Source organism: Kitasatospora sp. NRRL B-11411 (genome assembly GCF_000721345.1).
Classification (GTDB): domain Bacteria; phylum Actinomycetota; class Actinomycetes; order Streptomycetales; family Streptomycetaceae; genus Kitasatospora; species Kitasatospora cineracea.
In genome coordinates, this window is sequence record NZ_JOGH01000081.1 from 1 (window position 1) to 45,304 (window position 45,304).

Annotated in this window: 40 protein-coding genes; 22 read left to right on the forward strand and 18 right to left on the reverse strand. The window is 75.2% G+C overall.

Annotation, left to right across the window (positions count from 1 at the left end; translation table 11 throughout):
* The 3 genes from IH44_RS0127780 to IH44_RS0127790 form a co-directional block, all read right to left on the reverse strand.
* On the reverse strand, window positions 1–2,230 hold a 2,230-nt coding region (locus IH44_RS0127780), incomplete at its 3' end, for a lantibiotic dehydratase family protein (protein ID WP_030462490.1).
* Window positions 2,231–2,388: 158 nt separating this feature from the next.
* A complete protein-coding gene (gene lanA, locus IH44_RS43745; RefSeq protein ID WP_063759696.1) occupies window positions 2,389–2,544 on the reverse strand; it encodes an SCO0268 family class II lanthipeptide in 156 nt (51 codons plus the stop codon).
* 434 nt (window positions 2,545–2,978) lie between these two features.
* A complete protein-coding gene (locus IH44_RS0127790) occupies window positions 2,979–3,395 on the reverse strand; it encodes an SPW repeat protein (RefSeq protein ID WP_232795118.1) in 417 nt (138 codons plus the stop codon).
* A gap of 237 nt (window positions 3,396–3,632) precedes the next feature.
* Here IH44_RS0127790 and IH44_RS0127795 point away from each other — a divergent pair, with 237 nt between their 5' ends.
* The 10 genes from IH44_RS0127795 to IH44_RS0127840 all read left to right on the forward strand — a co-directional run bounded on the left by IH44_RS0127795 (window position 3,633) and on the right by IH44_RS0127840 (window position 14,083).
* Window positions 3,633–4,709 (forward strand): serine hydrolase, encoded by a 1,077-nt coding sequence (locus IH44_RS0127795; RefSeq protein WP_030462492.1) that lies wholly within the window; start codon window positions 3,633–3,635, stop codon window positions 4,707–4,709.
* Window positions 4,706–5,482 carry a MerR family transcriptional regulator gene (locus IH44_RS0127800; RefSeq protein WP_030462493.1) on the forward strand — a complete coding sequence of 259 codons (777 nt, stop codon included), beginning with the start codon at window positions 4,706–4,708 and terminating at the stop codon, window positions 5,480–5,482. The genes IH44_RS0127795 and IH44_RS0127800 overlap by 4 nt, the downstream gene beginning before the upstream one ends.
* Before the next feature lie 222 nt (window positions 5,483–5,704).
* Window positions 5,705–7,009 (forward strand): phosphoribosyltransferase family protein, encoded by a 1,305-nt coding sequence (locus IH44_RS0127805; protein WP_030462494.1) that lies wholly within the window; start codon window positions 5,705–5,707, stop codon window positions 7,007–7,009.
* Window positions 7,010–7,142: 133 nt separating this feature from the next.
* Window positions 7,143–8,354 (forward strand): 4-hydroxyphenylpyruvate dioxygenase, encoded by a 1,212-nt coding sequence (gene hppD / locus IH44_RS0127810; protein ID WP_030462495.1) that lies wholly within the window; start codon window positions 7,143–7,145, stop codon window positions 8,352–8,354.
* Window positions 8,355–8,388: 34 nt separating this feature from the next.
* Window positions 8,389–9,576: a homogentisate 1,2-dioxygenase gene (locus IH44_RS0127815; protein WP_030462496.1), complete on the forward strand. Its 1,188-nt coding sequence runs from the start codon at window positions 8,389–8,391 to the stop codon at window positions 9,574–9,576.
* Window positions 9,555–10,367, forward strand: a complete 813-nt coding sequence (locus IH44_RS0127820) for a hypothetical protein (RefSeq protein ID WP_232795119.1) — start codon at window positions 9,555–9,557, stop codon at window positions 10,365–10,367. Before IH44_RS0127815 ends, IH44_RS0127820 begins: the two co-directional genes overlap by 22 nt.
* Window positions 10,364–11,584 (forward strand): fumarylacetoacetase, encoded by a 1,221-nt coding sequence (gene fahA / locus IH44_RS0127825; protein WP_030462498.1) that lies wholly within the window; start codon window positions 10,364–10,366, stop codon window positions 11,582–11,584. The genes IH44_RS0127820 and fahA overlap by 4 nt, the downstream gene beginning before the upstream one ends.
* A 247-nt stretch (window positions 11,585–11,831) precedes the next feature.
* Window positions 11,832–12,014 (forward strand): hypothetical protein, encoded by a 183-nt coding sequence (locus IH44_RS0127830; protein ID WP_030462499.1) that lies wholly within the window; start codon window positions 11,832–11,834, stop codon window positions 12,012–12,014.
* A gap of 128 nt (window positions 12,015–12,142) precedes the next feature.
* Window positions 12,143–13,198 (forward strand): enoyl-CoA hydratase/isomerase family protein, encoded by a 1,056-nt coding sequence (locus tag IH44_RS0127835; RefSeq protein ID WP_030462500.1) that lies wholly within the window; start codon window positions 12,143–12,145, stop codon window positions 13,196–13,198.
* Between the two features lie 108 nt (window positions 13,199–13,306).
* The gene (locus IH44_RS0127840) at window positions 13,307–14,083 is read left to right on the forward strand and encodes an enoyl-CoA hydratase (protein ID WP_030462501.1); all 777 of its coding nucleotides are present in this window, start codon (window positions 13,307–13,309) and stop codon (window positions 14,081–14,083) included.
* Window positions 14,084–15,375: 1,292 nt separating this feature from the next.
* Here the strand turns inward: IH44_RS0127840 and IH44_RS43120 are convergent.
* Both IH44_RS43120 and IH44_RS0127850 read right to left on the reverse strand, forming a co-directional pair.
* Window positions 15,376–16,419: a hypothetical protein gene (locus tag IH44_RS43120; RefSeq protein ID WP_030462502.1), complete on the reverse strand. Its 1,044-nt coding sequence runs from the start codon at window positions 16,417–16,419 to the stop codon at window positions 15,376–15,378.
* Window positions 16,420–16,674: 255 nt separating this feature from the next.
* Window positions 16,675–18,489, reverse strand: coding sequence for an NAD(P)-binding protein (locus IH44_RS0127850; RefSeq protein WP_081967164.1), 1,815 nt, complete (start codon window positions 18,487–18,489; stop codon window positions 16,675–16,677).
* Between the two features lie 179 nt (window positions 18,490–18,668).
* Here IH44_RS0127850 and IH44_RS0127855 point away from each other — a divergent pair, with 179 nt between their 5' ends.
* A complete protein-coding gene (locus IH44_RS0127855; RefSeq protein WP_030462504.1) occupies window positions 18,669–19,268 on the forward strand; it encodes an HdeD family acid-resistance protein in 600 nt (199 codons plus the stop codon).
* Between the two features lie 150 nt (window positions 19,269–19,418).
* Window positions 19,419–19,757, forward strand: coding sequence for a hypothetical protein (locus IH44_RS0127860; RefSeq protein ID WP_030462505.1), 339 nt, complete (start codon window positions 19,419–19,421; stop codon window positions 19,755–19,757).
* Between the two features lie 51 nt (window positions 19,758–19,808).
* Here the strand turns inward: IH44_RS0127860 and IH44_RS0127865 are convergent, their stop codons facing one another.
* Complete coding sequence (locus IH44_RS0127865) at window positions 19,809–21,140, reverse strand: lipase family protein (protein ID WP_030462506.1); 1,332 nt, start codon at window positions 21,138–21,140, stop codon at window positions 19,809–19,811.
* 156 nt (window positions 21,141–21,296) lie between these two features.
* Here IH44_RS0127865 and IH44_RS0127870 point away from each other — a divergent pair, with 156 nt between their 5' ends.
* Window positions 21,297–22,562 (forward strand): CdaR family transcriptional regulator, encoded by a 1,266-nt coding sequence (locus tag IH44_RS0127870; protein WP_035956600.1) that lies wholly within the window; start codon window positions 21,297–21,299, stop codon window positions 22,560–22,562.
* 7 nt (window positions 22,563–22,569) lie between these two features.
* Here IH44_RS0127870 and IH44_RS0127875 read toward each other — a convergent pair whose 3' ends face one another.
* Both IH44_RS0127875 and IH44_RS0127880 read right to left on the reverse strand, forming a co-directional pair.
* The gene (locus IH44_RS0127875; RefSeq protein WP_030462508.1) at window positions 22,570–23,457 is read right to left on the reverse strand and encodes a hypothetical protein; all 888 of its coding nucleotides are present in this window, start codon (window positions 23,455–23,457) and stop codon (window positions 22,570–22,572) included.
* Between the two features lie 75 nt (window positions 23,458–23,532).
* Window positions 23,533–24,162 carry a LysE family translocator gene (locus tag IH44_RS0127880; protein WP_030462509.1) on the reverse strand — a complete coding sequence of 210 codons (630 nt, stop codon included), beginning with the start codon at window positions 24,160–24,162 and terminating at the stop codon, window positions 23,533–23,535.
* A 125-nt stretch (window positions 24,163–24,287) separates the two neighbouring features.
* Between IH44_RS0127880 and IH44_RS0127885 the strand changes: the two genes are divergently transcribed.
* Window positions 24,288–24,743 carry an Lrp/AsnC family transcriptional regulator gene (locus IH44_RS0127885; protein ID WP_030462510.1) on the forward strand — a complete coding sequence of 152 codons (456 nt, stop codon included), beginning with the start codon at window positions 24,288–24,290 and terminating at the stop codon, window positions 24,741–24,743.
* Window positions 24,744–24,808: 65 nt separating this feature from the next.
* On the opposite strand, the gene IH44_RS0127890 is transcribed toward IH44_RS0127885, so the two are convergent.
* The gene (locus tag IH44_RS0127890; RefSeq protein ID WP_051817396.1) at window positions 24,809–25,147 is read right to left on the reverse strand and encodes an antibiotic biosynthesis monooxygenase; all 339 of its coding nucleotides are present in this window, start codon (window positions 25,145–25,147) and stop codon (window positions 24,809–24,811) included.
* A gap of 168 nt (window positions 25,148–25,315) precedes the next feature.
* Here IH44_RS0127890 and IH44_RS0127895 point away from each other — a divergent pair, with 168 nt between their 5' ends.
* Window positions 25,316–25,573: a hypothetical protein gene (locus IH44_RS0127895; protein WP_030462512.1), complete on the forward strand. Its 258-nt coding sequence runs from the start codon at window positions 25,316–25,318 to the stop codon at window positions 25,571–25,573.
* A gap of 55 nt (window positions 25,574–25,628) precedes the next feature.
* Here IH44_RS0127895 and IH44_RS0127900 read toward each other — a convergent pair whose 3' ends face one another.
* The 4 genes from IH44_RS0127900 to IH44_RS0127915 form a co-directional block, all read right to left on the reverse strand.
* On the reverse strand, window positions 25,629–28,004 hold the full coding sequence (locus IH44_RS0127900) for a tetratricopeptide repeat protein (protein ID WP_157852485.1): 2,376 nt from the start codon (window positions 28,002–28,004) through the stop codon (window positions 25,629–25,631).
* Between the two features lie 90 nt (window positions 28,005–28,094).
* On the reverse strand, window positions 28,095–29,240 hold the full coding sequence (locus tag IH44_RS0127905; protein WP_030462514.1) for a cytochrome P450: 1,146 nt from the start codon (window positions 29,238–29,240) through the stop codon (window positions 28,095–28,097).
* A gap of 75 nt (window positions 29,241–29,315) precedes the next feature.
* Complete coding sequence (locus IH44_RS0127910; RefSeq protein ID WP_030462515.1) at window positions 29,316–30,281, reverse strand: EI24 domain-containing protein; 966 nt, start codon at window positions 30,279–30,281, stop codon at window positions 29,316–29,318.
* Window positions 30,282–30,385: 104 nt separating this feature from the next.
* Complete coding sequence (locus IH44_RS0127915; RefSeq protein ID WP_232795120.1) at window positions 30,386–31,684, reverse strand: MFS transporter; 1,299 nt, start codon at window positions 31,682–31,684, stop codon at window positions 30,386–30,388.
* 90 nt (window positions 31,685–31,774) lie between these two features.
* On the opposite strand from IH44_RS0127915, the gene IH44_RS0127920 reads away from it, so the two are divergent.
* The gene (locus IH44_RS0127920) at window positions 31,775–32,536 is read left to right on the forward strand and encodes a DeoR/GlpR family DNA-binding transcription regulator (RefSeq protein WP_030462517.1); all 762 of its coding nucleotides are present in this window, start codon (window positions 31,775–31,777) and stop codon (window positions 32,534–32,536) included.
* A 94-nt stretch (window positions 32,537–32,630) separates the two neighbouring features.
* Window positions 32,631–33,092 (forward strand): nucleoside deaminase, encoded by a 462-nt coding sequence (locus IH44_RS0127925; protein ID WP_035956603.1) that lies wholly within the window; start codon window positions 32,631–32,633, stop codon window positions 33,090–33,092.
* A gap of 81 nt (window positions 33,093–33,173) precedes the next feature.
* On the opposite strand, the gene IH44_RS43125 is transcribed toward IH44_RS0127925, so the two are convergent.
* Together IH44_RS43125 and IH44_RS0127935 are read right to left on the reverse strand one after the other, a co-directional pair.
* The gene (locus IH44_RS43125) at window positions 33,174–34,985 is read right to left on the reverse strand and encodes a hypothetical protein (protein WP_157852486.1); all 1,812 of its coding nucleotides are present in this window, start codon (window positions 34,983–34,985) and stop codon (window positions 33,174–33,176) included.
* 253 nt (window positions 34,986–35,238) lie between these two features.
* Window positions 35,239–36,750 carry a lipase maturation factor family protein gene (locus tag IH44_RS0127935; RefSeq protein WP_081967166.1) on the reverse strand — a complete coding sequence of 504 codons (1,512 nt, stop codon included), beginning with the start codon at window positions 36,748–36,750 and terminating at the stop codon, window positions 35,239–35,241.
* Between the two features lie 246 nt (window positions 36,751–36,996).
* On the opposite strand from IH44_RS0127935, the gene IH44_RS0127940 reads away from it, so the two are divergent.
* Window positions 36,997–37,986, forward strand: a complete 990-nt coding sequence (locus tag IH44_RS0127940; RefSeq protein ID WP_030462521.1) for an EamA family transporter — start codon at window positions 36,997–36,999, stop codon at window positions 37,984–37,986.
* A gap of 161 nt (window positions 37,987–38,147) precedes the next feature.
* Window positions 38,148–39,242, forward strand: coding sequence for a sugar ABC transporter substrate-binding protein (locus IH44_RS0127945; protein WP_030462522.1), 1,095 nt, complete (start codon window positions 38,148–38,150; stop codon window positions 39,240–39,242).
* Here the strand turns inward: IH44_RS0127945 and IH44_RS0127950 are convergent.
* On the reverse strand, window positions 39,236–40,723 hold the full coding sequence (locus IH44_RS0127950; protein WP_081967167.1) for an MFS transporter: 1,488 nt from the start codon (window positions 40,721–40,723) through the stop codon (window positions 39,236–39,238). The genes IH44_RS0127945 and IH44_RS0127950 overlap by 7 nt on opposite strands.
* A 143-nt stretch (window positions 40,724–40,866) precedes the next feature.
* Here IH44_RS0127950 and IH44_RS43130 point away from each other — a divergent pair, with 143 nt between their 5' ends.
* Window positions 40,867–41,430 (forward strand): hypothetical protein, encoded by a 564-nt coding sequence (locus tag IH44_RS43130; RefSeq protein WP_051817399.1) that lies wholly within the window; start codon window positions 40,867–40,869, stop codon window positions 41,428–41,430.
* Between the two features lie 56 nt (window positions 41,431–41,486).
* Window positions 41,487–41,957, forward strand: coding sequence for a hypothetical protein (locus IH44_RS43135; RefSeq protein WP_051817400.1), 471 nt, complete (start codon window positions 41,487–41,489; stop codon window positions 41,955–41,957).
* Here the strand turns inward: IH44_RS43135 and IH44_RS0127965 are convergent.
* Window positions 41,918–42,886: a DMT family transporter gene (locus tag IH44_RS0127965; RefSeq protein ID WP_051817401.1), complete on the reverse strand. Its 969-nt coding sequence runs from the start codon at window positions 42,884–42,886 to the stop codon at window positions 41,918–41,920. The two genes, IH44_RS43135 and IH44_RS0127965, sit on opposite strands and share 40 nt — an antisense overlap.
* A gap of 57 nt (window positions 42,887–42,943) precedes the next feature.
* Here IH44_RS0127965 and IH44_RS0127970 point away from each other — a divergent pair, with 57 nt between their 5' ends.
* Window positions 42,944–44,371 (forward strand): PLP-dependent aminotransferase family protein, encoded by a 1,428-nt coding sequence (locus IH44_RS0127970; protein ID WP_030462527.1) that lies wholly within the window; start codon window positions 42,944–42,946, stop codon window positions 44,369–44,371.
* A gap of 7 nt (window positions 44,372–44,378) precedes the next feature.
* Here IH44_RS0127970 and IH44_RS0127975 read toward each other — a convergent pair whose 3' ends face one another.
* A complete protein-coding gene (locus IH44_RS0127975; protein ID WP_030462528.1) occupies window positions 44,379–45,227 on the reverse strand; it encodes a DMT family transporter in 849 nt (282 codons plus the stop codon).
* Window positions 45,228–45,304 lie beyond the last annotated feature (77 nt).

The following is a 45,304-nucleotide window of genomic DNA, read 5'->3' on the forward strand; positions in this document are numbered from 1 at the left end:
GCGGGGGGCGGGTGCCGGCGGGGGCGGGGCGGGGGGCGCGGAGCAGCGGGACGACGATCTCGGTGCTGCGGCCGTGGTTCCAGCCGAGTCCGGCGCCGTCCGCGGTGAGGTCCTGGAAGAGCTGGAACCGCGGTTCGGGGGCGGTGAGTTCGGCGCGCAGCAGGTCGGTGTCCCAGTCCTCGCGCAGGTCGATCGGGAACATCCGGTCGTTGCTGGCGATCTGCAGCCGGTCGGGCACCCGGTAGCGCTCGCGCCAGGCCCGCAGGCCCTCGGTCCAGGCGGCGGGTCCGGCGGTGCGGGCGGCGTCGCGCAGGCGGCGGCCGGGGAGCCAGCGGCGCGGGGCGGCGAGGACCCGGCCGTGGCGGACGGCGGGCAGGTAGGGCAGGGTGTCCAGGCCCGCCCAGTCCCAGCCGGACCAGACCCGGGGGCGGGCGGCGGCCAGGTCGGCCAGGAAGCGGGCGACGGGCGGGGCCTGGGCGTCCAGGGCGAGCATGTGCGGGAAGACCGGGACGACGGGGCGGCCGGTGTCGGGGTGGAGCAGGCGCAGGCCGTCCTCGCCGGCGGCGACCAGCAGGGTGCGCCAGTCCAGGCAGTGCGGGTCGCCGCGGTCGGCGGCGACGCCGATCGGCAGGCGGTGCGGGAGCAGGGGCGGCACCTGGACGATGTTGAGCGAGCGCGGGTCGCGCGGGGCGAGTTCGACCTGGACGGGCAGGGCGCCGTCGTCGGCGGGTCCGGCGGCGAGGGCGGCCAGGTCGGCGGTGAGGCCGGTGAGGTCGGCGAACCGGCCGGCGGTGGCGCCGGCCGTCCAGGAGCCGGTGTGCGGGCTGCCGAGCAGCAGGAACTCGCCGCGGTCGAGGGCGGCGGCGGAGTCGGCGAGGAGTTGGAAGCAGAGTTCCAGGGTGCGCGGCGGGCGGCTGCTGCCCGGGGTGTGGCCGGCGGCGTCGGCGAGCCGGGCGAGGTCGGCGTCGTCGAGGACCAGGTCGGTGCCGGCCAGCACGGCCTGCTGGACGAGTTCGGCGACGGCGTTGCGGCGCGGCCGGTCGGCGTCGTCGCCGGGGCCGGAGCGGGAGTGGGCGGGCGCGGCGCCGCCGTACTCGGGCGGCAGGCCGAGGCCGCGGTGCGGGTCGGCGAGGTCGGCGAGCGGGACGGCGCAGGCGGTGCCGTAGTGCTCGACGAAGCGGTCCCGGTAGTCGCGCAGGTGGTCGAGGGTGGTCCACTCGGGGGTGATCGCCCAGATCGCGGCGGCGTAGCGGCGCACCTCCTCGCCGACCGCGGCGGGCAGCACCAGGTCGGCGCCGGTGCGCAGGTCGACCTGGACGGGCGGGCGTTCGCCGGCCCGGTCGTCGGGGTCGAGGGCGCGGACCTGTTCCAGCAGGTGCCGCCAGGAGGCGAGCCCTTCGCCGGGGCGGTCGCGCTCGTGGGCGGTGGCGGCGGCGCGGACGGCGCGCAGTCCTTCGGCGGCGGCGGGGACGGCGCCGTCGAGGGCGGTGTCGATCCGGTCCAGCAGGGCGTCGTCGACGCGGTGCGGGGTGAGCGAGGTGAGCAGGAAGCCGTGCTGGACGAGTCCGGCGAGCAGGCCGTCGATCCGTTCGGGGGCGACGGCGGGGAAGCGCGCGGTGAGGTCGGCGAGCAGGTCGGCGTACCCGACGGGGCGGGCGGCGGCCTCGCGGACCCGGGTGACCAGCGGGTTGTCGCGCACCGAGACCTCGCGTTCGCCGGTGTGCCGCAGCAGGCGGCCGTCGCGCAGCACGGTCAGGTCGTCGAGGACGACGTCGACCCGGCGGCGGACCTCGGGGACGGCGAGCCAGTCCAGCACCCGGCGGTGCAGCCAGCCGCCGTCGAGGCGGACCCTGACCTGCCCGGGGCCGGGCGGCGGGACGTCGGCGGCGGCCCCGAACCGGGCCCGGCCGACGCCGGCGAACAGGCCGAACGGGGTGGGGCGGCCGCCGGAGCGGCGGGCGTAGCGGGTGAGGGTGCGGGCGGCGCTGGCGGTGCGCTTGCGGCCGAGGGCGGCGGCGCCGCCGGGTTCGCCGAGCCGTTGCAGGCTGAGCGCGAGGCTGCCGCTGGCGACCTCGACGGCCTGGCGCAGCAGCGGGTCGGCGGCGAGGCGGCGCGCGCCCGGGACGGGGTCGGCCGGGTCGATCCGGGTCTCGGTGCCGGTCCGCGGGGTGCCGGCCGTCCGGACCAGGACCGGTTCCCGGACGTCGAACAGGTCGGGCTCTGCGCGCACGTTCGTCGGGCTCCTCGGGTTCACGGGTGGGGAGGGAGCGGAGAGCGGCTGGTCAGGGTGCTGGCACACCAGGCACCGGCCGGGTTCGCGGGTGGGGAGGGAGCGGAGAGCGCGGGGCGGGCCGCAGCCCGCCCCGCGCGAGGACTACCGGGCGCCGGTCAGCAGCAGACCGGGCAGCGGGTGCCGATGGCGTAGCTGCTCGGCGAGGTGTAGGTGCCCCGGCCGAACTCCTCGGTCTGCTCCGCGACGTCCGCGATGCGCAGGTCCAGGTCGAAGTCGGTGGTGTCGGACTGCACGGTGGTGTCGGTGCGCATATCCCCTCCTGAGGGCTCGTGGGTCCGCCCGGACGGTGGTCCGGGCCGCGGCCGGCTCGAACGGTGGTCCGGTCCGGCGCGAGGCACCACTGTTCCCCGGCTTCCCACCATGTGGTGAGTGCCGTCCCGGCCAACCTCCGCCCCACCCGTACCGCTCCGCCCCCGGCGCCCCCGGCCTGCACTTCCGTCCCTCGCGCCGCGTCCGGGGGGTGTCCGTTCCCGGTGACCGGACCGGTTCGGGGTTTCAGTACCGGAAACCGGGATCACCACTGCTCCCGGCCGCGCACGAACCACTTCGGGGGCGCGCGCGGCGGGTGTCCACGGCCGCAGCCGGCGGCTTGACCGAAACTTGACGAAAACCTGTCACTGCACGGCGGCGGGACCCCGTCCGGGGTCCCGCCGCCGTGGGGGCCTCCGGGCCCCTGCGCCGCGCCCTACCTGCGGCGTGCCGTCATGCCCGCGAAGACCATGCCGACCGCGGCCAGGGCCAGGCAGGTCATGACGCCGCCGGTGATGACGTTGGTCAGGATGGTCCGGCGGACGTGCGCGCCGCCGTTGACCGCCCAGGGGGCGATGACCGTCCAGGCGCCGATCGCCACGCACGCCCAGGCCCGGGCGTGGGTGCGGCCGAAGGCGGAGCCGTAGCCGGCCATCAGGACGGCGTAGGCGATGCCGAGCACCAGGTTGCTGATGGCCAGCCCGGTGAAGCCGGAGAAGCCGACCACCCAGGGGGAGATCGCCAGGAAGAGTCCGGCGCAGACGGCGAGTGCTTCCGTCCCCTGCCCGGCGGTGGTGGATGTGACGCGCTCCGCGTGTTCACGCAGGGCCAGGATGTCCGGATGGTGTTCCATGCCCGAGGGCGTATGGGTCGACACCGGGACCACCTCCTCGTAGTCGGGACATGCGAGCCAATTGGTCGCTACCCGCCCTGGGCGGTAAATAACGCTACCCACCGGTTTGTCCTTATTTTTTTCTTATGCCCCGGAACGGGCGCATACCGGACCGTGACCCGGATCACCCTTGAGGTTGACCCGAGGTCAAGGTGGAGGCTCCTCGCAAGCAACCGCCCACGCGAAGGAGCACCCGCCATGACCACCTCCCGCCCCGCCCTGCGCGCCGCGCTCGACGACCTGCTCGGGTCCGGCTTCCTCTCCGTCCAGCTGCGGGTGAACGACGAGCACGGCGAGTGGGTCGCCGCCGCGGGCGCCCGCGAGCTGGGGCGGCCCGCCGGGGCCGTCCCGGACGGGCACTTCCGGATCGGCAGCAGCACCAAGAGCTTCGTCGCCACCGTGGTCCTGCTGCTGGTCGCGGAGGGCCGCCTCGGTCTGGACGACCCGGTGGCCGACCGGCTGCCGGAGTTCGGGCTCGACCCGCGGATCACCGTCCGGATGCTGCTCCAGCACACCAGCGGGGTCTTCAACCACACCGGCGAGCTGCTGCCGGACGGAACGGTGGTGCCGGGCGTGCCGTGGCGGGGCGCGGAGTGGGTGGCCGACCGGTTCCGCACGTACCCGCCCGAGGACCTGGTGCGGCTCTCGCTGTCCCACCCCGCCCGGTTCGAGCCCGGCACCGGCTGGAGCTACTCGAACACCAACTACGTGCTGGCCCGGCTGGTCGCCGAACGCGCCGCCGGCCGCCCGTTCGCCGCGGAGCTGCGGCGGCTGGTGCTGGCCCCGCTGGGGCTGACCGGCACCTTCGCACCGGGCACCGACCCGGAGCTGCCCGCACCGCACAACCACGGCTACTACCGGTACGAGGACGGCGGCCGGGAGCACACCCTCGACGTCACCCGGCAGAACCCGTCCTGGGTCGGCGCCGGCGGCGACCTGGTCTCCACCACCCGTGACCTGCACCTGTACTTCTCCGCCCTGCTGGGCGGCCGGCTGCTGCCGCCGGAGCTGCTGGCCGCGATGCGCACCCCGGAGCCGACCGCCGGGTACGGCCTGGGGCTGTTCGTCCAGGAGACCGCGGGCGGGACGGTCCTCCACCACCACGGCGCGACGATGGGCTCGGCGGCCCTGATGCTCGGCTCCGCCGACGGCACCCGGACGGTGACCGCCGGACTCACCTGGGTGGACGACCCGGACCTGACCATCGCCCCCGCCTTCCAGCGGGCCCAGCAGCACTTCACGGACGCGGTGTCCTGCGGCAGGCTGGGCGGATGAGCGACGGGGTGACGATCGGGCAGGCGGCGGCGTTCGCGGGGGTCACGGTGAAGACGGTGCGGCACTACCACCGGCTCGGCCTGGTCGCCGAACCGCCCCGCGACGCCTCCGGCTACCGGCGGTACGGCTCCGAGGAACTGCTGCGGCTGGTGCAGGTGCGGACACTGGCCGCCGCGGGCGTGCCGCTGGCCGAGGCGGGCGGGCTGCTGGACGCCGACACCGAGGGCTTCGGCGCCGCGCTGACCGATGTCGAACGGCGGCTCACCGAGCGGATCGAGGAGCTGTCGGCCCGGCGCGCGACCCTGCACCGGCTCGCCGACGGCGACCGGGCCCTGCTCCCCGACCGGGCCTGCGCCGTCCTGCAGCGGATCCGCGACCTGGGCTTCGACCCCGCCTACGTGGCCGCGCAGCGCGAGGCCCTGGTCCTGGCCCGGGCCCTGCTGCCCCGGGGCTTCGACGCCTTCCTCGCCCAGCTCGCCGACCGCTTCGACGACCCCGAGTACGTCGAACTGGCCCGGCGCGGCCGGGAGGCGGAAACCTGGGAGCCGGACGACCCGCGGCTGGCGGAACTCGCCGACGCCATGGCCGCCCACCACCTGGCCCGCGCCGCCCGCCCCGACAGCCGGGACGGCCTGCGGGCCTGGACCGGCTCCGCCGCCCAGTACGACCTGGTCAACCGCCACCGCACCACCCAGGCCCCCGCCGCAGCCCGCCTGACCGAACTCACCGAAGCCCGCCTGCACGCCGCCGGCATCCGCACCCCCCACCGCTGACGGCCACCCCGCACCATCAACCGCCCCTGCCCGCACGCATCCTGACACCGGCCGCCCCCACCCGGGCACAGCCTCGACGCCGACAGCCCCCCGACGCCGACAGACCCTCGGCCCCGGCCGACCCTCCGACTCCGGCCCCTCCCCCGTCCCCACCGGCCGTTCCCACCCCGGGCACAGCCCCGGCGGTGCCGACGTACCGTGGGAAGTGGAGAGGTTCCCGCCATGCACTTCACCGACCGGGCCGACGCGGGCCGCCGTCTCGCCGCGGTCCTGCTGTCCGAGGCGCCCGAACTGCGCGGCGCCGTCGTGGTCGCGCTGCCGCGCGGCGGCGCGCCGGTGGCCGCCGAGGTGGCGGCCGCGCTGGGTGCGGAGCTGGACGTGTGCGTGGTGCGCAAGGTGGGGGTGCCGGGGCAGCCCGAGGTGGCGATGGGGGCGGTGGGCGAGGACGGCGCCCGGGTGGTGAACCAGCAGGTGGTGGACGCGGCGGGCGTCCCGCCGGAGGCGTTCGCGGCGGCCGAGGCCCGGGAGCGGTCCGAGCTGGCCCGGCGCGCGGCGCTCTACCGGGGCGGTCGGGCGCCGGTGCCGCTGGCCGGGCGGACGGTGCTGGTGGTGGACGACGGGGTGGCGACCGGCGCGTCCGCGCGGGCGGCCTGCCGGATCGTCCGGGCCCGCGGCGCCGCCCGGGTGGTGCTGGCGGTGCCGGTCGCCCCGCCCGGCTGGGCCCGGCAGTTGGGCGACGCGGCGGACGGCTACCTGGCGGTGGACACCCCGGACGGGTTCGCCGCGGTCGGCGCGTTCTACCGGGACTTCCGGCAGACCACGGACGCCGAGGTGCTGGCCGCGCTCGACCGGGCCGGACCGCCGAAGACAGCCGGGCCCGCCCGGCAGGAGCTCCGGCTCGGCACCGGGGCGGCCGACCTCGCCGTGCCCGAACACCCGCGGGGCGTCGTGCTGTTCGCGCACGGCAGCGGCTCGGGGCGGGACAGCCCGCGCAACCGCGCGGTCGCCGCGCACCTGCACCGGGAGCGGCTGGCGACCGTGCTGTTCGACCTGCTGACGCCCGGCGAGGCGGACGAGCGCTGGAAGGTGTTCGACCCGGGCCTGCTGGGCGGGCGGCTGGCCGGGGCGACCCGGGAGGCGCTGCGCCACCCGGCGCTGGCGGGCCTGCCGTACGGCTGGTTCGGGGCGAGCACCGGCGCGGCGGCGGCGCTGTGGGCGGCGGCCGAGCCGGACAGCGCCCCGGCGGCGATCGTGGCCCGCGGCGGCCGGCCGGACCTCGCGGAGGCCCGGCTGCCGCTGGTGACGGTGCCGACGCTGCTGATCGTCGGCGGCGCGGACCAGGAGGTGCTGGAGTGGAACCGGCAGGCCCGGGCCGAACTGGGCGGCGAGAGCGCCCTGCAGGTCGTCCCGGGCGCCGGCCACCTGTTCGAGGAGCCCGGCGCGCTGGAGGCGGTCGCCGCACTGGCGGCGGGCTGGTTCGTCCGGCACTTCCCGCCCGGCCGGGGAGGCGATCGGGTGGAGCACTGAGCAATCCGTACAGCCCGGACCCGGTCCGGCTGCTCATCTTGTACACATTGAGCAGCCGGAATCGGACCTGTTGCCCACCCCACCGAGCAGGAGCAAGCTCTGCGCAACCGACCTCGACGTGGAGGAATGCCCCATGACCGCCGACGCCGCTGTTGAACTGACCCCCGAGGAGCTGCAGGCCGGTCTGACGGCCGAGCAGCTGCGCACCCTGGTGGGCCTGGTGGAGTACGACGCCTCGACCGACCCGTTCCCGGTGACCGCCCAGGACGCGGTCGTCTTCGTGGTCGGCAACGCGACCCAGACGGCGCAGTTCTACCAGGCCGTGTTCGGCATGGAGCTGGTCGCCTACTCGGGCCCGGAGACCGGCCGCCGCGACCGCAAGTCGTTCGTGCTGCGCTCGGGCTCCTGCCGCTTCGTGATCGAGGGCGGCGTGACGCCGGACAGCCCGCTGCTGGACCACCACCGCCGGCACGGCGACGGCGTGGTCGACCTGGCGATGGAGGTCCCGGACGTGGACAAGTGCATCGCGCACGCCCGCGCCCAGGGCGCCACCGTCCTGGAGGAGCCCAACGACGTCTCGGACGAGCACGGCACCGTGCGCCGCGCGGCCATCGCCGCGTACGGCGAGACCCGGCACACCCTGGTCGACCGCTCCCGCTACACCGGCCCGTACCTGCCCGGCTACGTCGCCCGCGAGTCGACGGTGGTCCGCCCCGAGGGCGCGCCGAAGCGGCTGTTCCAGGCGCTGGACCACGCGGTGGGCAACGTGGAGCTCGGCAAGATGGACGAGTGGGTGTCGTTCTACAACCGGGTGATGGGCTTCGTGAACATGGCGGAGTTCGTCGGCGACGACATCGCCACCGACTACTCGGCGCTGATGTCGAAGGTCGTGGCGAGCGGCAACCACCGGGTGAAGTTCCCGCTGAACGAGCCGGCGATCGCGAAGAAGAAGTCGCAGATCGACGAGTACCTGGAGTTCTACACCGGCCCGGGCTGCCAGCACATGGCGCTGGCCACCAACGACATCCTGACCACCGTGGACGTGCTGCGCTCGCGCGGCGTCGAGTTCCTCTCCACCCCGGACTCGTACTACGAGGACCCGGAGCTGCGCGAGCGGATCGGCCACGTCCGGGCCCCGATCGAGGAGCTGCAGTCGCGCGGCATCCTGGTGGACCGCGACGAGGACGGCTACCTGCTGCAGATCTTCACCAAGCCGATCGGCGACCGGCCGACCGTCTTCTACGAGTTCATCGAGCGGCACGGTTCGCTGGGCTTCGGCAAGGGCAACTTCAAGGCGCTCTTCGAGGCCATCGAGCGCGAGCAGGACCGGCGCGGCAACCTCTGACGGAGAGTCACGGACGACAGGGAGAGACAGGGCGATGGCGTACTACCGGCAGCTGGGCTCGGTGCCGCCCAAGCGGCACACCCAGCACCGCACCCCCGAGGGGGGCCTGTACTACGAGGAGCTGATGGGCGAGGAGGGCTTCTCCTCGGACTCCTCGCTGCTGTACCACCGGTACATCCCCTCGGCGGTGACGGCCGCCGCGGTGTGGGAGCTGCCGAGCCAAGCGACCACCGCCAACCTCCCGCTGCTCCCCCGCCACCTCAAGCTGCACGAGCTGTTCCCCGGCGAGGAGTGGAAGTCGGCGGACGCCGTCACCGGCCGCCGGCTCGTCCTCGGCAACGCGGACGTCCGGATCTCCTACGTCGCGGCGGGCGCGCCCAGCGAGCTGTACCGCAACGGGCTCGGCGACGAGTGCGTGTACGTGGAGTCCGGAACGGCCGTGCTGGAGACGGTGTTCGGGACGATCGCGGTCGGGCAGGGCGACTACGTGCTGATCCCGCGGGCCACCACCCACCGCTGGGTGCCGACCGGGGACGCCCCGCTGCGCGCGTACTGCATCGAGGCGAACAGCCACATCACCCCGGCCCGCCGCTACCTGTCGAAGTTCGGCCAGCTGCTGGAGCACGCCCCGTTCTGCGAACGGGACCTGCGCGGGCCGCAGGGCCCGCTGCTGGTGGACGGCGGCGAGGTGGACGTGCTGGTCAAGCACCGCGGCCCGGGCGGCGTGGTCGGCACCCGCTACACGGTGCCGAACCACCCGTTCGACGTGGTGGGCTGGGACGGCTGCCTGTACCCGTACGCGTTCAACATCGCGGACTACGAGCCGATCACCGGGCGGGTGCACCAGCCGCCGCCGGCCCACCAGGTGTTCGAGGGCACCAACTTCGTGATCTGCAACTTCGTGCCGCGCAAGGTGGACTACCACCCGCTGTCGATCCCCGTGCCGTACTACCACGCGAACGTGGACAGCGACGAGGTGATGTTCTACTGCGGCGGCAACTACGAGGCCCGCAAGGGCTCCGGCATCGGACAGGGGTCGATCTCGCTGCACCCCGGCGGCCACACCCACGGGCCGCAGCCGGGCGCCTACGAGCGCTCGATCGGCGTGGAGTTCTTCGACGAGCTGGCGGTGATGGTGGACACCTTCCGCCCGCTGGAGCTCGGCGAGGCCGCCACGGCCAGCGAGGACCCGAACTACGCGTGGACCTGGGCGAGGCGATGAACGTACCCGAGCTGTACCGGGGGCTGTTCGACGACGCGGCGGTCTTCCCGCCCGGCGACCTGCCGCTGGCCGAGGCCGTCCCCGCGCACCGGGCGCACCGCGCCGCCCGGTACGCGGCGGCGGTCGGCCCGCTGCTCGCCCCCGTCGACCTGCTGGCCGAACTGCGGGAGCTGGAGCCGGAGTTCGAGGTCGGCCTGGTGGTCGGCCCGGGCCGGCTGGCCGAGGCGCTGAAGGCCGCGGACGGCCTGCGGGTCGCCACCGTCGAGTACGCGCCGGGCCCGGACGTCCGGGCCGCGGTCGCCGAACTGGACGCGCTGCTGCCCGAGGGCGTCGGGGCGGCCGTCGAACTGCCCCGCTCGGAGCGGCTGGAGGACGGCCTGGACGCCCTGGCCGGCACCCGCTACCGCGCCAAGTACCGTACCGGTGGCCTCGGTTACGCCGCCTTCCCGTCGGTGACCGAGCTGGCCGGCTTCCTGCGGGGCTGCGCCGAGCGCGCCCTGCCGTACAAGTGCACGGCGGGGCTGCACCACGCGGTGCGGCACACCGACCTGGGCACCGGCTACGAGCACCACGGCTTCCTCAACCTCCTTCTGGCGGCCGGGAGTCCGAGCCGCGAGCAGGCCGTCGAGCTGCTCGCCGAACGGGACGGGGCCCGACTGGCCACCGCCGTCGAGTCGCTGACGGAGCGTCAGATCCTCGACATCCGCGCCTCTTTCACCTCGTTCGGCACCTGTAGCATCACCGAGCCGCTGGAAGACCTCGCCCGACTCGGCCTCCTGGAGACCCCTTGAGCACCACCGCCACCTGGCTCGACCTGCCCGCCGACTCCCCGTACGGCGTCCACAACCTCCCCTACGGCGTGTTCACCGCCGCCGACCGGCCCGGCCGGCGGCGGATCGGCGTCCGGATCGGGGAGCTGGTGCTGGACGCCGGGGCGGCCGCCCGGGCGGTCGGCGCGCCGTCCGCGCTGCTGGACGCGGAGAGCCTCAACCCGCTGATGGCGTCCGGCCGTTCGACCTGGCGGGCGGTGCGCGCGGCGCTCACCTCCTGGCTCACCGACGAGGCGCACCGGGACGCCGTCGGGCCCTGCCTGCTGCCGCTGGCGGACGTCCGGCTGCACCTGCCGTTCGAGGTCGCCGACTACGTCGACTTCTACGCCTCCGAGCACCACGCCACCAACCTCGGGAAGATCTTCCGCCCGGGCCAGGAACCGCTGACCCCGAACTGGAAGCACCTGCCGATCGGCTACCACGGCCGGGCCGGCACCGTGGTGGTCTCCGGCACCCCGGTGGCCCGCCCGCACGGCCAGCGCAAGGCCCCCGCCGACGCCGCGCCGAGCTTCGGCCCGTCCCTGCGCCTGGACATCGAGGCCGAGGTCGCCTTCGTGGTCGGCACGCCCAGCGAACTGGGCCGGCCGGTCGCGCTGGACGGCTTCGCCGAGCACGTGTTCGGCGTCTGCCTGCTCAACGACTGGTCCGCGCGCGACCTCCAGGCCTGGGAGTACGTGCCGCTCGGCCCGTTCCTCGGCAAGTCCTTCGCCACCTCGGTCGCCCCCTGGGTGGTGCCGCTGGAGGCGCTGGAGCACGCCCGGGTCGAGCCCCCGGCCCGCGACGTGGAACCGCTGCCCTACCTGGACGACCGCAAGGCCGAGCCCTGGGGCCTGGACCTGGCGATGGAGGTCTCGCTGAACGGCCACCCGGTCTCCCGGCCGCCGTTCGCCGGCATGTACTGGACCGCCGCCCAGCAGCTCGCCCACCTCACCGTCAACGGCGCCAACCTGCGCACCGGCGACCTGTACGGCTCCGGCACGGTCTCCGGCCCCGAGCCGGAGCAGCGCGGCTCGCTGATCGAGCTGTCCTGGAACGGCACCCGGCCGCTCGAACTGCCCGACGGCACCAGCCGCACCTTCCTGGAGGACGGCGACGAGGTGTCCATCACCGCCACCGCCCCCGGACCGGGGGGCCTGCGGGTCGGGTTCGGCGAGGTCACCGGAAGGATCACCGGCTGACCCGCCGACCGGGCGATCGGCCGACCTGACAGCAGGCCGGTCGTCCGGCGTGCTGCGGAAGCGTCAACGGCGCGTCCGCAGCACGCCGCCGAACGGGTGAGGTTCCGGGGCCGCAAACCCCTCCGCCACTAGAAGTTGACCCGACGAAAACCCCGCGGCCGCCCCCGAGCCGGGCCTCCCACGCCCGGCGCCGAAGGAGCGGACCGCGACCGTTCGCGGACAACTCTCTTCCCCGGAGGAACCCCCGATGATGAAGCTGCGCACCCTGGTCTGCGGAGCCGCGCTCGCCGCCGCCAACCTGCTGCTGCCCGTTCCCCAGGCCCAGGCCGCCCCGCTGACCCCGCACCCCGTGATGCTCTGCGGCTTCGCCCCGCGCCCCGCCGTCCCCGCCGCCCCCGTGCTGCTCGCCACCCCGCTGCGCCCCTGCTGACCGGCCCCGTCCCCGCCACCGCCGCACCCGGGCCCGCCGACCTGCCAGGCGGGCCCGGTACGGTGCACCGAAGGATCTTCGTACTTTCCGGACGGACGGGAGCGGTGGGAGCGATGGGAGCGGTGGCGATGGGAACCCCACAGGGCGGGCAGGACGTGCTGATCGGGCGAGCCGGCCCGCTCGGCCGGATCACCCTCAACCGGCCGCGCGCCCTCAACTCCCTCACCCGCCCGATGCTGGAGACCGTCCGCGCCGCCCTGGACGCCTGGGCCGCCGACGACACCGTGACGGCCGTCCTGCTCGACGGCGCGGGCGAACGCGGCCTGTGCGCGGGCGCCGACATCCGGGCCATCCACGACGACGCCAAGCGCGGCGGCGCCGGCGGCCGGGCCTTCTTCCGGGTCGAGTACCCGCTCAACGAACTCGTCTCCCGCTACCCCAAGCCGTACGTCGCCCTGATGGACGGCATCACCATGGGCGGCGGCGTCGGCCTCGCCGGACACGCCGGCATCCGGGTCGTCACCGAACGCTCCGCCGTCGCCATGCCCGAGACCCGGATCGGCCTGGTCCCCGACGTCGGCGGCAGCCGGCTGCTCGCCCTCGCCCCCGGCGAACTCGGCACCCACGTCGCCCTCACCGCCGCCACCATGACCGCCGGCGACGCCCTGCACTGCGGCTTCGCCGACCACTACCTGCCCTCCACCGCCCTGCCCGCCCTCACCGACCGCCTCGCCGCCGGCGACACCCCCGCCAAGGCCGTCGCCGAACTCGCCGCCCCCGCCCCGCCCTCCGCGCTCGCCGAGCAGCACGAGTGGATCGACCACTGCTACGCCGCCGACAGCGTCGAGGAGATCCTGGAACGCCTGCACGCCACCGGCCTGCCCGCCGCCGCGGACGCCGCCGCCCAGCTGCGCGCCAAGTCCCCCACCATGCTCAAGGTGACCCTGGCCGCGCTGCGCCGGGCCCGCACCCTGCCCTCGCTGGCCGCCACCCTCGACCAGGAGTACCGGATCTCCTGCGCCGCCCTGGCCCACCACGACCTGGTCGAGGGCATCCGCGCCCAGGTCGTCGACAAGGACCGCGACCCGCACTGGTCCCCCGCCACCCTGGCCGAGGTCACCCCCGCCGACGTGGCCCGCTTCTTCGCCGCCCCCGAGAGCGGCGACCTGCACCTGGCCGGATGACACCGGGGTGACCATCGTCTCGCCTGTCGAGACTGGCATCCGGCGCGGCGTTCGGAGATCGTATCCAGCGGCAGAGGTTCCGCTCAGCGTGGAGAGGAAGAAACGGCGATGACCGAGTACGAGACGATCCTGGTCGACCGCAAGGGCCGGGTCGGCATCATCACCCTCAACCGGCCCAAGGCGCTCAACGCGCTCAGCACCGAACTCATGAACGAGGTGGTGGCGGCCGCCAAGTCCTTCGACCGCGACCCGGAGATCGGCGCCCTGGTGATCACCGGCTCCGCCAAGGCGTTCGCCGCCGGCGCCGACATCAAGGAGATGCAGGACAACCGCTTCCCCGAGGTCTACCTCGACGACTGGCTCGGCCCCTGGGACGAGCTCGGCCGCCTGCGCAAGCCGGTCATCGCCGCGGTCGCGGGCTACGCGCTCGGCGGCGGCTGCGAGTTGGCGATGCTCTGCGACATCCTGATCGCCGCCGACACCGCGAAGTTCGGCCAGCCCGAGATCACCCTCGGCGTCATCCCCGGCATCGGCGGCTCCCAGCGCCTGACCCGCGCCGTCGGCAAGGCCAAGGCCATGGATCTGTGCCTGACCGGCCGCACCATGGGCGCCGAGGAGGCCGAACGGGCCGGCCTGGTCTCCCGGATCGTCCCCGCCGACCAACTCCTCCCCGAGGCCCTCGCCACCGCCGAGAAGGTCGCCGCCATGTCCCTCCCCGCCGCCGTCATGATGAAGGAATCCGTCAACCGCGCCTTCGAAACCACCCTCGCCGAGGGCGTCCGCTTCGAACGCCGCCTCTTCCACGCCGCCTTCGCCACCGCCGACCAGAAGGAGGGCATGACCGCCTTCGCCGAGAAGCGCCCGGCCTCCTTCACCAACAAGTAACCCCCCGCAGGGGAAAGCCCCGCAGGGGAAAGCCCCGCAGGGGAAAGCCCCGCAGGGGAAAGCCCCGCAGGGGAAAGCCCCGCAGGGGAAATGAGGGCGGTGGTGATCGCCTTCAGGGTCGGCTTGTAGGTGAGCGTGCCGGCGAGGCGTTCCAGTTCGGTGCGGGCGTCCGGGCCGCCGAGGGTGGTGAGGGCGCGGATGGTGGCCGCGGCGGTCAGGGGGGAGCGGGGGCCGAGGCCGCGGCAGCGGATCAGAGCGGTTTCGGCCAGGGTGGCGAGGGCCCGGGCGGTGTCGGGGTGCGGTGGGGTGAGGGTGAGGAGGGCGGCGAGCCCTTGCAGGGCGCGCCAGTTGAACGGGTCGGGGTCGTGCAGGGCCGGGCCGGAGCGGTGGAAGGACGCGACCGCGTCGCGTCGCGGCTCTCCGGTCAGGGCGAACCACTCCGCGGCGGCCGCGCGCAGCCGTTCCGGCCCGACGGCGTCCACCAGCGGCTGTCCGGCCCGCAGCCATGTCGCGGTGGGCTTGGCCCCGGTCGCGGTGGCGGCGTGGGCCAGCAGTTCCCGCCAGCCGGCCCGGGCTCCGGGCCCGGCGGCGGCCAGGTCGGCGAGCGCCCGGTCCGCCCACGGCTCGCCGGGGTTGACCGCCGGTTCGGTGAACTGCCGTGCCAGCGCCGGGAGTTCGGCCGGGTCGGAGGCCAGGACGGCCGAGCGCCGGACGGTCGCCACCACCGCGTCGGGCAGCTGCCGCCCGGCGGCCAGTTCGGTCTCCACCAGGGCGGTCAGTCGCCAGCCTTCCCACAGGGCCAGCCGTCCGGCCGCCTCGGCCAGGAGCGGTTCCCGCCAGGGCGCCAGCTGCCGGGCCGAGAGTCCTTGTGCCAGCAGCACGTTGAGCGCGGCCAGGCCCCGGCACTGCGGCGGGGCGTGCACGGCGGTCTCCTCCAGCCCCTCGCTCAGCCGGACCAGCAGGCGCACCCGGCGTTCGGCCGGCCAGTCCTGGAGTTCCCGGACCAGCCCGCCGCCGTCCAGCGTCCAGTCGCCGCGGTGTTCGGCGTTGCGCCGGTGGAGGCTGCGGGCGACGGCCTCCAGGTCCCGGGAGTCGGCGAGTTCGCGGACGGCGGCCGGCCGGCCGTCGGGCTGGTGCTGCGGCATGGGGGTGCGGCCCTCCACTGGGTGGGTCCTCCGGATGGTCCTCCGGATGGTTCTCCGGGTGGTCCTCGCGGCGATCACGGGCACCCTACGCGGCGCCACCGACGGCCCCGGCCGGACCGGGACCGCCCCGCGCGCCGCCGTCCCCGGTCAGTTCGGGAGGCCGAACCGGACCGGTCGGCCGGCCGAGTCGACGTCCAGCGCGGGCGTGTTGGGGCCGGTGCCGTAGGTGAAGCGGTGGCTGCCGTCCTGCCCGCCGCCGGGGATGACGGTGGGTTCGGTGCCGGGGGCGAGGTCGGGCAGCCAGCGGGCGGCGAAGGCGTCGGCGGCCGGGCGGACCGCCCGCGCGGCCGCGGCGGCCTGTTCGGCCGGGACGGCGGGCGGTTCGGCGCCCGGGCCGGCGGAGACGGTCTCGAAGTCGCGGAGCCGTCCGGAGGGCCAGTCCACCGTGAGGAAGCCGCGGTCGACGGTGACCGACAGCTGGTCGACCCCGGGGGACAGGAAGCGCTGGGTGCGGATCACCCGGGCGTCCGGCCCGAACAGCAGCGCGGCGTCCTGCCGGGCCAGCCGCTGCTGTTCCGCGTCGGCCTCGACCGCGCCGGTGGCGACCGTCGGCGACAGCACCGCGGACTGCAGCAGCAGGACGGGGACGCCCACCGCGGCCGCCAGCAGGCCGGTCAGCCGCCGCTCCCGCCGGTCCGGGGCGATCCGGCGCCGCCGCGCCAGCAGCACCGCGCAGCCGAGCAGGACGCCGAGCAGGCCGCCGGCCGCGTTGCAGGCGAAGTCGCCGCTGTCGCAGGCCCGGCCGATCGAGGGCAGCATGCCCTGGGCGGTCTCGGTGGCGGCGCCCAGCGCGAGCACCCCGCCGGCGGCGGCCAGCGGCCGGCCGAAGGCGGGCACCGCGAACAGGCCGATCGGCAGGTACAGCAGGAAGTTGAGGCGTCCCTGCTCGGTGCGCAGGGCCAGCCACGGGTCGCCGCTCCAGGCGCACACCCGGGCGGCGCCGCCGCCGGTGGCGGTCGGGTAGAGCGTGACGGCGAGTTCCCCGGCCAGCGCGACCGCGAGCAGCAGGACGGCCCGGCGCGGCAGGCCGTGGCGCCGGGCCGCCAGGTGGCCGGCGGTGCCGAGCAGCAGGGCGAGGACCAGGAAGGCCGGGATCATCCCGGTGTTGCCGTGCAGGGCGGCGCGGATCATCGGTGCTCCGTCGGGGTGGGCGCGGCGCGCGCGGCCGGATCGGCGCGGATCCCCCCGCCTGCCCCTGACGGCACGTCACCGATCGGTGGGGAGCGGGGAGTTGCGGCGCGGACGTCCCCCCGTCGGCACCGTCACGGCCCCCGCTCCGTCGTCGGACGATCCGTCACTGTACACACTGTGCCCGGGCCGCACCGCCGCTTCGGGCGGTCACCGGATCGCCGGATCGCCGGATCGCCGGATCGCCGGATCGCCGGATCACTGGATCACCCGGGCGAGCCCGGACCGGGTGGCGGCGACCACCACCCGGTCGCCGGGGGCGAGCCGCCGGGAGCGGTCGGCGAAGTTCCACTGGTAGTCGTGGACGCGCCGGTGCAGCCGGACGGCGAGCACCCGGACGCCGCCGGGGCCCTCCAGGTCGCCGGTGTTGCGGCCGTCCAGCGCGGAGCCCTCCTCGACGGCGAGTTCGGCGATCAGCAGGACGTGGCGGAAGACCGAGAGGGTGCCGAGCACTTCGCGCCCCATCAGGGCGGCGGCGAAGGCGGGCGCGGCCAGGTAGGAGACCGAGCGGGAGGCGACGTTGCCCAGCGTGGCGTACACGTGGTGGGCGAAGTCGTCGTCGAACAGCCGCACCACGATCCGGACTTCGGGGCGGACGGCGCGGGCCTCCAGGGCGGCTTCCAGGTTGGCGGCGTCGTCGGAGGTGACGGCGACCACGGCCCGGGCGTGCTTGACCCGGGCCTGCTTGAGCTGGGCCTCCAGCGGGCCCTCGCCGATCAGCACCGGGATGCCCAGGGCGCGGGCGGCCGCGATGCCGCGGGCCTGCGGGTCGCGCTCCAGGCAGACCACGGGCAGGCCGGTGGCGTGCACCAGGGCGGCGACCCGGGTGCCGACGTTGCCGAGGCCGACCACGATGACGTGGTCCCGGGTGCGGGCGCCGGGCGGGCGGGGCAGGCCGCGGCGGCCGCTGGCCAGCGCCTCGACCACGATGGCGGTGGCGACGGGGACGAAGGTGATGCCGCAGAAGGTGATCAGCACCTGGGCGACCCGGGCCCAGGAGTCGCCGAGCACCTGCTGGCCGGGGACGTCGGGCTGCACCGCGCCGGCCGCGTCGAGCAGCGTGAAGTACACCGTCCAGCCGATCCCGCCGGAGTGCGTGGTGTGGGTGGCCAGTACCGCGCCGCCGATCACGATCGCCGCGAACGCGGTGATCAGGATCATCCGCAGCCGGGTGTTGGTGAAGTACTTGAGGCTGTCGAGCAGCCACCACTTGAGCCGCTTGCGCAGCGGCTGGCGCAGCGGCGGTTCGGTGTCCAGGCTCTGCAGCGCGGCCAGGCCGCCGGGGCCGTGGTCGAGCGCCGGGTCGGGCCGGGCGACCGGGCCCAGCGCTTCGCCGCCACCGAGGAGTTCGGCGATCCGGATGAAGTCGGCGGCCCGGCCGCCGGTCTCCGGCAGCAGCCGGAGCCGGCCGAGGTCCTGGCGGTCGATCCGGTCGGCGACCAGGCAGATCTGGTTGGGGCGGATGTCGGCGTCGTAGGCGACGTACAGCTGCCGCCCGCCGACGTCGACGGTGTGCGGGCGGCTCAGGGCGCCGTTGGCGAAGGCGGGCGCGGCGGTGGCGGAGCCGGAGAGCGCGGCGCAGTTGGGGAGCAGTTTCTCCAGGTGCTCGCCGAGGCGCTGGTTGAAGATCCGCAGCACGATCCGGACGCCGGGGTTGCGGTTCTCGGCGGCGAGCGCGGCGTGGATGTTCTCCTGGTCGGTGCCGTCCATCAGCGCGATGCCGCGGGCCTGCTCGATCCGGGCCGCGCCGAGCGCCTCCCCGGTCACCGTGGAGTACTCCAACACGGCCGTCACCCCGGGTATTTGGGCGATCGCCGGCCCGTGCTCCCGGGACCGGTCGGGCACCACGGCGACGACCGGCACCTCGTACTGCTCGGTGAGCTCCAGGATCAGCCGGTGCGCGAGCGAGTTGCCGCCGCACACGATGTAGTGCCCGCCGGGCCCGGCCTCTTCCGCCCCCGGCTCGACCGTCCCCGCCCCGTCCTCCGGGCTCCCCCGCCCCTGGTCCGTCATAGCGTCAGATGGTAGACGGCCCGTCAGGACGCGTGGGTGAACGGACGGTATCGGATCCGGGTGCGGGCGGGGCGGTCCGTTCGTCCGTCCGGCGGAGCCTGCCGCGCCCCGGGGGTGGTGGGGCGCGGAGGCTGGTGGGTGTGTCCTGTCCGTTCCGTCCCGCCCCCCTCGGAGGAGCCATGAGTGCCCCGTACCGGATCGACTCCCGCAACGACCTGCCCGGGCCGTTCCAGCAACTGGCCCGGCTGGCCTGGCAGGCGGTGCTGGCGGGCGGGCTGATCTCGCTGGCGCTGGGGATCGTGGTGCTGGTGTGGCCGAAGCAGACGCTGTGGGTGATCGGCGTGCTGTTCGGCCTGTACCTGCTGGTGATCGGCGTGGTGCAGCTGGTCGGCGCGTTCGGCACGCACGCCTCGACGGCGCTGCGGGTGCTGGCGTTCGTCAGCGGGGCGATCTGCGTGCTGCTGGGCCTGCTGTGCTTCCGTTCGGCGGCCCAGTCGGTGCTGCTGCTGGCGCTGTGGATCGGGATCGGCTGGCTGTTCCGCGGCATCACGCAGTTGGCGGCGGTGGCGTCGGACCCGATGATGCCGGCCCGCGGCTGGCAGGGCTTCGTCGGCGGTCTGAGCGTGCTGGCGGGCGTCGTGCTGATGGTCTGGCCCGCGCACTCGATCACCGCGCTGGCGATCCTGGCGGCCTGCGGCCTGCTGGTGATCGGCGTCACCGAGATCGTCGCGGCGCTGCGGATCCGCAGCGGCGCCAAGCTGTACCCGCACGACCTCTGACGCCCCGTCCGCCCGTACGTCGAAGGGGCCCCGGGCCGGTGGTGTGACGCACGTCTCGCCACCGGCCCGGGGCTTCGATGTCACGGATCCGGCCGCCGGCCGCTCTCAGTCCCGGAAAGCGTCCACCGGTTCTGGAGAGAGATCACTGGCATGGAGATCCTGCGGTACGTCCTCCTCGTCTTCCACCTGTTCGGCTTCGCCGCGATCCTGGGCGGGATCTTCTACCAGCTGCGCGGGAAGGACCCGGTGGTCGGCGGCTACGTGCTGACCAGCGCGGTGGTGCAGCTGGTGACCGGCGCCGGGCTGATCGCGGTCCGGCACGCCCTGGACCTGCCGGTGTCGGACCCGAAGATGGCCGTCAAGCTGGCGCTGGACGTGCTGATCGCGGCGGTGGCCGTGGCCGGCGTCCGCAACCGGAAGGCGTGGCCGTTCTTCACGGTGGCCTCGCTCACCGCGGCCGAGGTGGTCGTCGCCGTCGCCTGGACGTGACGGCCGCCCCGGCCCGGCGGCTCAGCTGCCGGCCGCCCCGGCCCCGGCGGCTCAGCTGCCGACCGGGGCGGGCCGCTCGGGGGCGAGCGAGTTGCCGGCCGGGATGCGGCCGCAGTCGGACGGGGCGGCCTTCCCGGCGAACCGGTCGTTCAGGTAGAGCACCGCGGTGGGCGCCCACGGGACGGCCGCGCCGAGGTGGCTGAGCAGGTCGTACTGCTGGTACTTGATGCTGCCGTTGCCGGTGGCGCAGTACTGCCGGGCCAGCGCGCGGACGTCGCCGGCCACCATCACGCCGTCGCCGGTGCCGATGCCGGAGATGTTGCTGAAGGTGCCTTCCAGGACGCCGCCGTTGCCCTGGGCGAGGTAGCCGGGGACGGTGGGGGTGGCGGCCGAGCCGAGGTTGACCTTGTTGACGGCGTCCAGGTACTCGGGGATCGAGTTCGGGTCGGCGTAGGCGGGCTTGGCGAGCTTCTGCCAGGTCAGGCCGGGGTACTGGCCGAGCGCGTTGACGATCGAGGCGTCCTGCATCTTCGCGAACACCTGCTTGCCGTAGTCGCTCAGGTAGGGCTGCAGGTCGAAGCCGTAGGCGCGGGCCACGCCGGTGATCGCCATCGGGATGACGCCGGGCCACACCACGCCCCCGGCCACGTACTTCAGGTTGTGCGCGGGGTCGACCAGCAGGCCGCCCTCGGCGAAGCCGACCAGGCGGCGGTTGACGTCGGGGGCGTAGGAGGGGGCGAGGGCGGCGGCCCAGTTGGTGGCGATCGCGCCGCCGGAGTAGCCGAGCAGGCCGAACCGGGTGTCGGCGTCCATCCCGGTGGCGGTGGAGGCGGAGGCGGCCCGGATCGAGTCCAGCGTGGTGGTGCCGTACTCGGGTCCGGCGGCGAAGTCCGCGGTCTGCCCCTCGGTGTCGGGGATGACCACGTCGTAGCCCTGGAGCACGAACGGGACGACGAACAGCGCCTCGGCGTTGGCGATCGCGCCGCCCAGGCTGACGTCGCCGGCCACCGCCCGGGAGGGGGCGTGCTCGGGGTTCAGCGAGTCGTAGAAGGACTGGTAGGAGACCGCCCTGCTGCCGTCGCTGCCCAGTCCGCGCACCACGGTGGTGACGCCCGCGCTGGGGCGGCCCTGCGCGTCGGTGGTGCGGAACAGCAGCTGGACGGCCTGCACGGGGGTGGGCAGGCCGAGCAGGTGGTAGGAGAGGGTCCGGGTCTTGAGCACGGTGCCGGGTGCGATCGAGGACAGCGGGGTGCTGCCGTCGTAGCGGTAGAACGGGTCGGCCGCGGTGGTGGCGGCCGTCGCGGTGGTGGTGGCGACGGGGGCTGCGGTGGCGAGGGCGGCGGCGGCGAGGGCGGTGGCGATCAGCCGGGCGGCTCGGTTCATGGCGGTTCCCGTTTCTGCGTGGGGGCGGTGGCGCGACCTGGAGAACGGTGGGGGATCGCGGGAGTTACCTACGGGTAGGTAACCTCCGGGGACCATGATGACCGCGCCGCCCGGCCCCGTCGCCGGGTCGTCGCCCAGAGATTCACGAGGTGGATTGTGACCGCGTCCAACGCCGGGCCCTCCGGCGAACTCGCCGCCGGCGGGCCCCGGTTCGGCGGCCGCCCGGTCCACCTGCGGCTGCTCGCGCTGGCGCCGGTGCTGGCCGCCGAGGTGATGGTCCGGCTGCTGGACCGGCTCCCGGCCTACCACGCGCTGCCGCCCGAGCAGTTGCGCGGCGAGATCACCCGTCAGGTCGAGCGCGGCATCCGGGCGTTCGTCGAGGTGATGCGCACCGGCGTGCTGCCCGGCGAGGCCGAACTCGCCCGGATCCGCGAGTCCTCGGCCCGCCGCGCCGACGAGGGCGTGCCGCTGGAGTCCGTGGTCGGCGCCTACCACCTGGGCGCCCAGCTCTGCGCGGCCCGCCTGCTGGCCGAGGCCGACCCCGCCGACCTGCCCGACGTCGCCACCGCCCAGGACCGGCTGCTCGGCTACCTGCGGGTGGTCAGCTGCGCGGTCGCCGCCGGGTACGTGCAGGAGCGGCAGACCGCGCTCGGCGACGAGCAGGTCTCCCGGCAGGCCCTGCTCTCCCGCCTGCTGGAGGGCGGCGACCCGCGGGCCGCCGCCGACCGGGCCGGCATCCGGCTGCCCGCCCGCTACCTGGTGCTCTCGCTGGCGATCGGCCCGCACCCCGACGAGTCCCGCCCGGGCGTCAACCGCTCGGTCGTCGCCCGCCGCAAACTCCGGCGCCTGCGCACCGAGTTGGAGCGCCACACGGACGGGGTGCCGCTGGCCTCGCTGGCCGCCGGCGGCGGGCCGGTGCTGCTCCCCGACGACTCCCCCGACCCGGCCCCCGACCGCGCCGCGCTGGCCGCCCTGCTCGACCGCCTCGCCCGCGCCTGCGGCGCCGACCTCACCGCCGGGGCCGCCACCGCCGCCCCCGAGGAGGTCGCCGGGGCCGCCCGGCTGGCCGCCGACGTCCGCCAGGTCGCCGAGGCCACCGGCCGCGGCCCCGGCCTGCACCTGCTCGACGACGTCCTGGTCGAGTACCAGCTCAGCCGCCCCGGCCCGGCCCGCGAAGCCCTCGCCGCCCTGCTCGCCCCGCTCGCCGGCCGCCCCGAACTCCTCACCACCCTGCGGGCGTTCCTCGCCTGCGGCCTCGACCGCCGCCGCACCGCCACCCGCCTCCAGATCCACCCCAACACCGTCGACTACCGCCTGCGCCGCACCGCCGACCTCACCGGCCTCGACGCCGTCCGCGGCGCCGACCTGCTCACCCTGCGCGCCGCGATCGCCGCCCACGACACCGCGACGGCCCTGCCCTGACGCCCGCTCAGGACAGTTTCACCGTCACGTCGAACAGCAGGTAGCCGGCGAGCTGCCCGACGACCCCGTCCTGCTGCTCCCCGATCAGCGCCCCCGTCCCGTCCGCGAGCCCGGCCCCGCCGCCGTTCATCGGCACCCCGACGCCGGGCATGCGCACCGTCACCAGCCGGGCCGAGCCCGGCACGTAGCGCAGCAGGACCTTGCGGGCGGCGAAGAAGTCGCAGGAGTCCCAGACCTCGCGGGCGTTGTCCGCCGTCAGGTAGCCGGTCAGCCCCGGGTTGTACAGCGGTTCGGCGGGCAGTTCGACGTGCGCCCGGGCGTTCTGCAGCTTCGCGGCCGCGTTCCCCCGCGCGCCTTCGGCCGGCGAGGCCATCGAGTCGAAGTTCGCGGCGACGGCGTTGTTGTAGAACAGGTACACCTGGTAGGTGTGCCCGTCGAGGGCCACCACCTGCTCGCCGAACTTCGCGTCCGACTGCTTGTCCCGGCACTGGACGAAGTTGCGCTCGTCGCCCTGGACCGGGTCGTCGGTGATGGAGTTGAACACCGGGTAGGTGGCCGGGGACGACATCAGGAAGGTGGTCCGGTCCGGCCCCCACCCCCCGCCGTTGTCGATCCGCTCGCCCGCCGGAGCGGACACCGCGGGTGCCGGGCCGGGCGTGACCGCGGCCGCCGCCGTCGCCCCGGCCGCCGGGCCCGCGGCGCCCTTGCGCTGCGCGGCGGTGTGCAGGACGTAGGCACCGCCGCCGAGCAGGGCCGCGGCCAGCGCCACCGCGATCCACCGCGCCCGGTACCGCCGGGGCGGCGACTGGGGAGCGGCCTGGACGACGGTCGCCGAGGCGGCCTGGACGACCGGCCCGTGGAAGGTGCCGCCCTCGATCCTGTTGCTGTTCTCCATCGCCGCTCCGCCCGTCCGGTCCGCTCCCGGCGGACAGTCAGAACGTACACCTGGCACGGAAGTTGGGACATGTGTTCACGCCGTCGCCGTCACCCCCGCGACCGCCAGCAGCAGGACCGCCGAGACCGCCGAGAGGCGGCGGGCCGCGGCCGGGGTGGCGCCGAAGCGGTGGCCGAGGCGGGCCGCGCCCAGGGCCACCGCCGAGTAGACGGCCGCGCAGCACAGCACGTTGACCGCGCCGAGGGCCGCGACCTGGCCGCCGACCGGGAGGGGGCCGTCCGGGGTGACGAACTGCGGGACCAGCGACAGGTAGAGCAGCAGGCCCTTCGGGTTGAGCAGCGCGGTCAGCAGGGACTGCCGCAGCACCGTCCGCGCGGGCTGCGGCCGGGCCGCGGCCAGGGCCCGGGCGCCGTCGCCGCGGCGCAGGGCCAGCAGCATGCCCGCGGCGAGCAGCACCAGGTAGCCGGCGCCCGCCAGCCGCAGGACGGGCAGCAGGGCGGGGACGGCCCGCAGCGCGGCGGCCAGTCCGGCGGCGGAGAGCAGGGTGTGCACGGCGTAGCCCGCGCAGACGCCGGTGACCGCGGTGAGCGCGGCGCGCCGCCCCTGGCCGAGGCCGCGGGCGGCGATGTACAGCCAGTCGGGGCCGGGCGTGCAGACCAGCAGCACGTCGACGCCGAGGAAGAGCAGCAGGGCGTGCGGGTCCATGGGCACCTTCGGGACGGCCCCGGGGAGGGGCGGAAATCTCAACCCCTGGACGCTAGCCGTCCACCGTTGGCAGCCGATGTCCCGTTTTCGCTGGTCAACGCCCCGCTCTGGCAGAATGTTGCGCCATGGACCGCCTTGACCGCAGAATCCTCCACGAGCTCCAGCAGGACGGCCGGATCAGCAACGCCGACCTGGCCGACCGGGTCGGCCTGACGCCGTCCCCGTGCCTGCGCCGGGTCCGGCACCTGGAGCAGCAGGGCGTGATCCGCGGCTACCGCGCCCGGCTCGACCCGGCCGCCGTCGGCCGCGGCTTCCAGCCCTTCGTCACGGTGGTGATGCGCCACGAGGACCGGGCCACCGTCGCCGAGTTCGAGCGCCGGGTGGCCGAACTGCCGGAGGTGGTCGAGGCGCACCGCCTGTTCGGCGACCCGGACTACCTGCTGCGGGTCGCGGTGGCCGACCTCGCCGCGTACGAGCGCTTCGTCACCGACGTGCTCTCCGGCCTGCCGGGCATCGCGCAGGTGCACTCGCACCTGACGATGAAGCAGGTGAAGGCCGACACCGGCATCCCCGTCGGCTGAGCCCCTGCCGTCCCCGCCGGCTGAACCCCTGCCGTCCCCATCGGCTGAACCCGACCGACGCCCGTTCAGACCGCGGCCGCGGGCTCCCCGGGGACGTGCTCGATCCGGCGCAGCGAGTGGAAGTGCACCACCGTCGGCGGGTGCTCCAGTTCGTTCAGCTCGCCCTCCGACCAGACCGGCCGGAACCGCCACATCGGGCCCGCGTACGCCCGCAGGGCCTCCTCGTCCCGCCAGCGGGTGATCATCTGGACCCGGTGGTCCCCGTCGGCGCAGGCCCGGAGCAGTTCGCCGCCGAGGAAGCCGTCCCACCGGCCGAGGCCGGGCAGCACGGTCGAGGCGAGCCTGGCGCAGAAGTCCTCGGCCCGGTCCGGGGCGACCTGCGCCTCCCAGATTCGGATGATCATCTCGGCCTCCTCGGCTGAACACCGGACCCTGCTGCCCATTATCGGACGACCCCTCTCCTTTTCCTCCCGCTTCCTCCGCCTTTCTCCGTTCGGACCGCCGCCGATTGCCGCCTGCCCCTCCCGGGCCAAGACTCGGCGGTGAACCCGTTCGACGAGAGGAGCCCCGACATGGCGGTCTGCGTGGTGTGCCAGAACGACTACTGGCTGTCCTTCGAGATCAAGACGATCACCGGCGACACCTACGTCTTCGACAGCTTCGAGTGCGCGATGGAGAAGCTCGCCCCGCGCTGCGAGCAGTGCACCGTCCGCATCGTCGGCCACGGCGTCGAGGTCGCCGGCCGCTTCTTCTGCTGCGCCCACTGCGCCCGCGCCAACAGCGTCCTGGGCGCGGAGGTCCGCGACGCGGTGGGCAGTCACCCGTCCTGACCCCGGCACCGACGAGGGGCGGCCACCGCAGTGTGCGGCGGCCGCCCCTCGTCCGTCACCGGCCTTCGCCGAGCAGCGCGTCGACCGCCGCCTCCGCAGTACCGGCGATCCGGAAGGCCGCGGCGGCGGCCGCGGTGTCCTCCCGGGCGCCGACCGCGTCGCCGAGCGCCTGCCGGGCCCCGGCCCGGCGGCCGAGGCACCGGCCCCGCCGGTCGTGGTCGCCGAGGACCAGGCAGCGGTCGGCCGCCCCGGTCCAGTGCTCGGCGGCAGCCGCGTACCGCCCCGAGCCGTGGAGCAGGATGCCCGCGTTCTCCAGGGCCGTGCACTGAAGGTCGAGGTCGCCCAGTTCGTGGCCCACCCGCAGGACGGTCTCCAGCACCTGCAGCGCCTCGTCCGGGCGGCCCGCCTTGACCAGCGCCGTGCTCCGGTGGAGGCGCACCTGGGCCGCCATGTAGGTGTCCCCGAGTTCGTCCATGCTCTCGACGGCCTCGGCGAGCCGATCGACGACCTCCTGCGGGTCGTCCTCATCGGCCAGCCCCCGGAGCAGGGTGAGGTTGGCGCCGACCCGGACGGCCAGGTAGTGGTCCAGGGAGTCGTGCGCGGCCCGCAGCGCCGCCTCGAAGGCTTCTGCGGCCTCGGCCCGCAGGTGCTGGTCGCGCAGCACCATGCCGAGGTTGTTGAGCGTGATCGCCTCGCCGTGTCGGTCGCGGATGGCCCGGCAGACGACGAGGTCGGCCCGGTACGCCTCGGCTGCCTCGGGCAGCCGCCGCAGCTGGTGCAGGGCCCGCCCGAGGTTGGTGTACGCCATGCCGCGTTCCCGCAGGCTCCCGTCCGGCGGGTACATCGCCAGTGCTTCGTGCAGCACTTGCACGGCTTCGGCGCACCGGCCCATCTGCTGGTACGTCAGCCCGAGGTTGGTCAGGACCGCGGCCTCCAGCTGGGCCTCACCGCGTTCGGCGCACAGTTTCCGCGCCCGTCGGTAGGACGCCTCGGACTCCGTGAAGCGGCGCAATTCGCGCTGGGCCGTGCCGAGGTTGTTGAGGATCTCGGGCTCGGCCAGCCTGATCAGCGGGTCGCGCGCGGTGCTGGCGGTGTCGAGGGCCTTCCGGGCGATGGCCTCGAAGTCCTCCAGGTGCCGCCGCAGGCTCTGGTGGTCGATCAGCAGCGCGTGCAGCACCACGGTGATGTCGGGGCGCCCGAGTTCGGGCGCGGTCAGGGCGGCGGCCCGGAGGTTGGGGTACTCGGCGTCCAGCCATGCCAGCGCGGCGGCCCGGCCCGGGAAGCGCCGACCGGGTGCTTCGCCGGGCTGGAGCTGTTGGTCGGCGGCGGCCGCGAGGTCGCGGTAGAGCATCAGCATCCGCCCGGTGGCGGCGGTCCGGGCCGCCGGGGTGTCCTTCTCCCGACAGAGTTCCTCGGCGTACAAGCGCATCAGGTCGTGCATCCGCCAGCGGTCGTGCACGGCGGCGGGCTGGACCAGGTGGGCGCGGGCCAGGGCGTGGGTGAGCGGCTCGACGTCATCGGGCGGCAGGTCGGCGAGGTGGGCGGCGGTCTCGGTGGACAGGTCGGGGCCGGGGTTGAGCGACATCAGCCGGAACAGACGGGCCTGGTCGGGCGGCAGGTGGCGGTAGGAGAGCTGGAAGGCTGCGCGGACGGCGAGGTCCTCGCGGGCGAGCCGGGCCAGGCGGCGCCGGGTGTCGCGCAGTGACTGCGCCATCGCGGACATCGGGCGGGCCGGGAGGTCGCCGAGCAGGGCGGTGACCACGGCGAGGGCGAGCGGGAGGCCGCCGCAGAGTTCGGCGGTCTCCCGAGCGGCGTCGGGCTGGTCGGCGACCCTCCGGTCGCCGGGGTGCAGCCGGTCCAGCCCTCGGGCGAGGAGCGCCACGCCGTCGTCGGCCGCCAGCACCGGCAGGTCGAGCACGGGCAGTTGGAGGTCGCTGAGGGTGTGCCGGGAGGTGACCAGCAGCGGGATGCCCGGCACGTTGGGCCGCAGCGGGTCGACCTGGGCGCGGGAGCCGGCGTTGTCGAGCAGCACCAGCAGCGGCTGCTCGCGCGCGTACGTGCCGAGCACGGTGCGGTAGAGCACGGTCCGCTCCGCGGTCTCGGCGGGCACCTGCCCGTCCGGGACGCCGAGGGCCCGCAGTAGCGAGCCGAGAGCGCGGTGCGGGTCGACCCGGCGGTCCTCGTCGTAGCCGAACAGGTCGAGGAACAGCACCCCGCCCGGATAGCGGCCGGGCAGTGCCAGGGCTCGGTGGACGGCGTGTACGGCGAGTTCGGTCTTGCCCGCGCCCGGTAGGCCGGTGATCAGCCGGCCGGCCGGGTCGGGTCCTTCCAACTGCTCTACCAGTTCGGCGAGTTCGGCGTCCCGGCCGACCAGCACCGGGGACCGGGCAGGCAGGCCCCCGAGGGCCCGCAACTGCGGTGCGGGCGGCAAGAAAATGGCCTGCTCCGCCTGAACGGCCGGCCCGAAGAACGTCCCGCCGTTGATGCTGTTCCGGTTTCCCACGGTCCCCCCGGTGGTGCGTCAGAAGGTGAACCTTAGCCCGGCCGGGGACGGGGCGGTGGTGGCGCGGATCTCCGGGAGGCGGGTGAGCAGTTCGCGCAGCAGGATCCGCAGGTGCCGGCGGGCCAGGTGGGCGCCGAGGCAGAAGTGCGGGCCGCCGCCGCCGAAGCCGAGGTGGGGGTTGGGCGAGCGGGTGATGTCGAAGGTGTCGGGGGCGGCGAAGACCGTCCCGTCGCGGTTGGCGGAGCCGTGGCAGAGCAGCACCCGGTCGCCCGCGGCGAGCCGGATGCCGGACAGCCGGTGGTCGACGGCGACGGTGCGGTGGGAGCGGGCGAACGGGGCGGCGCAGCGGGCGATCTCCTCCACCGCGCCGCCCAGGTGCGCGTCCGGGTCGGCGAGCAGCAGGGCGCGCTGGGCGGGGTTGGCGGTGAGCAGGTGCAGGCCGTGGGTGAGCGCGTCGCGGGTGGTCCGGGCGCCGTGGGTCAGCAGCAGGGAGCAGAAGGCGGCCAGTTCGCGGGTGCCGGGGCCGCGGCCGTCCGGGGCGGGGGCGGCCAGCGCGGAGAGCAGGTCGCCGGTCGGCCGGCGGCGGCGTTCGCGGACGGCGGCGGAGACCGCCAGCCGGAGGGCCAGCCGGGCCCGCGGGCCGTCGCCCCCGGTGGGCGCCGCGGTCCGGTGCAGGCGTTCGGGCGGCAGGCCGAGCAGGGCGCAGAGCGCCCGGTGCGGGAACTCGGCGGCGACGGCGGCCACGAAGTCGGTCGGGCGCTCCCGTTCGACCCGGTCGACCAGTTCGGCGGCGAGGGCCCGGAGGTCCCGCTCGGCGTCGGCGGCGGGCCGGGGCGGGAACGCCCGGCCGACCGTCCGGCGCAGTTCGGCGTGCCGGGGGCCGTCCAGGTCGAGCAGCGAGTCGCCGAACAGCGCCCGCGCCACCCACCGGGACGGCCCCGGCCCCGACAGGTACACCTCCGGCGCCCGGCCGGCCGCCGCCACGTCGGCGTGCCGGACCAGCGCCCAGCAGCGCCGCCCCGTCGCCCGGTCGGTGAACCCGACCGGGCCGGGGCGCTCGCGCAGGCGGGCGAACGCCACCGCCCGCGCCTCCTCGGGGAGCCGCCAGAACGCGGGGTCGCCGAGATCGATGCCGCGCGGGGCGGCGTCCACGGATACGGCCATGGGGACGTTATCGCGCAGGCCGTGACGCTACGTCAAATCGCCGTCACCGTAGGCGACCGGCCCGGGCACCGGACGTCACGCCTGCGGGTCGGTGGCGTACGGGTTCCGGCCGTGGGGCTGCTGGCCGTAGGGGTTCTGGCCGTACGGGTTCTGTCCGTACGGCTGCTGGCCGTAGGGGTGCTGCCCGTACGGCGACTGTCCGTGCGGCGGCTGGTCGTACGGCGGCTGTCCGTACGGCGGCTGATCGTCGCGTTCCGGCTCCGGGTCGTCGTCCGTCGGCTCCGGGTCCGGCGCGTCCTCGGGCTCGTACGGGGCGAGTTCGCGGGCCAGCAGGGTCGCGCCGGCCACCGCGCCGGGCATCGCCAGCACCGTCACCACCGGGACCAGGAACAGCAGGGCCAGGCCGGCGCCGAAGCCGAGCGTCATCGGCAGCCGGGAGCGCAGCAGCCGCAGCCGCTGCTTCTGGGTCAGGCCGCGCTTCTGCAGCGGCGTGCCGGTCAGTTCGACGGCCAGGTAGAAGCCGGAGACGCAGAGCGCCACCACCGGGACGACGGTCTGCCCGAGCACCGGGACGAACCCGCACAGGAACAGCACGATCCCGAACGCGGCCGCCCGCAGCAGCACCGCGAGGCTGTCCCGGGCGGCGGTCCACAGCTGCCGCCAGAGCGGGACGTCCGGTTCCGGCGGGCCGCCGCCCTCGGTCTCCTCGACCTTCGCCGACAGCGACTCGTAGAACGGTTCGCCGATCAGCAGCGCCACCGCCGTGAAGGTCAGCATCGCCAGCAGTCCGCCCGCGCCGACCGCCACCACGGCGAGGACCGTGCGCACGACGTCGCGCCACAGTTCGCTCCAGCCGTCCGCGAACGGCGTCGCCCAGGCGGCCAGGTCGCCCGCGTACACGATCAGCACCGCCAGCGCGGCCACGTAGCCGACCAGGGCGATCAGCGCCGGGATCATCCCGAAGCCCCACCAGCGGCCGTGCCGCGCCACCCACCGCTGCCCGTTGAACAGGAACCGCAGTCCCGCCCCGAAATCTCGCATTCCCGAACCTTAAAGGAACCGTCAAACCGGCCGGGCGCCCACCCGTCGCCGCCCCGCCGGCCGTTCCGGCCCGTGCGGCCCCGGCCCGGGCCGCACGGGCGGTCTCAGGGGGTGCCGCCGCCCGCCGGGGCGGGGACCCGGTCGGTGGTGGTGGCGGCGGGCCGGGCGGCGCCGCGCAGGATCCCGGCGGACGCGGCGGCGGTGGCGCACAGCAGGGTGAGCAGCAGGAAGGCGTGGTTCAGGGCGGTCAGGTGGGTGAGCCAGCCGATGACGGCGGGGCCGGCCAGCATGCCGAGGTAGCCGAGCCCGGCGACCCGGGAGACGTTGGCGCCCGCGGCGGCGGGGTCGGCGTGCCCGGCGGCGCTGAACAGCTGCGGGACGCACCCGGACAGGCCGAGGCCGAACAGCGCCCAGCCGAGGAACGCCGCCCACACCCAGGGCGTCAGCGCGGCGACGGTGATGCCGAGCGCGGCCGTCGCCGCCCCGTACCGCAGCACGGCGGTCGCCCCGTGGCGGGCCGCGAACCGGTCGGCGAGCAGGCGGCCGACGGTCATCGCGGCCGCGTAGGTGCCGTAGGCGAACGCGGCGGTGCTCGCGGGCGCGCCGAGCACGTCCTTGAGGTGCAGGGCGCTCCAGTCGTTGGCGGCGCCCTCGCTGAGCATCACCATCAGCGCCAGCACGGCGAGCACCCGGATCCGGCGGCGGGCGCCGTGGTCGGCGGGGGCGGCGCTGCCGGTAGGGGCGGCGCTGCCGGTAGGGGCGGCGCTGTCGGTAGGAGCGCCGCTGTCGGCGGCGGCCGCGGGGGCTCCGGCCGGCGTCCCCTCGGGAGCGTCGGCGGGCGCCGCGGTGCCGGGCAGCAGGCTGCGGGCGGTCAGCAGGGCGACGGCGAGGCCGGCCGCGCCGAGCAGGGCGAGGGTGGCGGCCGGGCCCAGGCCGGTGGCGGCGGCCGCGGCGGCAGCGCCGGCGGCGATCACCCCGCCGACCGAGAAGGTGGCGTGGAAGCCGGACATCACGGGGCGCCCGTACGCCTGCTCCACGTGCACGGCGTGGGCGTTCATGCTGACGTCCAGGCAGCCGTTGGCGAAGCCGAAGACCAGCAGCGCGCCGGCCAGCGTCCACGGGTTCGGGGCCAGGCCGGGCAGCACCAGCGACGCGGCGCACAGCGCGCCGGAGGCCGGGACGACGGTGCGCGCGCCGAGACGGTCGGTCAGGCTCCCGGCCGCCCGCATGCCCGCGAAGGCGCCCAGGCCCAGCAGCACCAGCAGGCCGCCGAGCGCGGCGTGGCCGATGCCGACCCGGGACTCGACCGCGGGGATGTGCACCACCCAGGCGCCCATCAGGGTGCCGCACAGGACGAAGTAGACGTAGGTCGCCACGCGGGCGGCTCGGAGCCGGTGTTCCATGCCGACGACCATAACGAACATCCGAGCTGTTCGAAAGTGGGCTCAACGAACAGATTGCCTGTGCGTTGCGGGGTGCGGTTCAATCTCGGTATGAACAACTCGGAGCGGCACGCCCTGATCGCCCAGACCGTCCGGGACGCGGGCAGCGCCACCGTCCCGGAGCTCGCCGCCCTCACCGGCGCCTCCGAGATGACCGTCCGCCGCGACCTGGACGCCCTCTCCGCCCAAGGCGTGCTGGAACGCTTCCGCGGCGGCGCCCGCACCCTGCTGCTGCGCGGCGAGGAACCCCCGTTCGCGCTGCGCGCCCGCGAGGCCGTCGACGCCAAACGCCGGATCGCCGCCGCGATCTCCGCGCTGATCGCCGACGGCGAGACCGTCGTCCTCGACAGCGGCACCACCTGCCTGGAACTCGCCCGCCTGCTGCGCGAACGCCCCGTCACCGTGATGCCGCTCTCGCTGCCCGCCATCCACGTCCTTGGCGACGCCCCCGGCCCGGCCACCCTGATCGTCCCCGGCGGACAGCCCCGCGCCGCCGAGGGCGCCCTCACCGGCCCGCTCACCCTCGCCTCGCTCTCCGCCCTGCGCTTCGACACCGCCGTCGTCGGCTGCTGCGCGCTCAGCGCCGCCGACGGCCTGACCGCCTACGACCTCGACGACGCCACCGTCAAGAAGGCCGCCACCGCCGCCGCCCGCCGCACCGTCGCCGCCGCCGACGGCGGCAAACTCGGCCGCACCGCCTTCGCCCGCGCCGTCCCCACCGACCGCATCCACACCCTCGTCACCGACCCCACCGCCCCCGCCGCCGAGATCACCGCCCTCGAGGACGCCGGCGTCACCGTCACCCTCGCCTGACCCGGCGCCCCGCCCGGCGTGCCGCGACCCCCCGGCGCGGGTACCCGGAGAGGGTGGACGGCACGGACCCGCGACAGGACGACGGAGGTGGCCGGTGAACGGTCGGGTGACGGCGGAACAGGCCCGGGCATGGCTGGACGTCGCGGTGGCCGAGGCGGAAGCCGGACTCGCGGAGGGCGGCATCCCGATCGGAGCCGCCCTGTTCCGGCGCGACGGACGGCTCCTCGGCCGCGGACACAACCGCCGCGTGCAGGACGGCGACCCCTCCCTGCACGCCGAGACCGCCGCGTTCCGCGCCGCCGGCCGGCTGCGCGGCTACCGCGACACGGTGATGGTCACCACCCTCTCCCCCTGCTGGTACTGCTCGGGCCTGGTCCGCCAGTTCGGCATCGGCCACGTGGTGATCGGCGAATCCACCACCTTCACCGGCGGCCACGACTGGCTCGCCGCCCACGGCACCGGCATCACCCTGCTCGACGACCCGCACTGCGTCCGCCTGATGGCCGACTTCACCGCCGCCCGCCCCGACCTCTGGTCCGAGGACATCGGCGAATGACCCAGCCCCCACCGGAACGGCACCGCCCGCCGCCGCGCCCCGGGCGCAACGACGGGCGGACGCCCCACTCCTGACGAACCGTCAGCCGCGCACGGAAGCCACCGCGGCCCCCAGCGCCTCCTTGATCCGCGGCCCGAGCCGGGCGAACCCCAGCTCCTTCATCGCCGCCCGCAGCAACTCGTCGTCACTGCGCTTCTCCCCGTCCGAGTCCAGCCAGCCCACCAACGCGACCAGCTCCTCCGCGGAGTACCCGGTGATCGGCTTCCCCGGCACCAACTCGGGCTTCGCCCACCCCGCCGCCACCGAAACCGGCGCCGGCTCCTCCAGCACCACCTCCGGCACGACCACGGGCTCAACGGCAACCGGCTCAGGCTCCGGCTCCGGCTCCGGCTCCGGCTCCGGCTCGGGCTCGGGCTCAACGACCTCGACGGCTTCCGGCTCGGGTTCAGTCACCGGCTCGACAACAGCCTCGGGCTCCGGCGCCTCGGCAACGGCCTCAGGCTCGGCCTCGACCTCAACGGCCTCCGGCTCCTCGACGGCAGCCTCAACCTCGGGCTCAGCAGCTTCAGCTACCTCAACGGCCTCCGGCTCCGGCTCAGCCACCGGCTCCTCAGCAACCTCGGCAACCTCCGGCTCGACGGCCTCCGGCTCCTCGGCGACAACCTCGGCCTCCGGCTCCAGCTCAGTCACCGGCTCCTCGGCCACAACCTCGACCTCGGGCTCGGCCTCGACCTCGACGGCCTCCGGCTCCTCAACCGCAGCCTCGACCTCGGGCGCAGTCTCCTCCGCCTCGGGCTCGACAGCCTCGGTCTCCTCGACCACCGGCTCCTCGACGGCGACCTCAGCCTCGGCCTCGGCCTCCTCGACCACCGGCTCGGTCTCGGTCTCCACCGCAACAACCTCGGCCTCGGCCTCGACGGCCTCCTGCTCCTCCGCGGCGACCTCGTCCTCCGCCGCCGGTCGCGGTCCCCCCGCCAGCGCGGTCTTCGCGGCGACGTGCCGGTCGTACGCCGCCAGCGCAGCGTCCTTGTCGGCTTGGCGCTCGTGCAGCTCCGCCAGCAGTTCCGTCAGTCCCTGCTCGGCGAGTTCGAGGCGGAGCTGGCGGAGGGCGGAGAGGCGGTAGAGGGTGCCCTCGTCGGCGGCGAGGCGGTCGACGAGGTCGGCGAGTTCGGTGAGCGGCAGGGAGTCGAGGGCGCGCTCGGGAAGGAGGCGGGCCAGCGAGCGGACGGCGTCGGCCAGGGATTCGACGACGCCTGCGGTCTCGGTGAGCAGGGCTCCGTCGACGGGCACCGAGGGGCGGGAGGACGCGCCGGAGAGGGCGGTCCAGTCGCGGTGGGCGGCCGCTGCGGCGACCAGCGCGGTGTGCAGGTCGGCGCGGCCGGGGCGGGTGCCGGCGGTGGCGAGGGCCCGGGCCTGGGCGCGGAGCTGGCGGCGGCGGTTCCAGCCGAGCTTGGCGCCGGCGTCCTTGCGGTAGGCGGAGTTGCCGGTGGCGGCGGCGAGTTCGGCGAGGTCCTGTTCGTAGGCCTCGGTGCGCAGCGCCGCGGAGGTGGCGTGGACGCGCTGGAGGAGGTCGAGCAGGGTGGTGAGGCCGCCGAGGGTGTCGGGGATGTCGAGGCCGGCCTTGGCGGCGATGGCGTTGGCGGCCTGGCCGACGGCGCGGGTGTCGCGGCTGCGGAGTTCGGCGAGGACGGTGGAGGCGGCGCGGGCGTCCTCGGGACCGGTGAGGGTCTCGGCGGCCTCCAGCCAGGGGTTGGCGTCGGCGGTGAGGGCGAATCCGCCCTGGTCGGCGAAGCGGCCGAGTTCCTCACGGGTGCTCTGGCGGGTCTCGCCGTCCGTCGCGGACGCGGTCTCGGACGCCGCGTCGTCGGCGTCGTTCAGGGTGCGCACTGTCATGTGAAGTCCGGTTCGTGGCGTTTGGCTGGCAGAGGGACTGGCGGGGCGGGTGGGGTGGGTGCGGCGGCAGTGGCGTCGCGGGAGGCCAGAATACGGGTGCGCGTTCGAGCCGCGCACGCACCGGCCCTCCGTGAAATGCCGGGCCGCGGCGGACCGGTGGCGGTGGGCGCGGGGCCCGTCCGCGTGGTCCGTACGGTAGGGAGCGGCACCGACAGTACGCCCCGGCGGGGTGGGGGGCGGGAGTTGGGTGGGGTCATCGGTCCTCTCCTGGGTGCCGGGCGGGGTCCCGGGTGGGGTGCCGGCCGGCGGGCCGGGCGGTGGGGTCGGGGGGCGCGTGGCGGCGCAGGGCGGCGAGTCCGACGGGTGGCTGGTGGTCGCGGACGTGCTCGCGGTGCCACCAGGCGCCGGTGGCGCGCAGTTCGGGGCCGTCGGTGAAGCGGTAGCGGTACAGGCGGGCCCGGACCAGGGCGGGCGGGGTGCCGGGGAAGGGGTTGCGGCGCAGCAGGCGCAGGGTGTCGGGGTCGTTGACGAGCAGGCGGGCGAGCAGCGGGAGGAACCAGGGGCGGGCGTAGGAGGGGGAGATCGCGGCGAACCACATCAGCCAGTCGAGGCGCAGGTGGTAGGGCGCGAACTGCCGTGGCAGGCGGCGCAGTTCGCCGGGCTTGCCGGGGAATTCGTACTCCTGCCAGCCGTCGGTGCCGTGAACGTCGCGGGTGCCTTCGAGGACGATCTCGTACCGGGTCCGGTTGACGGAGCCGAACGCGCCGTAGCTGTTGACCAGGTGGAGGCGGTCCCAGGAGCGGTTCATCTGCTGGCGCGGGGAGACCAGGTTGCGGGCGGGCTGCCAGGAGCGGGCCAGCACCAGCAGGGTGTAGGCGGCCACCAGCACCTGGTACCAGACGGGTTGGCCGGGGTAGTCGAGGTCGGGGCCGATCGGCAGGACGCGGCGCAGCGTGCCGGTGTCGAGGACGGCCAGGGCGAGGGCGACGGTGAGCCAGTTCAGCCAGGCGAAGTTGCCGGAGGCGATCAGCCACAGCTGGGTGGCGATCATCAGCAGGGCGGCGTCGGAGGCGATCGGCTGCGGGAGGAACAGGCCGAAGGGGACGGCGAGTTGGACCACGTGGTTGGCGGCGGCCTCGGCCTTGTGCAGCGGGCGGGGCAGGTGGTGGAAGAACCAGCTGAGCGGGCCGGGCATGGGCTGGGTCTCGTGGTGGTGGTAGAGGCAGGTGAGCTTGCGCCAGCAGGCGTCGCCGCGCCACTTGATCAGTCCGGCGCCGAACTCGACCCGGAACAGCAGCCAGCGCAGCAGCCACAGCACGAGCAGCGGCGGGGCGACCCGGTCGTTGCCGAGGAACACGGCGAGGGCGCCGGCCTCCAGCAGCAGGGACTCCCACCCGAAGGCGTACCAGGTCTGCCCGGTGTTGACGATCGACAGGTAGAGCGCCCAGAGCAGCGCCCACAGGGCCATCGCGGCGCCGAGCGGCAGCAGGTTCGCCGCCCCGGCGAGCAGGGCGGCGGACAGCAGCAGGCCGGTCCGGGCGACGGCGGCGTACAGGCGGTCGCTGTAGTGCCAGTGGAACAGGCTGGGGGCGCGGCGGAACGGGACGCGGGCCAGGAAGCGCGGGATCGGGAGCATGCCGCGGCTGCCGAGCAGGGCGCGGAACTGGCGGGCGGCGGCGAGGAATCCGCAGCAGTAGACGAGGGCGAGCAGGCGCAGGAACAGCTCGCGGGCGAGCCGGTACTCGGGTGCGGCGAGCCATGCCATGCGGCCGCTCCTTCGGTCGGCTGCGCTCGGGGCCGCCCCCATGCCTACCATCCGGCGCGGCCGGGGCGGCCCGGCCGGGGGCGCGGTGGTGCGCCGGTTCATCCGGTCGGCCCTGCCCGGCGTGCGGCGGGGGGCGTTCGCGCGTAGTGACCCGTCCCCGGTCCGGAAACCCCCTGTCGGCCGCGGACGGAGTGTGGTGTCATTCCGCCGAACACACCCTGTCAGGACCAAGACCAGGAGACGCCCATGTCCGCACCCTCTCCGCAGTCCCCGGCCGACGCCGGCCCCGACTGTCCGCCCCCGCCCTCCCCCTCCGGGGCCGGGAAGGCGCCTGCGACCGGGAAGGTGCCCGCGGCCGGGCTCGGGGCGGCGGTGTGGGCGGCGCTCGGCATCGTGTACGTGGTGTGGGGGTCGACCTACCTGGCGATCCGGGTGGTGGTGGAGACCATGCCGCCGCTGCTGTCGGGCGCGCTGCGCTTCGGGGCGGCGGCGCTGCTGCTCGGCGCGGGCCTGGCGGTCCGTCAGGGGTGGCGGGCGCTGCGGGTGACGTGGCGTCAGTTCGCCTCCGCGTTCCTGGTGGGCGTGCTGCTGCTGGTCGGCGGCAACGGCCTGGTGGTGCTGGCCGAGCGGACCGTCCCGTCGGGGCTGGCGGCGCTGATGGTGGCGAGCGTGCCGCTCTGGGTGGTGCTGCTGCGCCGGGCGTTCGGGGCCCGGACCGGCCGGACCACGCTGGCGGGGGTGCTGGTCGGGCTGGTGGGCCTGGTGGTGCTGACCGCGCCGGGGCTGACCGGTGCGGTCGGGCTGTCCGGCCTGCTGCTGGTGGTGGGCGCGGCGGTGGTGTGGGCGCTGGGCTCGGTGCTGGCGGGGCGGCTGCCGATGCCGGCCGATCCGTTCGTGGCGAGCGTGTACGAAATGCTGGCGGGCGCGCTGGGCGCGCTGGCGCTGTCGTTCGCCCGGGGCGAGCCGGGCGGGTTCGATCCGGGGGCGGTGTCCGCGGGGTCGTGGGCGGGGCTGGTGTACCTGGTGCTGTTCGGCTCCATTGTCGCGTTCACGTCTTACGCGTGGCTGTTGCAGCGCGCGCCGCTTCCGTTGGTGGCGACCTATGCGTACGTCAATCCGGTGGTGGCGGTTTTCCTCGGCTGGCTCTTCCTCTCCGAGGCGCTGACCTGGCCGATCATGGTCGGTGGGGCGATCGTGGTCGGCGGGGTGTTCCTGGTCGCACGGAACGAACGATGAGAGCTCCGTGGACGAACCTCCCGGGTTGAATTCAAGAAGGTAACGAGTTGGTCGAATCGCCCCGACCAATGATTTACTTCTTGACGACACATGACGGGTGGGCTTGACTCCCCTTCACCTCGCCGTAGGGACACGGCGCTGTCAGGGAGGCACCACCCACCATGAACTCGATGACGCGTCGACTCGTCATCGGCACGGCCGCCGTGTCGATGACGCTGTCGCTCGCCGCCTGCGGGGACGACAAGTCCTCGTCCTCGGGCAACCAGTCCATCGGACTGCTGCTGCCCGAGCGCTCCTCGTCCACCCGCTACGAGGCGTTCGACAAGCCGTTGATCCAGACCTCGGTCGAGGGGCTGTGCACCAAGTGCACCCTCGACTACGCCAACGCCGACGGCGACGAGAAGGTCCAGAAGCAGCAGTTCGACGCGCTGCTCTCGCGCGGGGTCAAGGTGATCCTGCTCGACCCGGTGAACGCCGCCGTCACCGCGCCCTGGGTCGAGGAGGCCAAGAAGAAGGGCACCAAGGTCATCGCGTACGACCGGCTGGCCGCCGGCGACGTCATCGCCTACATCTCCTTCGACAACCAGCGCACCGGCGAACTCCAGGGCCAGGCCCTGCTGGACGCGATGGGCCGGGCCGGCAAGAAGCCCGCCGACTCCGAGATCCTGATGATCAACGGCGCGGAGACCGACCCCAACGCCGGCGCCTTCAAGACCGGCGCGCACCTGGCACTGGACGGCAAGGTCAAGCGGATCGCCTACGAGCAGTCCGGCGAGTGGAAGCCCGACGTCGCTGCGTCGAAGATCGACGAGGCGGTCTCCAAGCTCGGCAAGAACGGCTTCCAGGCCGTCTACTCGGCCAACGACGGCATGGCCGGCGCCATCATCGACGCGCTGCACAAGGCCGGCCGCACCGACGTGCCGGTCGGCGGGCAGGACGCCTCGCTGGACGCGATCCGCCGGATCCTCACCGGCGAGCAGGCGTACACCATCTACAAGCCGTACCAGCCGGAGGCCGAGGCCGCCGCCAACATGGCGGTCTACCTGGTCAAGGGCATCGACATCACCTCGGTGGCGGCCGCCGTCACCCAGTCCGGCGACAAGCAGATCCCCTCGATGCTGCTCACCCCGGTCGTGGTCACCAAGGACAAGATCGCCGAGACGGTCATCGACGGCGGCCTCTACAAGGCCGAGGAGATCTGCACCCCGCAGTTCGCCAAGGCCTGCAAGGACGCCGGCATCCCCGGCTCCTACTGACCGGAGCGGGCGGCGCGACGCCTTGTGCGGGGGTGCCGCCCCGCCCGCTCCACCACCGGCCGCTCCGGCCCTTCCGGCCCCGGCCGTTCGACCCCGGGCTGCTCCGTTCCGGGCTGCTCCGTTCCCGGCCGCTCCGGCGGTTCGACCCCGGGCTGCTCCGCTCCCGGCTGCTCCGCTCCCGGCTGCTCCGGCGGTTCGACCCCGGGCTGCTCCGCTCCCGGCTGCTCGGCGGTGACGGCCCGCCAGACCGGGACGGCCAGCACCACCATGCCGGCGCCGAACAGCAGGAAGGTGCCGGGCGTGCCCAGCAGCCGCTGGAGCAGCAGGCCGACGGCCGCGCCGGCCGGCATCGCGCTCATGATCGCCGCCCGGTAGGCGCCGCCCACCGCGCCGCGGATCCGCGGCGGGGTCAGCCGCTGGCGGATCGTCACGGTGAGCACGCCCCACATGCCGCCCAGGCAGCTGCCGACCGTCATCGCCGCGAACAGCGCCGGGCCGTGCAGGAACACCGGCGCGGTGAACACCAGCCCCCAGCCGAGCCGGGTCGCGCACAGCACCGGCGCACTGCCGAAGCGGCGTTCGGCCCGGTGCGCGGTGAGCGAGCCGATCGCGGTGCCGACGCCCACCGAGCTGAGCAGCACGCCGTAGCCCGCGTCGCCGAGGTGCAGCGGGCCGCCGGTCGCGTACACCACGAACAGCGCCAGGAACGAGGTGTTCGCCAGCGTGGTGAGCACCCCGGCCAGCGTGATCACCCGGATCACCCGGTTGCGCAGCAGGAACGCCGGACCGTCCCACACCCCCGACCGCCCGGCCCCGCCCTGTTCTGCCGCTGCCCGTTCTACCGCTGCCCGTTCTGCCGCTCCCCGTTCTGCCGCTGCCCGGTGCGCCCGTTCCGGGTCCGGGACGCGGCCGGTCCCGGGCGGCAGGGCGGTGAGCCGCAGCATCGAGCCCAGGTAGCCGGCGCCCGCGACCAGGAAGGTGGCGGGGGCGGCCAGCGCGGTCAGCCAGCCGGCCAGCGCGGGGGCGACGAACTGGCCGGTGACCCGGACGGTGGTGGCGAGCTGCCCGTTGGCCCGGGCCAGTTCCGCGGCGGGGACGACGGTCGGCAGGACGGTCTCGCTGCTGGTGTTGAACACCGTCTCGGCGGTGCCGACCAGGAACGCCAGGGCGAGCAGCAGCGGCAGCGACAGCGCCCCGGCCCAGGCTGCGGCCCCGATCCCGAGGATCAGCAGCGCCCGCGCCCCGTCCGCGGCCACCATCAGGCCCTTGCGCCCGGCCCGGTCGGCGAGCAGCCCGGCCGGGATGCCGAACAGCAGCCACGGCACCGTGCTGACCGCCATCACCAGCGACGAGGCGTTCACCGACCCGGTCAGGTGCGCCACCACCAGCAGCAGGCCGGTGCGCAGCACGCCGTCGCCGGTGTTGGCCAGCACGGACGCGCCGAGCAGCACCCGCAGCGGCCGGTTCCTCCGATCTCCCACGGCCGAAAGCTAGTACCCGAACCGCCGTGGCGGTGCGTCCCGCTGACGACTGGGAGGGAGATCACAGGACGGTGACCCGGTACCCGCGACGGCACGGGCTGTGATGCACTGGGCGCCTGCCGAACGATGGGGAGCGTGGCGACATGGACTTGCAGACCGACTACTTCCGGGCCGAGGACGAGGCCGCCGTGCGCAAGGTGATGGCGAGCGGGACGCGCCCGGCCGCCGAGGCGTTCGAATCGGTGCGGGCCCGGGGCATCGACCCGACCGTGGTCCTGCCGCGCCTGGTGGCCGCGCTGCGCGAGGAGAGCGACTCGGCCCAGGCCCAGGCGCAGTCCCCGGTCCAGACCCCCGACCTGGCCCCGGCCCCGACGCCGGCCCCGGCGCCGGTCAAGGACGGCCCGGACCGCTCGGTGTGGCCGACCGGCCTGGAGCCCTGGCACGAGGAGGGCCCGGGCGCCGCCGTCGACTTCGAGGACCCGTGGATGACCGGCCCCTGGGTGGTCGAGCTCCCCGACGAGACCCGCGACGCCCTGGCCGGCATCCAGCGCAAGCGCCTGCCCCGGCTCACCAGCCAGTGGGCCCGCACCGAGGAGGTGAAGAACGTCGAACGGATCGAACTCATGAAGCTGATCCACCAGTTGGGCGTCCTGGCCCGCCGCGCGAAGCAGGACGGCCAGCACCTCTACTGCGCCCTGACCGCCTGAACCGCCCGGCCTCCCGAGCGTCCGGCCTCCCGGCCCTCCGGCCTCCCGACCGCCCCGTGCGCTACGCCTTCTTCCGCGCCCCCGGCCCGGCCGCCGTCCTGGCGGCCTTCGCGGCCGGACCGGCCCGGCACGATCCGGCCGCCGCCTTCGACACCCGGTACCCGTCGGGGGCGGGGGCCGGCGACGTCCTCGAACTGCTCGACGAACTGCTCCTCCCGCTCCCGGACACCGGCCTGGTCGAGCGCACCGTCTGGCCGCCCACCACCCGGCCGCCCACCTGTTTCGCCGTCCCCGGCGACCCGTGGACCACCGGCCCCTGGGCCCACCAGCTCTCCCCCGCCGCCCGCGACCTCCTCGCCCGCTCGCCCGCCGGGGTCCTGCGGGCGCTGCGCCCCTACGGCCAGGCCCCGCCCGCCGCCGCGCTCGCCGTCCTGCCCGTCCTGGCCGCCCTGGCCCGCCGCGCGGCCGCCGCCGGGGAGCAGCTCTACTACTGGCTGGACGCCCCGCCCCCGTCCCCGCCGGACTGACCTCGACTCTTTCCCGTCCCCTTCCCGGCCCGCTGGGTCGCCGCGATGCAGGCGACCACCGCCAGCGCGGTGGGCACGGCGGTGGCGGGCAGCGTCTCGGCGAGCAGCAGGACCGCCCAGCAGAGCGTCAACAGGGGCTGGGCGAGCTGGAGTTGGCTGGCGCGGGGCACGCCGATCGCGGCCATGCCCCGGTACCAGACGACGAAGCCGCCGAACTGCGAGACCGCCGCCAGGTAGGCGAGGCCGGTGAGGCCGTGCCAGTTCCCGTGCACGGGTTCGGCGGTCAGCGCGAGCGCGCCGGTGAGGGCGTTGACGGGCAGCGCGGCGACCACGCCCCAGCCGATGACCTGCCAGCCGGGCAGGTCCCGGGCGAGGCGGCCGCCCTCCGCGTAGCCGAACGCGCAGACCAGCAGCGCCCCGAACAGGTAGAGGTCGGCGGTGGTCAGTCCCGCGCCGCCGCTCTGCTGGACGGTGAAGGCGAGGACGACGGCGGCCCCGGCGAGCGCGGCGAGCCAGAACGCGCGCGGCGGACGGGCCCCGGCCCGCAGCCCGCCGACCCGCAGCGCGCCGACGGCGGCGGTGGCCAGCGGCAGCAGGCCGATGACGACCGCGGAGTGCGCGGTGGAGGAGAGCCGCAGCGCGAGCGTGGAGAGCAGCGGGAAGCCGACCGCGCAGCCCACCGCGACGGCCGCCAGCCCCGGCCAGGCCGAGCGGGGCGGGACGCGGGCACCGGCGGCCAGCAGGCAGACCCCGGCGAGCAGCCCGGCGAAGGTGCCGCGCAGGCCGGTGACCGTCCACGGCCCGAAGCCCTCCAGGGCCCAGGCGGTGGCGGGGAAGCTGAACGAGAAGGCGAACACCCCGAGGGCGGCCTGGGCGGTGCCGCCGACCGCTATCGGGCGGAGCATGGTAGCGCTATCGTGTGCTGACATACAGGACGGTAGCAGTTGCCGCCCGCCCGCCGGAAGCATCCCTGAGAGGTAGGGCCGATGACCGTCCAGGAGCTCACCGACGTACTGCGCAGCACGGTGTTGCGCTACTCCCCGGGCGAGCGGATCCCCAGTAGCAGGGAGCTGGTGGAGCGCTACCGGGTCAGTCCGGTGTCGGTGTCCCGGGCGATCCGGGAGCTGGTCGCGGAGGGCGTGGTGGTGTCCCGGCCGGGGGCGGGGGTGTTCCGGGCCGAGCCGCGGCCGGGGCCCGCCGCGCGGGGGGACTTCTCCTGGCAGGAGGTGGCGCTCAGCGCGGAGGCGGGGGCGCCGCCCGCCCGGGTGGTGGACGCCTCGGGGGTGCTGGCGGCGCTCGCGCTGGCCCCGCCGGAGGTGGTCGACCTGAACAGCGGCTACCCGCACGCCTCGCTGTTGCCGGAGCGGGCGCTGGCCGGCGCGCTGGCCCGGGCCGCCCGGCGGCCCGGCGCGTGGGGGCGGCCGCCGCTGGAGGGGCTGCCGGAGCTGCGCGGCTGGTTCGCCCGCGAGGCGGGCGGCGGGGTGACGGCGGCGGAGGTGCTGATCACCGCGGGCGGGCAGAGCGCGTTGACCTGCGCGCTGCGTTCGCTGGCCCCGCCGGGCGCGCCGGTGCTGGTCGAATCCCCCACCTACCCGGGCCTGTTGGCGATCGCCCGGGCGGCCGGCCTGCGCCCGGTGCCGGTGCCGGTGGACGCGGACGGGGTGATCCCGGAGCGGCTGGACGAGGCGTTCGCGGTGTCGGGGGCGCGGCTGTTCGTCTGCCAGCCGCTGTTCCAGAACCCGACCGGCACCGTTCTGCCCGCGGGGCGGCGGCGGGCGGTGCTGGCGGCCGCGAAGCGGGCGGGGGCGTTCGTGGTGGAGGACGACTTCGCCCGGCTGCTGGCCCACCCCGGCGCGGGCGAGTTGCCCGCGCCGCTGGTCGCCGACGACCCGGACGGCACCGTGGTGCACGTCCGCTCGCTGACCAAGGCGGCCTCGCCGAGCCTGCGGGTGGGCGCGCTGGTGGCCCGCGGACCGGCGCTGGCCCGGCTGCGCTCGGTCCAGGCGGTGGACTCGTTCTTCGTTCCCCGGCCGCTCCAGGAGGCCGCCCTCGAACTGGTCACCTCCGCCGACTGGCCGCGCCACCTGCGCGCGCTGGCCCGGGAGTTGGCCGACCGGCAGCAGCTGTTCGCCGCCGCCCTGGCCCAGCGCGCCCCGGCCCTGCTGCCGCCGCTGCTCCCCCGCGGCGGGTTCCACCTGTGGCTGCCGCTGCCCGCCCAGCTCGACCCGGCGGCGTTCACCGCCGCCGCGCTGCGCCACGGCGTCGCCCTCTCCCCGGGCCGGAACTACTTCACCGCCGAGCCCGCGCCCCGCACCCGGGTCAGTCTCGCGGCCGCCGAGACCCGGGCCCAACTCGCCACCGCCGTCGACCGGTTGGCCGCCGCGCTGGAATCGCTCGACCTACCGCCGTCCTGACGGGCAGTCAGTGCGCGAGCTCCAGCAGCGCGATGCCGGCCAGCACGGTGGCGCTGGCGGCCAGCCGCAGGGTGCCGAGGCGTTCGCGCAGCACCAGGGTCCCGATCAGGGCGGCGATGACGATGGAGGTCTCGCGCAGCGCCGCGATGGCGGGCAGGTCGCCGACGGTCTGCGCCCAGACCACCAGCCCGTACGCGGTGAGCGACATCAGCCCGCCGCCGAGCCCGACCACGGGGTTCGCCCGCAGGGCGGGCAGCAGGGTGCGGCGGCGGACGGCGGCCACCGCGACGAGCACCGCCAGGCCCTGCAGGACGAACATCCAGGCGATGTACCCGGCGGCCGAGTCCGCGGCCCGGACCCCGCCCGCGTCCACCACGGTGTAGCCCGCGATCAGCACACCGTTGCCCAACGCGGCCCCGATCGCCGGGAGTTGCCCCCGCCCGGGGAGGCCGCCGACCAGCGCCAGCCCGGCCAGGCCGAGTGAGATCACCGCGACGGCGGCGAGCTGTCCGGCGGGCAGCGGGCGGTGCAGGACGGTGGCGGAGAGCAGGGCGACCACGGCCGGGGAGGTGCCGCGGGCGATCGGGTACAGCTGTCCGAAGTCGCCGAGGCCATAGGCGCGGGCCAGCAGCAGCTGGTAGCCGGTCTGGAGCGCGGCGGAGGCCAGCAGGTAGGGCAGCGCGTCCGCACCGGGCGGCGGGACGAACAGCGCGAGCAGCACGCCGAAGGCCACGAACACCAGGTTCATCTGCGCGATCCCGGCGATCCGGTCGCGCACCCCGTGCACCAGCGCGTTCCACACGGCGTGCAGCAGCGCGGCGGCCAGCACCACGAACGGGACGGCGCCCTGGGTCACCGCTCCCCCCTCCACAGCAGTCGAACCCCGAAAGATGTACAGCCAACTTAGCGCCTGTCATCGCCCCACCCACCCCC

Bases quoted from the DNA above. Each gene is read 5' to 3' on its own strand.
- IH44_RS0127905 (WP_030462514.1), bottom strand. From the start codon at position 29,240: ATGGCCGTATCCGTGGACGCCGCCCCGCGCGGCATCGATCTCGGCGAC.
- IH44_RS0127865 (WP_030462506.1), bottom strand. From the start codon at position 21,140: ATGAACCGAGCCGCCCGGCTGATCGCCACCGCCCTCGCCGCCGCCGCC.
- IH44_RS43130 (WP_051817399.1), top strand. From the start codon at position 40,867: ATGGACTTGCAGACCGACTACTTCCGGGCCGAGGACGAGGCCGCCGTG.
- IH44_RS0127915 (WP_232795120.1), bottom strand. From the start codon at position 31,684: ATGGAACACCGGCTCCGAGCCGCCCGCGTGGCGACCTACGTCTACTTC.
- IH44_RS0127970 (WP_030462527.1), top strand. From the start codon at position 42,944: ATGACCGTCCAGGAGCTCACCGACGTACTGCGCAGCACGGTGTTGCGC.
- IH44_RS0127830 (WP_030462499.1), top strand. From the start codon at position 11,832: ATGATGAAGCTGCGCACCCTGGTCTGCGGAGCCGCGCTCGCCGCCGCC.
- IH44_RS0127875 (WP_030462508.1), bottom strand. From the start codon at position 23,457: ATGGAGAACAGCAACAGGATCGAGGGCGGCACCTTCCACGGGCCGGTC.
- IH44_RS0127850 (WP_081967164.1), bottom strand. From the start codon at position 18,489: ATGACGGACCAGGGGCGGGGGAGCCCGGAGGACGGGGCGGGGACGGTC.
- IH44_RS0127795 (WP_030462492.1), top strand. From the start codon at position 3,633: ATGACCACCTCCCGCCCCGCCCTGCGCGCCGCGCTCGACGACCTGCTC.
- IH44_RS0127945 (WP_030462522.1), top strand. From the start codon at position 38,148: ATGAACTCGATGACGCGTCGACTCGTCATCGGCACGGCCGCCGTGTCG.
- IH44_RS0127805 (WP_030462494.1), top strand. From the start codon at position 5,705: ATGCACTTCACCGACCGGGCCGACGCGGGCCGCCGTCTCGCCGCGGTC.
- IH44_RS0127860 (WP_030462505.1), top strand. From the start codon at position 19,419: ATGGAGATCCTGCGGTACGTCCTCCTCGTCTTCCACCTGTTCGGCTTC.
- IH44_RS0127895 (WP_030462512.1), top strand. From the start codon at position 25,316: ATGGCGGTCTGCGTGGTGTGCCAGAACGACTACTGGCTGTCCTTCGAG.
- IH44_RS0127800 (WP_030462493.1), top strand. From the start codon at position 4,706: ATGAGCGACGGGGTGACGATCGGGCAGGCGGCGGCGTTCGCGGGGGTC.
- hppD (WP_030462495.1), top strand. From the start codon at position 7,143: ATGACCGCCGACGCCGCTGTTGAACTGACCCCCGAGGAGCTGCAGGCC.
- lanA (WP_063759696.1), bottom strand. From the start codon at position 2,544: ATGCGCACCGACACCACCGTGCAGTCCGACACCACCGACTTCGACCTG.
- IH44_RS0127920 (WP_030462517.1), top strand. From the start codon at position 31,775: ATGAACAACTCGGAGCGGCACGCCCTGATCGCCCAGACCGTCCGGGAC.
- IH44_RS0127940 (WP_030462521.1), top strand. From the start codon at position 36,997: ATGTCCGCACCCTCTCCGCAGTCCCCGGCCGACGCCGGCCCCGACTGT.
- IH44_RS0127965 (WP_051817401.1), bottom strand. From the start codon at position 42,886: ATGTCAGCACACGATAGCGCTACCATGCTCCGCCCGATAGCGGTCGGC.
- IH44_RS43125 (WP_157852486.1), bottom strand. From the start codon at position 34,985: ATGACAGTGCGCACCCTGAACGACGCCGACGACGCGGCGTCCGAGACC.
- IH44_RS0127855 (WP_030462504.1), top strand. From the start codon at position 18,669: ATGAGTGCCCCGTACCGGATCGACTCCCGCAACGACCTGCCCGGGCCG.
- IH44_RS0127885 (WP_030462510.1), top strand. From the start codon at position 24,288: ATGGACCGCCTTGACCGCAGAATCCTCCACGAGCTCCAGCAGGACGGC.
- IH44_RS0127890 (WP_051817396.1), bottom strand. From the start codon at position 25,147: ATGATCATCCGAATCTGGGAGGCGCAGGTCGCCCCGGACCGGGCCGAG.
- IH44_RS0127815 (WP_030462496.1), top strand. From the start codon at position 8,389: ATGGCGTACTACCGGCAGCTGGGCTCGGTGCCGCCCAAGCGGCACACC.
- IH44_RS43120 (WP_030462502.1), bottom strand. From the start codon at position 16,419: ATGATCCGCGCCGCCCTGCACGGCAACACCGGGATGATCCCGGCCTTC.
- IH44_RS0127790 (WP_232795118.1), bottom strand. From the start codon at position 3,395: ATGGAACACCATCCGGACATCCTGGCCCTGCGTGAACACGCGGAGCGC.
- IH44_RS0127935 (WP_081967166.1), bottom strand. From the start codon at position 36,750: ATGGCATGGCTCGCCGCACCCGAGTACCGGCTCGCCCGCGAGCTGTTC.
- IH44_RS0127910 (WP_030462515.1), bottom strand. From the start codon at position 30,281: ATGCGAGATTTCGGGGCGGGACTGCGGTTCCTGTTCAACGGGCAGCGG.
- IH44_RS0127835 (WP_030462500.1), top strand. From the start codon at position 12,143: ATGGGAACCCCACAGGGCGGGCAGGACGTGCTGATCGGGCGAGCCGGC.
- IH44_RS0127880 (WP_030462509.1), bottom strand. From the start codon at position 24,162: ATGGACCCGCACGCCCTGCTGCTCTTCCTCGGCGTCGACGTGCTGCTG.
- IH44_RS0127840 (WP_030462501.1), top strand. From the start codon at position 13,307: ATGACCGAGTACGAGACGATCCTGGTCGACCGCAAGGGCCGGGTCGGC.